55 protein-coding genes, 1 tRNA gene and 1 pseudogene (1 of these 57 running past the window's edge) are annotated in these 57,671 nt (G+C 44.7%); 27 read left to right on the forward strand and 30 right to left on the reverse strand.

Annotated features, from left to right (window positions below; genetic code table 11):
- Positions 1-223: 223 nt before the first annotated feature.
- Together ACLI09_RS06740 and ACLI09_RS06745 are read right to left on the reverse strand one after the other, a co-directional pair.
- Positions 224-1,981, reverse strand: coding sequence for a glycoside hydrolase family 9 protein (locus ACLI09_RS06740; RefSeq protein WP_411418834.1), 1,758 nt, complete (start codon positions 1,979-1,981; stop codon positions 224-226).
- Positions 1,982-2,116: 135 nt separating this feature from the next.
- On the reverse strand, positions 2,117-2,569 hold the full coding sequence (locus tag ACLI09_RS06745) for a 6-pyruvoyl trahydropterin synthase family protein (protein WP_411418835.1): 453 nt from the start codon (positions 2,567-2,569) through the stop codon (positions 2,117-2,119).
- A 96-nt stretch (positions 2,570-2,665) separates the two neighbouring features.
- On the opposite strand from ACLI09_RS06745, the gene ACLI09_RS06750 reads away from it, so the two are divergent.
- The 5 genes from ACLI09_RS06750 to ACLI09_RS06770 all read left to right on the forward strand — a co-directional run bounded on the left by ACLI09_RS06750 (position 2,666) and on the right by ACLI09_RS06770 (position 7,585).
- Positions 2,666-3,298 carry a 2OG-Fe(II) oxygenase gene (locus ACLI09_RS06750; protein WP_411418836.1) on the forward strand — a complete coding sequence of 211 codons (633 nt, stop codon included), beginning with the start codon at positions 2,666-2,668 and terminating at the stop codon, positions 3,296-3,298.
- A 68-nt stretch (positions 3,299-3,366) separates the two neighbouring features.
- A tRNA-Ala gene (locus ACLI09_RS06755) sits at positions 3,367-3,440 on the forward strand.
- 163 nt (positions 3,441-3,603) lie between these two features.
- Positions 3,604-5,505 (forward strand): S9 family peptidase, encoded by a 1,902-nt coding sequence (locus tag ACLI09_RS06760; RefSeq protein WP_411418837.1) that lies wholly within the window; start codon positions 3,604-3,606, stop codon positions 5,503-5,505.
- 235 nt (positions 5,506-5,740) lie between these two features.
- Positions 5,741-6,940 (forward strand): aminopeptidase C, encoded by a 1,200-nt coding sequence (locus tag ACLI09_RS06765; RefSeq protein ID WP_411418838.1) that lies wholly within the window; start codon positions 5,741-5,743, stop codon positions 6,938-6,940.
- A gap of 75 nt (positions 6,941-7,015) precedes the next feature.
- A complete protein-coding gene (locus ACLI09_RS06770) occupies positions 7,016-7,585 on the forward strand; it encodes a hypothetical protein (RefSeq protein WP_411418839.1) in 570 nt (189 codons plus the stop codon).
- A 1-nt stretch (position 7,586) separates the two neighbouring features.
- On the opposite strand, the gene ACLI09_RS06775 is transcribed toward ACLI09_RS06770, so the two are convergent.
- Positions 7,587-8,087, reverse strand: coding sequence for a hypothetical protein (locus ACLI09_RS06775; RefSeq protein ID WP_411418840.1), 501 nt, complete (start codon positions 8,085-8,087; stop codon positions 7,587-7,589).
- Between the two features lie 167 nt (positions 8,088-8,254).
- On the opposite strand from ACLI09_RS06775, the gene ACLI09_RS06780 reads away from it, so the two are divergent.
- A complete protein-coding gene (locus ACLI09_RS06780) occupies positions 8,255-9,838 on the forward strand; it encodes an FMN-binding glutamate synthase family protein (protein WP_411418841.1) in 1,584 nt (527 codons plus the stop codon).
- A gap of 113 nt (positions 9,839-9,951) precedes the next feature.
- Here ACLI09_RS06780 and ACLI09_RS06785 read toward each other — a convergent pair whose 3' ends face one another.
- The 12 genes from ACLI09_RS06785 to pdxA all read right to left on the reverse strand — a co-directional run bounded on the left by ACLI09_RS06785 (position 9,952) and on the right by pdxA (position 25,714).
- Positions 9,952-10,323, reverse strand: coding sequence for a hypothetical protein (locus ACLI09_RS06785; protein WP_411418842.1), 372 nt, complete (start codon positions 10,321-10,323; stop codon positions 9,952-9,954).
- 9 nt (positions 10,324-10,332) lie between these two features.
- Complete coding sequence (locus ACLI09_RS06790; RefSeq protein ID WP_411418843.1) at positions 10,333-11,082, reverse strand: hypothetical protein; 750 nt, start codon at positions 11,080-11,082, stop codon at positions 10,333-10,335.
- A 109-nt stretch (positions 11,083-11,191) separates the two neighbouring features.
- Complete coding sequence (locus tag ACLI09_RS06795) at positions 11,192-11,950, reverse strand: LytR/AlgR family response regulator transcription factor (protein ID WP_411418844.1); 759 nt, start codon at positions 11,948-11,950, stop codon at positions 11,192-11,194.
- A complete protein-coding gene (locus ACLI09_RS06800; protein ID WP_411418845.1) occupies positions 11,947-12,963 on the reverse strand; it encodes a sensor histidine kinase in 1,017 nt (338 codons plus the stop codon). The genes ACLI09_RS06795 and ACLI09_RS06800 overlap by 4 nt, the downstream gene beginning before the upstream one ends.
- A 171-nt stretch (positions 12,964-13,134) precedes the next feature.
- On the reverse strand, positions 13,135-19,998 hold the full coding sequence (locus tag ACLI09_RS06805) for a YDG domain-containing protein (protein WP_411418846.1): 6,864 nt from the start codon (positions 19,996-19,998) through the stop codon (positions 13,135-13,137).
- A 180-nt stretch (positions 19,999-20,178) separates the two neighbouring features.
- Positions 20,179-20,538 (reverse strand): hypothetical protein, encoded by a 360-nt coding sequence (locus ACLI09_RS06810; RefSeq protein WP_411418847.1) that lies wholly within the window; start codon positions 20,536-20,538, stop codon positions 20,179-20,181.
- Positions 20,539-20,642: 104 nt separating this feature from the next.
- A complete protein-coding gene (gene accC / locus ACLI09_RS06815; protein ID WP_411418848.1) occupies positions 20,643-21,995 on the reverse strand; it encodes an acetyl-CoA carboxylase biotin carboxylase subunit in 1,353 nt (450 codons plus the stop codon).
- Between the two features lie 91 nt (positions 21,996-22,086).
- On the reverse strand, positions 22,087-22,581 hold the full coding sequence (gene accB / locus ACLI09_RS06820) for an acetyl-CoA carboxylase biotin carboxyl carrier protein (protein WP_411418849.1): 495 nt from the start codon (positions 22,579-22,581) through the stop codon (positions 22,087-22,089).
- Positions 22,582-22,610: 29 nt separating this feature from the next.
- Positions 22,611-23,609, reverse strand: coding sequence for a beta-ketoacyl-ACP synthase III (locus ACLI09_RS06825; RefSeq protein WP_411418850.1), 999 nt, complete (start codon positions 23,607-23,609; stop codon positions 22,611-22,613).
- 175 nt (positions 23,610-23,784) lie between these two features.
- Positions 23,785-23,979 carry a 50S ribosomal protein L32 gene (gene rpmF, locus ACLI09_RS06830; RefSeq protein ID WP_411418851.1) on the reverse strand — a complete coding sequence of 65 codons (195 nt, stop codon included), beginning with the start codon at positions 23,977-23,979 and terminating at the stop codon, positions 23,785-23,787.
- Positions 23,980-23,988: 9 nt separating this feature from the next.
- Complete coding sequence (locus tag ACLI09_RS06835; RefSeq protein ID WP_411418852.1) at positions 23,989-24,534, reverse strand: YceD family protein; 546 nt, start codon at positions 24,532-24,534, stop codon at positions 23,989-23,991.
- Positions 24,535-24,649: 115 nt separating this feature from the next.
- On the reverse strand, positions 24,650-25,714 hold the full coding sequence (pdxA, locus tag ACLI09_RS06840) for a 4-hydroxythreonine-4-phosphate dehydrogenase PdxA (protein WP_411418853.1): 1,065 nt from the start codon (positions 25,712-25,714) through the stop codon (positions 24,650-24,652).
- 54 nt (positions 25,715-25,768) lie between these two features.
- On the opposite strand from pdxA, the gene ACLI09_RS06845 reads away from it, so the two are divergent.
- Positions 25,769-26,359 (forward strand): riboflavin synthase, encoded by a 591-nt coding sequence (locus ACLI09_RS06845; protein ID WP_411418854.1) that lies wholly within the window; start codon positions 25,769-25,771, stop codon positions 26,357-26,359.
- 208 nt (positions 26,360-26,567) lie between these two features.
- Here the strand turns inward: ACLI09_RS06845 and ACLI09_RS06850 are convergent, their stop codons facing one another.
- The 7 genes from ACLI09_RS06850 to ACLI09_RS06880 form a co-directional block, all read right to left on the reverse strand.
- A complete protein-coding gene (locus ACLI09_RS06850) occupies positions 26,568-29,054 on the reverse strand; it encodes a DUF5686 family protein (protein ID WP_411418855.1) in 2,487 nt (828 codons plus the stop codon).
- Positions 29,055-29,070: 16 nt separating this feature from the next.
- Positions 29,071-29,364: a type II toxin-antitoxin system RelE/ParE family toxin gene (locus ACLI09_RS06855; RefSeq protein WP_411418856.1), complete on the reverse strand. Its 294-nt coding sequence runs from the start codon at positions 29,362-29,364 to the stop codon at positions 29,071-29,073.
- Between the two features lies 1 nt (position 29,365).
- The gene (locus ACLI09_RS06860) at positions 29,366-29,617 is read right to left on the reverse strand and encodes a hypothetical protein (protein ID WP_411418857.1); all 252 of its coding nucleotides are present in this window, start codon (positions 29,615-29,617) and stop codon (positions 29,366-29,368) included.
- A gap of 105 nt (positions 29,618-29,722) precedes the next feature.
- Positions 29,723-30,283, reverse strand: a complete 561-nt coding sequence (gene frr, locus ACLI09_RS06865; RefSeq protein ID WP_411418858.1) for a ribosome recycling factor — start codon at positions 30,281-30,283, stop codon at positions 29,723-29,725.
- A gap of 34 nt (positions 30,284-30,317) precedes the next feature.
- Positions 30,318-31,025 carry a UMP kinase gene (pyrH, locus tag ACLI09_RS06870; protein WP_411418859.1) on the reverse strand — a complete coding sequence of 236 codons (708 nt, stop codon included), beginning with the start codon at positions 31,023-31,025 and terminating at the stop codon, positions 30,318-30,320.
- Between the two features lie 94 nt (positions 31,026-31,119).
- Entirely contained in the window at positions 31,120-31,440 is a 321-nt protein-coding gene (locus ACLI09_RS06875; RefSeq protein ID WP_411418860.1) for a hypothetical protein, read from the reverse strand.
- A gap of 266 nt (positions 31,441-31,706) precedes the next feature.
- Entirely contained in the window at positions 31,707-31,853 is a 147-nt protein-coding gene (locus ACLI09_RS06880; RefSeq protein ID WP_411418861.1) for a hypothetical protein, read from the reverse strand.
- Positions 31,854-31,948: 95 nt separating this feature from the next.
- Here ACLI09_RS06880 and ACLI09_RS06885 point away from each other — a divergent pair, with 95 nt between their 5' ends.
- The 3 genes from ACLI09_RS06885 (at position 31,949) to ACLI09_RS06895 (ending at position 35,326) form a co-directional block, all read left to right on the forward strand.
- Entirely contained in the window at positions 31,949-32,473 is a 525-nt protein-coding gene (locus ACLI09_RS06885) for a hypothetical protein (RefSeq protein WP_411418862.1), read from the forward strand.
- A gap of 90 nt (positions 32,474-32,563) precedes the next feature.
- Positions 32,564-34,336 carry a 1-deoxy-D-xylulose-5-phosphate synthase gene (locus ACLI09_RS06890; protein WP_411418863.1) on the forward strand — a complete coding sequence of 591 codons (1,773 nt, stop codon included), beginning with the start codon at positions 32,564-32,566 and terminating at the stop codon, positions 34,334-34,336.
- A gap of 39 nt (positions 34,337-34,375) precedes the next feature.
- A complete protein-coding gene (locus ACLI09_RS06895) occupies positions 34,376-35,326 on the forward strand; it encodes a DUF3078 domain-containing protein (RefSeq protein ID WP_411418864.1) in 951 nt (316 codons plus the stop codon).
- Positions 35,327-35,548: 222 nt separating this feature from the next.
- Here ACLI09_RS06895 and ACLI09_RS06900 read toward each other — a convergent pair whose 3' ends face one another.
- From ACLI09_RS06900 to ACLI09_RS06910, 3 genes are all read right to left on the reverse strand, one after another.
- On the reverse strand, positions 35,549-36,163 hold the full coding sequence (locus ACLI09_RS06900) for an FAD-dependent oxidoreductase (protein ID WP_411418865.1): 615 nt from the start codon (positions 36,161-36,163) through the stop codon (positions 35,549-35,551).
- Positions 36,163-36,363, reverse strand: a complete 201-nt coding sequence (locus tag ACLI09_RS06905) for a hypothetical protein (RefSeq protein ID WP_411418866.1) — start codon at positions 36,361-36,363, stop codon at positions 36,163-36,165. Before ACLI09_RS06905 ends, ACLI09_RS06900 begins: the two co-directional genes overlap by 1 nt.
- Before the next feature lie 62 nt (positions 36,364-36,425).
- The gene (locus ACLI09_RS06910; protein ID WP_411418867.1) at positions 36,426-37,001 is read right to left on the reverse strand and encodes a MarC family protein; all 576 of its coding nucleotides are present in this window, start codon (positions 36,999-37,001) and stop codon (positions 36,426-36,428) included.
- Between the two features lie 188 nt (positions 37,002-37,189).
- Between ACLI09_RS06910 and ACLI09_RS06915 the strand changes: the two genes are divergently transcribed.
- The 3 genes from ACLI09_RS06915 (at position 37,190) to ACLI09_RS06925 (ending at position 41,613) form a co-directional block, all read left to right on the forward strand.
- The gene (locus tag ACLI09_RS06915) at positions 37,190-37,780 is read left to right on the forward strand and encodes a DUF3109 family protein (RefSeq protein ID WP_411418868.1); all 591 of its coding nucleotides are present in this window, start codon (positions 37,190-37,192) and stop codon (positions 37,778-37,780) included.
- A 331-nt stretch (positions 37,781-38,111) separates the two neighbouring features.
- Positions 38,112-39,089, forward strand: coding sequence for a ribonucleotide-diphosphate reductase subunit beta (locus ACLI09_RS06920; RefSeq protein WP_411418869.1), 978 nt, complete (start codon positions 38,112-38,114; stop codon positions 39,087-39,089).
- Positions 39,090-39,174: 85 nt separating this feature from the next.
- Complete coding sequence (locus ACLI09_RS06925) at positions 39,175-41,613, forward strand: ribonucleoside-diphosphate reductase subunit alpha (protein ID WP_411418870.1); 2,439 nt, start codon at positions 39,175-39,177, stop codon at positions 41,611-41,613.
- Positions 41,614-41,737: 124 nt separating this feature from the next.
- Here the strand turns inward: ACLI09_RS06925 and ACLI09_RS06930 are convergent, their stop codons facing one another.
- Positions 41,738-42,757, reverse strand: coding sequence for a T9SS type A sorting domain-containing protein (locus ACLI09_RS06930; protein WP_411418871.1), 1,020 nt, complete (start codon positions 42,755-42,757; stop codon positions 41,738-41,740).
- 176 nt (positions 42,758-42,933) lie between these two features.
- On the opposite strand from ACLI09_RS06930, the gene ACLI09_RS06935 reads away from it, so the two are divergent.
- Entirely contained in the window at positions 42,934-43,452 is a 519-nt protein-coding gene (locus ACLI09_RS06935) for an RDD family protein (RefSeq protein WP_411418872.1), read from the forward strand.
- Positions 43,453-43,464: 12 nt separating this feature from the next.
- Here the strand turns inward: ACLI09_RS06935 and ACLI09_RS06940 are convergent, their stop codons facing one another.
- Positions 43,465-44,472: a T9SS type A sorting domain-containing protein gene (locus ACLI09_RS06940; RefSeq protein ID WP_411418873.1), complete on the reverse strand. Its 1,008-nt coding sequence runs from the start codon at positions 44,470-44,472 to the stop codon at positions 43,465-43,467.
- Between the two features lie 142 nt (positions 44,473-44,614).
- On the opposite strand from ACLI09_RS06940, the gene ACLI09_RS06945 reads away from it, so the two are divergent.
- From ACLI09_RS06945 to ACLI09_RS06955, 3 genes are all read left to right on the forward strand, one after another.
- Entirely contained in the window at positions 44,615-45,115 is a 501-nt protein-coding gene (locus ACLI09_RS06945; RefSeq protein WP_411418874.1) for an RDD family protein, read from the forward strand.
- 14 nt (positions 45,116-45,129) lie between these two features.
- On the forward strand, positions 45,130-45,375 hold the full coding sequence (locus ACLI09_RS06950; RefSeq protein WP_411418875.1) for a hypothetical protein: 246 nt from the start codon (positions 45,130-45,132) through the stop codon (positions 45,373-45,375).
- A gap of 133 nt (positions 45,376-45,508) precedes the next feature.
- Positions 45,509-46,849 carry a deoxyguanosinetriphosphate triphosphohydrolase gene (locus ACLI09_RS06955; RefSeq protein ID WP_411419039.1) on the forward strand — a complete coding sequence of 447 codons (1,341 nt, stop codon included), beginning with the start codon at positions 45,509-45,511 and terminating at the stop codon, positions 46,847-46,849.
- Between the two features lie 205 nt (positions 46,850-47,054).
- On the opposite strand, the pseudogene ACLI09_RS06960 reads toward ACLI09_RS06955, so the two are convergent.
- The 3 genes and pseudogenes from ACLI09_RS06960 to ACLI09_RS06970 all read right to left on the reverse strand — a co-directional run bounded on the left by ACLI09_RS06960 (position 47,055) and on the right by ACLI09_RS06970 (position 49,695).
- Positions 47,055-48,631 (reverse strand): annotated as a pseudogene (locus ACLI09_RS06960) (S41 family peptidase).
- The gene (locus tag ACLI09_RS06965) at positions 48,632-49,066 is read right to left on the reverse strand and encodes a deoxycytidylate deaminase (RefSeq protein ID WP_411418876.1); all 435 of its coding nucleotides are present in this window, start codon (positions 49,064-49,066) and stop codon (positions 48,632-48,634) included. It abuts the pseudogene before it with no gap.
- A 44-nt stretch (positions 49,067-49,110) separates the two neighbouring features.
- On the reverse strand, positions 49,111-49,695 hold the full coding sequence (locus tag ACLI09_RS06970) for a HupE/UreJ family protein (RefSeq protein WP_411418877.1): 585 nt from the start codon (positions 49,693-49,695) through the stop codon (positions 49,111-49,113).
- A 154-nt stretch (positions 49,696-49,849) separates the two neighbouring features.
- Here ACLI09_RS06970 and ACLI09_RS06975 point away from each other — a divergent pair, with 154 nt between their 5' ends.
- From ACLI09_RS06975 to ACLI09_RS07020, 10 genes are all read left to right on the forward strand, one after another.
- Positions 49,850-50,281: a TerB family tellurite resistance protein gene (locus tag ACLI09_RS06975; RefSeq protein ID WP_411418878.1), complete on the forward strand. Its 432-nt coding sequence runs from the start codon at positions 49,850-49,852 to the stop codon at positions 50,279-50,281.
- Positions 50,282-50,574: 293 nt separating this feature from the next.
- Positions 50,575-51,054 (forward strand): N-acetyltransferase family protein, encoded by a 480-nt coding sequence (locus tag ACLI09_RS06980; RefSeq protein ID WP_411418879.1) that lies wholly within the window; start codon positions 50,575-50,577, stop codon positions 51,052-51,054.
- Positions 51,055-51,072: 18 nt separating this feature from the next.
- Positions 51,073-52,329, forward strand: coding sequence for an aspartate kinase (locus ACLI09_RS06985; RefSeq protein WP_411418880.1), 1,257 nt, complete (start codon positions 51,073-51,075; stop codon positions 52,327-52,329).
- Positions 52,330-52,440: 111 nt separating this feature from the next.
- Entirely contained in the window at positions 52,441-52,566 is a 126-nt protein-coding gene (locus tag ACLI09_RS06990) for a hypothetical protein (protein ID WP_411418881.1), read from the forward strand.
- Positions 52,567-52,639: 73 nt separating this feature from the next.
- The gene (locus ACLI09_RS06995) at positions 52,640-53,176 is read left to right on the forward strand and encodes a DUF6252 family protein (RefSeq protein ID WP_411418882.1); all 537 of its coding nucleotides are present in this window, start codon (positions 52,640-52,642) and stop codon (positions 53,174-53,176) included.
- 85 nt (positions 53,177-53,261) lie between these two features.
- Positions 53,262-53,792 carry a hypothetical protein gene (locus ACLI09_RS07000; protein ID WP_411418883.1) on the forward strand — a complete coding sequence of 177 codons (531 nt, stop codon included), beginning with the start codon at positions 53,262-53,264 and terminating at the stop codon, positions 53,790-53,792.
- Between the two features lie 85 nt (positions 53,793-53,877).
- Positions 53,878-54,396, forward strand: coding sequence for a hypothetical protein (locus tag ACLI09_RS07005; RefSeq protein ID WP_411418884.1), 519 nt, complete (start codon positions 53,878-53,880; stop codon positions 54,394-54,396).
- Between the two features lie 84 nt (positions 54,397-54,480).
- Entirely contained in the window at positions 54,481-55,023 is a 543-nt protein-coding gene (locus ACLI09_RS07010; RefSeq protein ID WP_411418885.1) for a hypothetical protein, read from the forward strand.
- 85 nt (positions 55,024-55,108) lie between these two features.
- Positions 55,109-55,645 (forward strand): hypothetical protein, encoded by a 537-nt coding sequence (locus ACLI09_RS07015; RefSeq protein WP_411418886.1) that lies wholly within the window; start codon positions 55,109-55,111, stop codon positions 55,643-55,645.
- 15 nt (positions 55,646-55,660) lie between these two features.
- Positions 55,661-57,671 carry the 5' portion of a T9SS type A sorting domain-containing protein gene (locus ACLI09_RS07020; RefSeq protein WP_411418887.1) on the forward strand. 1,118 nt of this gene lie beyond the right edge of the window, so 2,011 of the gene's 3,129 nt are visible here — the first part of the coding sequence; its start codon is at positions 55,661-55,663; its stop codon lies off the right edge, out of view.

The raw sequence follows: 57,671 nt of genomic DNA on the forward strand, positions 1-57,671 counted from the left end.
AAAAAAGATTGACACCTTTGGTGTGACAAAAGCCGCACGCATACTATACCCACACAGCTTTTGTGTCCTCGCGCTGTAAGCGCAATCTAATTTAAAAGTCTCTGTGAATCTCTGCGCTGGCCCTGCGAATATCTGCGGTATAAATCTGGCAGGTGCGTTGGCCAAAGGCAGGTGCCATAAAAAAACGGAATACGTGGATAAATAGGCGAATTAACAATGGATACTAATAATAAAAGTTTACACCATTTAATAAATATACTACGGGTGCGTTCCAGTTAATGGCAATTTCATTTGAAGCATACGACTCCGCAATGTCAGTATACGCGGTTTCGGGTTCTGTAAAAGGGTAATAACTTTTATCCTGCATGCCGGGATTTGGGCCGCCTACAACCAGGCCGGGAACAGGCTCCACAATACCATCACCTTCCGAAGGCCTGTGATGCGGATGCAGGGGTGGCTTTGTACCTGCACCCGTTATAAAACAATATCCGGTAGCATTCCTGCCCAGCAGGTAATCAACATTTGCAAGCGCGCCTTCAAGGTATTTTTTGTCGCGGGTCATAGCATACACTTTTAAAAGCAATATACCCTGGTTGCCCGCGACCGAATTGCTGCCCCAATTGTAATCTCCCTTAGACTGCCCCATAACGGTTGCAAAAGCTTTATTGCCGCTTTCTAATAATTTGTCCGCCATTGCTATTGCAGCCGACTTAACTTTATCAATCACAACAGCAGAAAATACGCCACTGTCCTGGTTTTTTAATATGGTGTAATGGGCCAGCATCCCTACGTTGCTCCACCCGGGAATGCTCACAGCATCATTAATCCTTTCATTAAACACTTTGGTATACTGCTTGTCTTTGGTTGTTACCAATAATTCGGTAGCCGCCCAAAGCCATTCGTCTTTGATGTTTTTATCACCGTATCCTCCGGTTGTAATATCAGGGTCAAAATTTTTATTCAATGCATTTTGGTCATAATATACATCCGGATGCTGCTCAGCCCAGTCCCACGCGCTTTTTGCCGCGGCAAGGCATTTGTCCGAATACCCGGGAAGCTGTTTTTCAAATGCCTTAAATACGCGCGCAGCATAGGCCATATCTGCGGCGAAGTCTAAGGCTGCGGGGGTACTTTTTTGCACCACATAGCGGGTGCCCGTAGCCAGCTCGGGCAGTATCATGGCATTAAAGTCGGCATCGGTACATTTTGCATATACCCCACCATCGTTAGGGTCCTGCATGGTAAGCATCCAGTCGAGGTTATACAGCGTTTCATTTAAAATATCCGGCAGCCCATTACCGCTTTCGGGAAGATTAAGGTTTAGTTTTTTATAATATTCAGGATAATCTTCATATGCAGAAAGCAAGGTAGCTACCGTAATGCCTGAGTTAATAATATATTTGTTATAGTCGCCCGCGTCAAACCAGCCTTTAGGCGACGAAATTACAAAACCCGCCGGGCGCCCTTTGCCTGCCGCTGAAGGATGTACTAAAACCTTAGTATCGGGGTAGCCAGCCGCACGATGCCACTTACCTGCATATTTTTCTTCTAAGGGCATGCCGGCCCTCTGGTAGTAATACCCTTTCATTACTGATTTTGACACATCCTCAAGCACGTTTTTATCTATTGAAAAGGTATAGGAATTGCCCACGCCCGGAATAAACATATAGTATTTACCCTGCTTTTTAACGGTGCTAAAATCGGCTGTTTTTGTAGTAAGGGATGAATAGTCCGACTTAATTTGTGCCGACAGCTGCCCTTTATAAACAGTATCTTTAGATTTTTCTGAAATAATATAAAATTCATTGCTGGCTGTATTATTGGCCAGTACTGCTATCTTTTTAGCATCGGGGAAGAACCCCACCTGGTTCAGCCGTATGGGCGAGGTGCTTTGCTGCGCAAAACCTGCCTGGGCGCAACACAAAGCGGCGGTAACTATTACAGGAGAAAGAAGTTTATTTAAAACGTTTGCGGAATCCATAAATTAATTTTATTACTATTTGATATATAAGAAAGGGTTTTAGCAAATAGCTAAAACCCTTCTCACAAATATATCAATTTCAAATTAATACATGGTGTTTACTGAACACTTCACACTAAATAACTTTAGGCATACTTAAAGGTTATCACTTTGGTACCATTCGGCATAAGAGGTTTCGGTCTCCTGTAGCCTGAGCGAATGCAGGGTGATATTTTGTGGCAGCAGGTGCTTTATTTTACCGGCAAAATCTATTACCATATTTTCACTGGTGGGCTGGTAATCTACCAGTATCACATCGTGTCCGCGTTCGCTCAGCTCCTTGGCAAGCTCTATGTGCGGGGTGTTTTTGTTGAATACGGTGGCGTGGTCAAAAACATCTACAATCTGCTCTTTCACTATTTTTTTGAGGTCGGTAAAATCGATAACCATACCGTACTTTACATTAGTAGCATCGGTAATGGGCCTGCCTATAACGGTAACCGACAGCTTATAGCTGTGGCCGTGCACGTTTTTGCACTTTCCGTCATACCCATACAGGGCGTGCCCGGTTTCAAAATTAAACTGTTTTGTAATCCTGATGTTGCTCATGGCGTTGTTTTTGAAGCTGCAAAGTTAGTAAATAAAAGGTAGTATCATTATATTGCTTTTCAGGCTATCTTTGAGCCGAAAATCAAAAGATTATTTATGAGTGATTTTGAGCTAAACCCGCTGTATGAAAAAGTAATTGACGGGCTGCTGCAACAGCACTATAGTGTGGTGGACGATTTTTTTTCCGCAGAAGAAATCGGCATACTGCGAAGCAGCCTGCTGGCTAAGTATGAGGAGGATATATTTAAGAAATCGGCTATAGGTAATACCGTAAACACACAGGTGGTTGCGGCGATAAGGGGCGATTTTATTCTGTGGCTGGATGAAACCGATACCGATGCGCCCGAGGGTATTTTTTTCAATAAAGTAAACGACTTTGTGCAGTACCTTAACCGCACCTGCTATATGGGTATTGCCCGGCAGGAATTTCATTATGCGGTATACCCCGAAGGCGCTTTTTATAAACGCCATTTAGACACGTTCCAGAACGACAGCAGCCGAAAGCTGTCCATTGTATGTTACCTGAACGATGAAGACTGGAACCCGGAATATGGCGGAGAACTGGCCATTTACCTGCCACAGCCCGACGGTACCGAAAAATGTGTAGACGTGTACCCGCTGCCGGGCAGGCTCGTAGTATTTGAAAGCCAGCTATTGGAACACGAGGTAAAGCCTGTAAAACGCGAGCGGCTGAGCATTACAGGCTGGTTAAAAACGGGCGGGTTTTAGGCTGAAATGTTTTTTAATAAAAGTTTGTTATTTGCTGAGAAATTATATTATATTTGCCCACGCAAAACGGGGGATTAGCTCAGCTGGCTAGAGCGCTTGCATGGCATGCAAGAGGTCATCGGTTCGACTCCGATATTCTCCACTTTTTTAAAACGGACTCCAAAAGGGTTCGTTTTTTTATTTCTGCGCTTTTATTTCTCCATTCCATCCATCCCTTTAAATGGATGCATGTAAATTGGCCAATCCGCACCTAAATCCTCCAAGTTTCGCTATTTTTGGAAAAGTTTTTGAAAACCCATAAAACAATGAAAAAAATTCTCCTGTTAACACTAAGCATCATGGCAGTAACCGCTTCGGCACAACAAACAATGACACCTGAACTCCTGTGGAGCCTGGGCCGCCTGAGCACTGTAGGCATCAGTAAAGACGGCAAGTCAATCATCTATAAAGTTTCTCAACCCAATGTAATTGAGAATAAATCGGACTCTAAATTTTACAGCATCCCGATAGGGGGTGGCACCCCTGCCCTGCTGGAGAAAACCGATGGCCTGGTAGCCGATAAAAATATCTCTCCGGATGGAAAATTCGTACTTACAAGCAACGAAATAAAAGTAGAAAAAGTAGCAGGTAGCGACTTTTACCCGGAGCTTGAAAAAAGCACTGTGCAGATTTACAACGGGCTCGACTACCGTCACTGGGATACCTGGAACAACGGCAGCCACAACCATGTATGCTATTATCCTATAGAAAACAGGGAAGGCTTTATAGACATTATGCCCAATGAACCGTATGATTCCCCGCAAAAACCCTTTGGCGGCGATGAAGATTTTATCTGGGCGCCCGATGGCAAGAGCATTATATATGTATGCAAAAAGAAAGCCGGGACTGACTATGCCATCAGCACCGATACTAACCTGTATGAATACAGCCTTGAAACAAAGAAAACCGTAAACCTTACGCCTGACAATAACGGCTACGATACCCAGCCGGCGTTTTCGCCGCAGGGCTACCTGACCTGGACACAGATGAAAGAGGAAGGCAACGAAGCCGACAAGAATGACATTATTGTGCGTTATAACAACACAGACATGAACCTGACCGCAAACTGGGATGGCACGGTAGATGAATTTACCTGGAGCCCCGATGGTAAGTCGGTTTATTTTATTGCCGCTACCGATGGCACCAGGCAAATCTTTGAAGTCAACTTTCCCGGGAAGACAAAAATTGCCGTTACGGTAAAACAGGTTACAGAGGGCGTTTTTGATGTGAACCACATTAAAGGCTTTAGCGAGGGTAATGTAATTGTAGAGCGTGCCGACATGAACCACGCTACAGAGCTGTACAGCTACAACCTGAAAAAGAAAACCTGGAAACAGCTTACCCATGTAAACGATGCCACCTATAAAACCATAACCCTGAGCAGGACCGAAAAGCGCTATGTTACCACTACCGACGGCAAAAAGATGCTGGTATGGGTAATACTTCCGCCAAATTTTGATGCCAAAAAGAAATACCCTACCCTGCTGTATTGCCAGGGCGGCCCGCAAAGCGCGCTGAGCCAGTTTTACAGTTTCCGGTGGAATTTCCAACTCATGGCAGCACAGGGATATATTGTGGTAGCACCTAACCGCCGCGGCATGCCCGGCCACGGTGTGGAGTGGAACGCCGCCATAAGCAAAGACTGGGGCGGCCAGGTGATGAACGACTACCTGAGCGCTATAGACGATGTGGCTAAAGAACCTTATGTAGACAAAAGCAGGCTGGGCGCGGTGGGCGCAAGCTACGGCGGCTACTCGGTGTTTTACCTCGCAGGCATACACAACAACAGGTTCAGGACTTTTATAGCCCATGATGGGGTGTTTAACCTGCACAGCATGTATGGCACCACCGAAGAGGTGTTTTTTACGCAGCATGAAAACGGTGGCGCCTATTGGGAAAAAGACAATGCCGCCGCCCAAAAAACATACAACCAGTTTAACCCCATAAACTTTGTGGAAAAATGGAACACGCCCATATTGATTATACAGGGTGGTGCCGACTTCCGTGTGCCGATAGGCCAGGGGCAGGAAGCGTTTCAGGCGGCGCAGTTAAGGGGCATAAAAAGCCGCTTTTTATACTTTCCCGATGAAAACCACTGGGTGCTGAAACCGCAAAACGCCCTGATATGGCAGCGGGAATATTTTAAATGGCTGAAGGAAACGCTTTAGTTATTGGTGGGCGGTGTTGGTTGTTGGGAGCTACACCCATTATTGGTTTTTAGTTGATGGTTATCGGGAGCTACATTAGCATGGTTATCGTACTGAGTGAAGTTACTGACAACCAGCAACCAGCAACCAACGACCAGCAACCAAATTCATTACAGATTTTTCATAATTACTTAACTATTAATAAATTTTAAGTATTTTAGCAGCCCAAACACAAATGAATATAAAAACCCAAGTTATGACAAAGCTGATGATTAAACCGCTTTTTGCCGCACTGCTGCTCACAGGCGGGCTACAGGCTGGCTACGCCCAGGATTACCTTATAAATTCGGTAAAAAGCAATCAAAGCGCTAATAGTAAAGATGCGTTTGTTTTTAAAGATGTTATTAATATAGAGCGTACACCGGTTAAAAACCAGGGCTCAAGCGGAACCTGCTGGAGCTACTCGGCAAATTCGTTCCTGGAGAGCGAAATGATACGCATGGGCAAAGAGCCTGTAGAAATTTCGCAGATTTATACGGCGCGCAATGCCTATATAGAAAAAGGCGTTAACTATGTGCGTATGCACGGCGCCATTACCCTGGGCGACGGCGGTGCGCTGCACGATGTTATAAACATGTATAAAAAATATGGCGCGCTGCCGCAAAGCCAGTATACCGGGCTTAACTATGGCACCACTAAAAACAAGTTTAGCGAAATGGCCGCCATTAATGAAGGCCTGCTTGCTGCCGTGGTAAAAAACCCTAACGGCGAGCTTACACCAAACTGGCAAAAAGCCTACACCGCGGTTATTGACTCCTACTTGGGGGAAGTGCCAAAATCATTTGATTATAAAGGTAAAAAATATACGCCGCAAACCTTCGCTAAAGAGGTTATAGGCCTTAATGCTGATGACTATGTGGAAATTTCGTCGTTTTCAGACCACCCGTATTACGACCGTTTTGTGCTTATGGTACCAGACAACTGGAGCCTCGACATGGTGTACAATGTAAAAATGAATGACCTTACCGCTATTATAGACAACGCTCTTAAAAACGGCTATACTGTGGGCTGGGCAGGCGATGTTAGCGACAAGGGCTTTAGCTGGAAAAATGGTGTGGCATACCTGCCCTCTAAAGATTTTAACGACATGACGGCAGAAGAAAAAGAAGATATATTTAAAGGCCCAAAAGCAGAACTTGATGTAACAGAGCAAATGCGCCAGGCGGCTTTTGACAATTATGACACTACCGATGACCACGGCATGCACATAGTAGGCCTTAGCAAAGACCAAAACGGCAAAGAATATTACATTATAAAGAACTCATGGGGAGCCAGTAACGATTACCAGGGATATATGTATATGACCAAAAATTTTGTAAAGCTAAAAACCACAGCGATACTGCTGAACAAAGGCGGGCTTCCAAAAGACCTGGCTAAAAAAATGAACATAAAATAATACTGTAATTTACTTTGACAACTCAGTCCCGCAATATACATTTGCGGGACTTTTTTTTAACCAAACCTAACCTGTATGAAACGCATTATATGCATTGCCGCAGTTATTTTCTGTATTACCATTACCCATGCGCAGGATGCGCCCGCCGCCACTGTAGAAAAATCAGTTTTTAATGTGCAAACTGGCTTCCTGGGGCTGTATGCAAATAACGAATACGGCTTAAGCAACCATATTGCCCTGCGTACTGAAGTAGGCCTGGAACCTGGTTTTACAATAAGGCCTGATGATTCTGAATGGTCGGTCCTCCCGATGATTAACCTGGAGCCGCGCTATTATTATAACATTGAAAAGCGTGCCGGCAAGGGGCGTAATGTTAGCGGCAACGCGGCAAGTTTTTTTACTGTATCGGTTCGGTGCAATCCGGATTTGGTGCTCTATTCTACCCAGGAAGACGCTAAAATGGCAACCTTTCTTGGTTTCGTTCCTAAATGGGGTATCCGCAGGAACATTGGCCAAAGCAAATTTAATTATGAAGCCGGTATAGGCATAGGCTACTACACATTGCTGGGCAACGACAAAAAATATTATGACGAAACGGAAGGCGTAGCGCTTGACCTGCACTTGCGCATAGGATATAGGTTTTAATTTACCCTATTTTTATAGCAATAGGTTTTGCCATAGCATGGCCAGTAGTAAAGTCATTTACTTTTGCTAAATCTCTCCGGTATTTTTCAATAAGTGCATTAGCACTCTGTACAAACTTTTGCGCGTCATTTTTGTTGCCTTCCCAAACGGATATTGAACATTTGCTTCCATTTACCGCTACAATTTTAAGAGTGTAGTTTACTTTTGCGTTATAAAGTGAAACAGCAATGCCCAGAATACCGAGTGTAATAAACATACACTTAACAAAAGTATCGTCTTTATTAGTAAAGTAGGCTGCAAAAAAGAGTATAGCCGGAAGAAGGGCAAACAATATACTCCCGGTTTCGTACCGTTTTTTAAAACTTATTTTACTGATTTCTTTTAGCTTAAAACATCTCTCTTTCATTGAGGAAGCAAAAACAACGTGGTCATTAAAAATTTTTCCGCAAGTGTTGGCAAAAAGTGGATACGTCTCTTTAATCATGTTTTTCATCTTTTTCATTTTTTTATAAAATTATATCTCTTTTGTATTCTAACGATTATTCGTTAACGTAAGTTTAAGCGTTAAAAGTTTTAACTATTTTACGACACCTTGTTTTAACTTGGGTGTAAAATGGGATGCAAAATAAATATTTGCTTAATTTTGCTGTAAACCTCTTTAACCTCGTTATGAGAAAAATATTTATTCTTTTTTGCGTTACCTCACTCTCAGTAATTGCTTTACTATCTTATATAAACATAAAATCTATACTGCTGTTGCTTATATTTCTGCCTCTTATATTTATGGGGCTTTACGATATGTACCAGTCTAAAAAAACCATACGCCGCAACTTTCCGTTGCTGGGTCGTATGCGCTACCTGTTGGAATCTATAGGGCCGGAGATACGCCAGTACTTTATAGAAAACGATCTTGAGGGAAAACCATTTAACCGCCTGCAGCGCAGCCTTATTTACCAGCGCAGTAAAAAAGAACCGGATACTACACCCTTTGGCACCCAGCTCGACGTGTATAATGAGGGCTATGAATGGATAAACCACAGCATACGCGCCATACCTTTTTCGCATACAAATGAGCATCCACGGGTGCGCATAGGTTCGTCGCAATGCACGCAGCCTTACGAAGCAAGCCTTTTTAACATAAGTGCCATGAGTTATGGCTCACTAAGTAAAAATGCCATACTGGCCTTAAATACCGGGGCAAAAATGGGCGGTTTTTTTCACAATACAGGTGAAGGTGGCCTCTCGCCCTACCACCTTGAGCCGGGTGGCGATGTGGTATGGAACATAGGTACCGGCTACTTTAGCTGCCGCGACAGCGACGGTAACTTTTGTTATGACGAGTATGCAAAGAGGGCGGCGCTGGATAAGGTAAAAATGATAGAAATAAAATTCAGCCAGGGGGCAAAGCCGGGACATGGCGGTATATTGCCTAAAGAAAAAGTAACCGACGAAATTGCCGCGATACGCATAGTGGGTAAAGGCCGCGACATAGTGTCGCCACCTTCGCACAGCGCCTTTAGTACCCCTCTGGAACTGATGGATTTTGTAAAGCTGCTGCGCAAAGGCTCCGGGGGCAAGCCCATAGGCATGAAAATATGTATAGGCAATAAAAGCGAATTTATAGCCATTTGCAAGGCAATGGTGCAGACAAAAACCTACCTCGACTTTATTAGTGTTGACGGTGGTGAGGGCGGTACCGGCGCGGCACCGCAGGAATATAGCGACCACGTGGGCATGCCCCTGCGCGATGCCGTGGCCTTTGTATACGACTGCCTTACCGGCTTCGGTATTAAAGACCAGATAAAAATAATATGCAGTGGAAAGGTAGTTACAGGTTTTGATATTATAAGGGCGCTCTCAATAGGAGCCGATTTATGTAACTCGGCACGCGGAATGATGTTTGCCCTGGGCTGCATACAGGCGCTGGAGTGCCACCTGAACACCTGCCCTACCGGCGTGGCAACACAAGACCCTGCCCTTGTAAAAGGCCTGGTACCCGAAGAAAAGAGTGTGCGCGTGGCGCGCTACCAGCATGAAACGGTAAAAAGCGCCTTAGAGCTAATGAGCAGTGCAGGCATAAAACACCCTGACGATGTAGGGCGCGACGTAGTAAGCATGCGTATAGACCGTACCACGATAAAAACCTATGCCCAAACTTATCCTGAGCCCACACCGGGCTGTATGCTTGAGGGCCATAGCGTGCCTACCGATATGTTTTATTTCTGGAAAAAAGCAAGTGCCGAACGGTTTTAAGCCACATGTTATTATTATTCATAGCAGGTGTTAATTTGCGCAGATATATAGGCAAAGAAGACTTGCCAGGTTTTTAAAAAATTTAAAACCCCGGACGTTTTGCCCGGGCTGTATTAATTTTTCTTATTTTCCTGGTACCACTCCTTCATTTTCGTGCGGTTCTCCTTCTTTTTAGAAAGAAATGTTTTATACTGCACCGGTGTAAGTATCGCTTCCATTTTTTCGTCGCGGGTTTTGTCTATGGCCTTAAGTGTTTTAGCTTTGGCCATCCGCCCCTCGCCTGATGATTTTACTGCTTGCAAATCAGTAAGAAACGCTATATTAATGTCATACACTTTTTTATACTGTGCATCATCGAGCTTAAGCTGCCCCTTTTGGGCATCGGTAATATTCTTTGCGCCGGTAGTTACTTTATCCTGCGCGAACGCTGCTGTGTTAAAAGCCAGCAACAGGAGTACAAACTTTATATAAATATTCTTTTTCATAGCTAACGATTACAGGTTAATGTTGTATGTAGTGCCGTTTATAACCAGGGTGGCAGACTGGTTGCCATTAAAGGTAATGGTGCCATTATATGAAAACGTGTTGCCGGCGCTTCCTGTACCGGTCATGCTTACCGAAGCAGTACCACCGGTAATTTGACGCGATGTTTTGTTAACCACTACATCATCAAGATTTATGGTTATGAGGCTGTTAAAATGGCGCATCTGCCGCACCTTGCTTTCCTGGTAGCCGTTACGCACATAGCTGCCGTTTATCAGGGCATCCGGAATGCCGGCTGCAAGCCCTGTTATGGCTACATTAGCGGTTGCATTATCGTCGCTGTACATGCGGGCTGTTTCATAAGTGCCATCCATATCATAGGTATAGGCAAAGCTCTCTGCAAAGCCCTGTGCGCTGCAAGTAAGCTGGTATGTATGCGTACCGCTGTAATCATAAGAATAGGTTACGCCTGCACCTGTTGCGTTGTGGTTCTCTGTATACAGCTGCCCGCAGTTTATCAACGGGCTGTTTGTATATACTGCCTCATCTTCTGCAACAGCGGTTGCCCCTGCTGCCATTTGTGCCACGCCGTTGCTATCAGTAGTAACAGCTGCCTCAATGGCATCTGCCGCTTCTGCTTCGGTAACGGTTTCTAAATCAGTGTTATCATCATCCCGGCACGATATCACGCTGGCGGCCATAAGTAACGCACCTGCCAGGGGCATTACCGCTTTTAATTTTAATGTGTGTAATGTAAACATACCTGTATTTTTTATTGTTATACCCCAAATTTACCTACAACTATATCAGATTTTAAGAAAACTGATGCGAGTGGTACAAATCATAATATGAATGGGACACCGCAGGGCTTTATTGCTCCATCCACTTAAGGAATGCCTGGGTACGCGCCTTGCTTACAATAATTTCTGCAGGGGCTTTTACCGCTACGCGCACCAGCAGCCTTCGAGAAAAATAATGCTCTGCCCCTGCTATGGCATTACGGTTAACAATAAACTGCCTGTTTACCTTAAAAAAAATAGCGGGATCCATCATTGCCTCCAGTTCTTCAAGTGTATGGTTTACATGATAGCGCATGGTGTCTTTTACATACAGGGTAACAATTCCGTTTTCTGAATGCGCCACGCTAATATCTTCCATCTTAAGCGGGATGATGCGCTCCCTGTGGTGAATGAGCATGGTGGTTTTATATGGGTTGTGCAGCTTGTTAAGCGCCGTGCCAAGGCGGCGGCTGTAATCATCCTTAGGGGCAAAAAGAGCTTTCATGCTTTTAAATTTAGCCAATGACTGTTGCAGCTTTTCTTCTTCAATGGGTTTTAGCAGGTAGTCAATACCGTTTGCTTTAAAGGCATTGATGGCATATTCGTCAAATGCGGTACAAAAAATAACCGGCACCTGTATGCCTGCCTGCCTGAAGATTTCAAAGCTAAGCCCATCGGCTAACTGAATATCGCTGAGTATAAGCCCGGGACTATTTTGCGACAGCCACGCCAGCGCCCCCTTAACCGAGGGTACCATACCTGCTACCGTAAATTCATCGTCTGCCTCAATAAGGTTCTTTATAAGCCGGGCGGTTTTTATCTCGTCTTCTATTATTAAAACGGTAGTCATAGTATAAGCGGTAATTTTACGGTAAACGATGTAGCATCGCGTTCTATAACCACCTCGCGACCCGATAGCAGTTTATAGCGCTCTGTTATGTTGTGCAGCCCTATGCCGTTTGCATCGGTGGTTTCATTAATTTTAAGGTTAAGGGTATTGCTTACCACCACATAGCCGCCCCTGCTGTATATGGTTATAAAAAGGGGCTCATCTGCCGATACTACATTGTGCTTTATTGCATTTTCTATAAGCAGCTGCAACGCGGCGGGCGGTAGTTTCTTGTCCATGTCAGCAGGACTGATGTCAATATTTATTTGCAGCGCATCTTCAAAACGTTCTTTAATAATGTAGAGGTAAGAATTAATAAAATCCATTTCCTGCCGCAGCCCGGCAAGGTGGTTTTCGTGGCCGGCTAACAGATAGCGGTAAATGTGCGATAGCTGTATGATGTATTTGCGCACAGTGGCATCGTTAGTAAGTGTATTTAATATGCCCAGTGAGTTAAACAAAAAATGCGGGCTAAGCTGCTGGCGCAATACATGCAGGCGGGCTTCGAGGTTTTCGTGCTTCAGCCGCCCGTTCTCAAGTTGTGCCTGCTGGTTTTGGTCGTTAAGGTACAGCACATAGCCTATAAAGTATAAAAATGCGTTTACAAAAATGCCGCGGAGTATAATGACGTTAATGAGCCTCCGCCTGCCACTAAATTGCCGGATTGAAAAGATACGTTCGCTTCCAAATTCGTGGCGGATTACATGCAGCAGGATATAAGACAATAAAAAACTAAACAGGAAACTAATAGCTATGCGCGGCAACTGCCCCCGAAGGGTAGATGGGAGGTCTTTGCGTAAAAACAGGTGTTGGTTTACCAGCCAGCATGACATGCCAAAAACAAAAATGGTGGCCACGTTTACAAATATAGCAGCAGCGCCATGCGCCACCGGCTGGAGCATTTGGGGCAAAAAAGACAGCAGCGCCATAAACAGCGAAATGATGGTGCCGGTAAGTAGCCTGTATTTTTTCATTTATGATAAATATGCTATAGACAAAGTTAGTGTAACAAGAACGTAAACGGCTAAAAAAAGGCGTGAACGAGACAATCATACTGCTGAACGGATTCCGGATAAACCAAAAAGCCCCCACGCCGTGAGGCATGGGGGCTATAAATTTTGGGATTTTATTATTTTATGCAGCCGTTAGAACACGATGCGTTTAGAAACCACACCTTTGTCGGTGGTGATTTCTACGATAAGTACCTGCTGCTGTACGTTTAGGTTGCCTGTAACCGTTTCGGTAGCGTTTATGCCCTCCCGGGTGTACAATTGCCTTCCGCGCACGTCAAATACTTTTACGCCGCCCATAAGGGCTGTGCCGGTGTTGATACTTATCGCCTCGCCCTGCTTAAATACAACTACACTGTTTGCATCAAGTATTGGCGTGGTGCCAAGGGCCGATGCCTGGTAGTGTACCTCAAAGCGGCCCTCAAAGTTGCCTGCCTCGCTGGTAAAGGTATAGTCATATTCGCTAAGGTTGCGCAGCACCCCTTCCTGAAGGTCTTTCAGGTAAATGGTTTGCCCCTGGGCAAACAGCCCGTCCATATGGTCGATGCTGATGGTGTACTGCCCTGCCGCAGGTGCAGTAAAGCCCATAGGCACCACATCGCTTACCTCAAACCCGGGCCTTGCCTGTATGGCAAGTTTGTTGTCTGCCGCAAGGGAGTACAGCGCAAGTTCAGCCGTGTTAAACACTTTACTGTCATAACCGTAGTCTATACCCATGGTGCCGTTTTCGCTGTAGGCTACAAGCGCCTGGGTACCGGTGCCGTTTTGGGCAACCATGTTCAGCCAGTAGCGTGATGCCGTGGTGGCAGCCGTACGGAAGAAGGCCTGCGCGCCCGGTGTGGCACGGCGCATGCTGTTGGTAAAGCTTATTGTAGTGGCCGAAGGCTGTGCCTGTACGATAAAGCCCTGCGCGGGCGCTATCAGCCAGTTGTCACTGTCGCCCTGGTAGTAGCCGGAAAGCTCTGCATCCAGCGTGCCGTTGCCATTGGTATTGCTCGGCGGGGTTACCAAACCACTAAGGTTAAGGGTAAGGTACGAAGTTTCTGAAGCATTCTTTTTCCTCCAGAACCATAAACCGGTATCGGTAACCAGGTTGCCGTTGTTGGCCGTTAAGAAGCCCTCAAGGCTTATAGGCGAAGGGTAAGGGTTACCCACGGCGGTAAAGCCGTCGCCACCGTCTACCGTAGCAGGGTAATAGCTGCCGTTATTTGGCTTACCGGTAAAGGTACCGTCAAAAATATAGTTGCCGTCTCCCGCTACATATTCCGCAGGGGTGGTGGCAGACGGGTTTCCGTTTTCATCAACACCTGTTACATCTGATGTAATGGTATTTGGCATACGGATAAGGTAGCCCGTGGCTTCGGTAAAGTAGGTAGTGATAGGGTCTACCGGCCAATAGCCCTGTACATACGCGGTGCCGTTGAAGGCATAGTCATATATATAAAAACGGTTGTTAGAGGTGCCCATAGAGAACGTGCGAAGCGTTTGGCCCGTTATTGGCGCAGACCACAGGGTGTAGTCCAGCCTGTAAAGTGGGTTGGTAAACTTATGGAACTCTATTTTACCGGTGTTATTATTTGCAGTGGCAGCAGCACCCTGTACTATGGCGCCGTTGTTTTGCACTATTATGTTACCCGTTGTGGTGTTGCTGGCTATGTTGTTCTCCACACTAAGCGTTGCTCCGCTGTTTACCGTAAGCGTAGCGGCAGCATCGGTAATGGTAATGCTTTTTGCGTGGGCAACGCCGGAGGTAATAACCGGTTTATTGGTTACGTTAGGGATGGTTACATCAGCTGTGGCTGTTGGCACCGCATTGCCGCACCAGTTGCCTGCTGTATTCCAGTTGGTACCCTGCGCCCCTGTCCATTCGTAGCAAGGTGTTATCGTTCCAAACACCGTTACATCGTCTACACGGAAGGTACCCGAAGCTGAAGAAGCACCTGTAAGGTCGGCACGCTGTGTTCCATAAGGGTATAACCTGAAGGTTACGGTACCCGCTGTTGTAAAGTCAGGGAAATCCCATGTTAAATAGGTACCTGCAGTTGGCGATGTTGGCGCTGTCCATTGTGTCGAAGTAGCAAAACCATCGGTACTGTAGCGTATCTCAAGCTGGTTAGGAGCACTGTTGCTTGCCTGGCGGAAAAAGTAAAGCGAATTAACGTTTAGCGTATTTCCCGGTGTAGCCGTTACGCTAAACTCGATGTAAGATGCCGGGTTAACATTGGCCGTATTATTCAATGTTTTTGAATTAAATACATTACCTGTAGACTGGCATTCTACAGTGCTGCGTATCACTTCTGTACCTGTTGTATTAGCGTGTACTACAGCAATGTTGCCATTTGTAGGGCAGGCCGAAGCGCCGGTAAACTGGTTAAGGTAAAGGCCCGGCTGCACAGTAAGTACCTGGCTCGTGCTTGTGGCATTATAATTTTGGCTTTCTGCCTGGGACGCTGTTATGGTAGCCGTACCTGTACCCACAATGGTAAGGATATTTCCGCCTGTAACGGTTGCTACGGCAGGGTTGCTACTGGTATAGCTAACCGGGTTAAGCGCCGAAGTTGTTGAAAACGAAGTAAGCGTAGCAGCAGCCTCGAGGTCAGTTTTTACCGCGAATGCAGCTAACGTAATGGCCTGGTTTGCTTTTATAATCGTACCTGTAAGGGCAGGCTGTGCCACCGTATAGCGGTTTGCCTGTGCGCCTGTAAGTGTAAAGCCTGTAGTAACAGGAATTTCTGTACCCGTGTTTACGCTTGCAAAATTGCTTACACCGCTTACAAGGATTACATCATCGCTGCCCACAATACCGTTTAACGTGCCGCCTGTAACGGTAGCCGTTGTATTGTTGTCATACGGCTTGGTGGTAACCGCAGCACCGCTCACGGTAAGGGTTTTTGGTGCTATGATAAGCGGCTGTACCACATCCGGAGCAGCGTTATAGGCGCTGTCGCCACTTTGTGAGGCTGTAATGTTAACCGTACCTACATTAAAGATTGTTACCATATTACCGGATACAGCTGCTATTGACGGATCTGAACTTGTGTAAGTAACCGGCAGGCCAGAACTTGCTGTAGCGGTAAGTTCAAATGGCGTATCGCCATATGTTGCGTTTGTTAGCGTATTAAAAGTTATGGCCTGGTCGCTAAGGCTGGCAGAGGTAACCACTTGCGTTTGCGCAACTGCTGTGGCAGCATAGTAATCGCTGGTTTCGGCCTGATAGGCTGTAATTGTTGTAGAACCCACACCGTTAATCTGCACTGTGGCGCCGGATATGGTAGCTACGGCAGTATTACTACTGGTATAGGTTATCGGGTTAATCGCCGATGTCTCGGAAGTAGCGGTAAGCTCAAAATCAGGGTCATTTACATCTACCGGAGGGAGGCTGTCAAATGTTATTACCTGATAGCCTTTCGCTACGGTAATAACAAGGGTTTCGGTATCGGTTCCGGCATCGTTTGTAGCCGAAATAGTAACGTTATACGTTCCTGCGTGCTGCGGCGTACCGCTTATTACACCGGTTTGTGTATTTATGGTAACACCTTCCGGAAGGCCGGCAGCAGCATAGCCGGCAGGTGCATTATTTGCTGTAATTGCATAATCCTCAAAAGCAACATTTATATCGGCTGCTATTGTAAGTGTAGTATTTGTAATAACCGGGGCAAGCAGTTGCGGTGCAAAAGCAATACCGCGGAACCTGGTATTTGCCGGAGCCGTTGCAATTGTTGTAAACGAGGCTGTTAAAGTACTGTCGAAAGCATTAGAATCTATCAATTTGTAAATTCCTGTTTCGGAAGAAACATAAACTTCCACAGCATTGTCAACAAGCCTGGCAGCCAGTCCGGAGTTAGCTGTAGAAGCCGTAGCTACAGTACCCTGGGCCGTCCAGGTTGCACCGCCGTCATTAGAAGAGTATTTGCTAAGGCCGGTACCTGAATCAACAATATACATATTCCTGTTATTTCCGCCACGGTCAATAAGGGAATAGGCATAAGGGCTGGATGACCCACCTGTATTAACAAAAAGCGTAGCGGTAGTAGAAGTACCCGTAGGGAGGCCTGTGCCCACCTTGTAAATACCCCTGTTAGCACCAGAACCTGTACTAAAATAAAGCTGGCTATTAAAAATAGACACTGTACGGTTATTTGCTACTGTAGATGAAACCAAAGTAGTGGTAAGGCCCTGGCTGTCTACGGTATAGATGCCACCGTTTGCTCCTGCAGCCCAATAGCGTGTACCATCCTGTGTTACCGCAGAACGTATGTTATTTGCTGAATAGGCTGCTGTTCCAAGCGGGGTAACAGCGAACTGCGCATTTGCAGACACACGTGCCACCACACGGTTTACTGCCGATGATGTTGTGTTGACAACGCTGGTGGTACCCGCAGCGGCATCATAACCGGCTATTGTTAAATACTGCCCATCGCCCGAAAGGTTCAGCTGGCCTTCAGAACCGGCGCTTCCGCTCATTAACACGCGGCTACCGGCTGTAGCAGACGGTACCGGCAGTGTAAAGGTAGCTGTTCCGTTTGTAGTATACTCAGAAAGGTATACCGGCGTTGCGGCATTAGTAAGGGCGGCGCTGCCTGTGCCTACCCTTACTACAACAATATTACCTGCTGTAAAGTTAGGCGCTACTACGGTAAGCGTTTGCGTAGCGGTAGCTGCATTATAGTTCTGGCTTTCCGCCTGAGAGGCTGTAATGGTAGTAACACCCTCGCCTACTATGTGGATGCTTCCTGAAACAATGGTAGCCACAGCTGTATCTGAACTGGTATAAGTAATTGCATTTACTGCTGAACTGGCCGAGGTAGCTCCGGGAGCAAAATCAGTATCAAGCGTTGTTTTATTTGGTATAGCGCTAAACGTAATTACCTGGTCTGCCTTAGTAACGGTTCCATAAAGCGCGTGCGCCGCTGTATAATTTGCACTGTCAGCACCTGCCAGTACATAGTATGCCTCAACATATTTGTTTACCCCGGCATCCGGGCCATAAATATAGGTACCCGTAACCGATGCTACAGAAACTTCATCTCCATCCACTATCCCGGTAAGTGAAGTTCCGGATATATCAATGGTACAGTTAATAGTTCCATCATAAGGCCTTGTTTGCACAACCGCGCCTACAACCTGTATAAGCTTAGGTGCTACCGTAAAGGTGCTGCTTGCCTGTGGGGCAGCATTATAAGCACTGTCTCCCGCCTGGTCGGCATAAATGGTAACTTCACCTGCACCAACAATGGTCACCGTGCTGCCCGATACAGTAGCCACAGCAGTGTTAGAACTTGTGTAGGTTACATCAAGCCCTGAAGATGCCGTAGCACTCAGTGTAAAGGGAGTATCGCCATAGGTGGCATCGGCAACCTGGGGGAACGTTATGGTTTGGGTAGCCAAAGCCGTTGAGTTAACAACAAGGGTTTGTACTACATCAGCCGCGGCAAGGTAATCTGTATTACCTGCCTGCGATGCCGTAATATCGGTACTGCCTGCACCTGTTATATGAACCACACCATTTGTAACCGTAGCTACCGCGGTGTTAGAGCTTGTGTAGGTTACTGCCAGGCCAGAAGAAGCTGTGCCCGCAAGGTTAAAGTCGGGTGTATTATCATTAACGGCATCTAGTGCGTTAAAGGTGATAGTTTGCGTACCCCTATTAATTGTTAAAACAAGGGTAGCAGAACCTGTACCTTCTGAATTTGTAGCAGAAATTGTTAAGCTTAAAGGGCTGCCATCAGTTGTAGTTGGCGTACCTGAAATAACACCGGTAGTAGTATCTATAGAAAGGCCGGTACCACTTAGGCCCGTAGCATTATATGATGTAACCGCAGCATTTGCTGTAATTTGATAGGTAAAAGGCTGACCTATGGTGGCTGTAGCCGTTAACGCGCCGGTAATCGCCGGTGGTGTAGCAAGGGGAGCAAAAGCAATACCTTTGATGGTGGTGCCAGAGGCTGTTGTGTAAAGCAGCTTGTTATCTGCGGCAGTAACGTTTATAGTTGCATTATATCCGGCAGTATCTGTAACCCTGCGGATTGTATTGGCGCTATTTGTGCCCGCGCCTGTAGTAAAGTATAGGTATACAGATGACCCCGATTTTGCTGCGCATAAAGCGAACGTGGTCGAACCGAATGCATACGACCCATTCGCAATCCAGCTTCCTGAAACCAATGAATATTTATTAATGTTACCATTAGCAAGCAATACATACAATATGTCATATATGTTATTATTACCTGACGAAATCAGATAAAAATCTGATGCGGACGATATAGTTACGCCCGGAAGCGCGTTGAGGGCTGTTGCAGTAGGAGAACTGAATGTTCCAAGTAAACTAGCCCCAAATCCGTACACTGTACCGCCAAATGATTTAACGCTTCTTAAGTTGCCGGTATACGAAGCTGTAGAGGCTACTGTGCTGCTTCCGTTTGTATATAAGCCAATTTGATCTGCAATATAATAGTTTACATTGTCAACAGTTGTAGCACACCGCGTTTGAGGATTGCCTGATGTACTTCCTGTATAAACAGTGCCGATTGCAAAACTGGTACTTCCCGCATGTTTTAGTACACCAACCGCCCTCGGGTTTAAGCTATTAACATTGCTTGATGTATTTGTAGTATTTACTCCTGTAAATAATAGCTGGCTGCCATCATCACTATTAGAAAGATAGCCTGTAGTACCCGCGCTACCCGATAACCTCATGGCATTTGCTCCGGTACCCGGAATTGCAATAGATAATGAAGGTGTGGTTTGGCTTACTAATGCCGGATTAACCCCAATAATGGTAGCGGTTGTGTTTGAAACATCGTTTGGTGTAACAATAGCCGCAAGGTGACCATCTGTAAACTGGGCAAAAGCTCCGGTAGACAAGAGGAACAATGCCGTAAAAACCATACCGAATAAAGTAGTTTTTAAGGCCTGCCTTTCACGGAACTGTCGAGGAGTGATTACGCCCGCAACAATATCCCGGAAAAACGCTAAAAAGAGATGTAGTCTTTTTTTCATAATATAGCTGTTAAGTTTATTTGGGGTTATAGGGTAAACCTAAATTCCTGCAAATAAACACCACCTATATTATATTACGTCGATAAGATATTTTAAGTAATCATAAAATAATTAAGAGTATTCATTACTTAAATAACCATAAATTAACAAGAAAAAGGCTCGTGATAACGAGCCCTTAACCTATTGGTAATATTCAGCAATTTTTTTGCGGTTTGCCGCCTTGTTGCCTACATAGTTTTTATACTGGTCTTCGCTTAATACTGATTTCAGTTTGGTGTCGCGTTCATCTTCCAGCGCCCTTAGCTTTTTAATTTTATCTGCCCCTTTATTCTTTTGGGCATTCTCTTCTACTTTTTGCAAAAAGGTAAGGTTAACGTTATAAACCTTAGTATACTGGCTGTCGTTTAGTGAAAGTTTCTCTTTCATGTATGACGTAACGGCCTTTGCGCCATCAATACTCTTATCCTGCGCGGAGGCAAGGCTAATACACAGCAGCATAGCGGCCGCAAGCAACATCTTTTTCAGGGTAGTAAATTTCATATAATTTATTGGTTTAATTACTTCCGCATAGATACAATTTTTTCTGTAGTACTGCAATACCGGCATAAAAAAAGCCCCGCACAATAATTGCCGGGGCTTAACATTTATTCTTCTTCTCGTGGCTTCATTTTAAAGCTTTCCATAAACTTAGTGGTGTAGTTGCCGGCTACATAATCCGGCTCATCCATAAGCTGGCGGTGGAAAGGTATCGTGGTTTTAATACCCTCTATTATAAACTCATCAAGTGCGCGCTTCATTTTGCTTATGGCCTCCTCCCTGGTTTGGGCGGTGGTTATAAGCTTGGCAATCATAGAGTCGTAGTTAGGCGGTATGGTATAGCCGCTGTATACGTGGGTATCAAGCCTTACACCGTGGCCGCCCGGCATGTGCAGGGTCGTGATTTTGCCCGGCGACGGACGGAAATCATTATACGGGTCTTCGGCGTTGATACGGCATTCTATAGAGTGCATCTGAGGTAGATAGTTCTTGCCCGAAATAGGCACCCCTGCTGCCACAAGTATTTGTTCGCGTATCAGGTCATAATCTATAACCTGCTCGGTAATAGGGTGTTCTACCTGTATACGGGTATTCATTTCCATAAAGTAGAAATTCCTGTGCTTGTCTACCAGGAACTCTACTGTACCGGCGCCTTCATAGCTAATGTACTCGGCAGCTTTAACAGCGGCTTCGCCCATTTTAGTGCGAAGTTCATCGGTCATGAACGGCGAAGGTGTTTCTTCGGTAAGTTTTTGGTGGCGGCGCTGTACCGAGCAATCGCGCTCGCTAAGGTGGCACGCCTTGCCAAATGAGTCGCCCACAATCTGTATTTCGATATGGCGGGGCTCTTCAATAAGCTTTTCCATATACATACCGTCGTTGCCAAATGACGCGGCGGCTTCCTGCCTGGCGCTGTCCCACGCTTTGCGAAGGTCTTCTTCTTTCCATACGGCACGCATACCTTTACCACCACCACCGGCAGTAGCTTTAAGCATTACGGGATAACCAAATTCGGCAGCAAGCTTTTCAGTTTGCTCGTATGATTCAAGGAGCCCGTCAGAACCCGGCACACACGGTACACCGGCAGCCTTCATGGTGGCTTTGGCCGTAGCCTTATCCCCCATTTTATCAATCATTTCAGGAGAGGCGCCAATAAACTTGATGCCGTGCTCCTTGCATATTTTAGAAAAACGCGCATTTTCCGAAAGGAAACCGTAGCCGGGGTGTATGGCATCGGCATTGGTAATTTCGGCAGCGGCAATAATATTTGCTATCTTAAGGTACGAAAGGTTGCTGGGCGGCGGGCCTATACATACGGCCTCGTCTGCAAACCTTACGTGAAGGCTCTCTGCATCGGCAGTAGAATATACGGCTACGGTTTTTATGCCCATCTCCCTGCAGGTACGTATTACACGCAGTGCAATTTCGCCCCTGTTAGCTATCAGTACTTTTTTAAACATCGTAATAGTTATTTTAAATGTTGAATTATAAATTTTAAATTGTTTAGATGCCGAATCTCATTCGACATTTAAAATTCAAAATTTAAAATAATTATGATGGGTCTACCAGGAATAATGGCTGGTCAAACTCTACCGGTGAGGCATCATCTACCAATACTTTAACCACTTTACCTGATATTTCAGATTCTATTTCGTTAAACAGTTTCATGGCCTCGATAACACATACCACATCGCCTTTGTTTATTACACTGCCTACTTCAACAAAAAACGGCTTATCCGGAGATGGCTTCCTGTATAACGTGCCTATAATGGGCGATTTAATAGTTATATATTTAGAAGCGTCGTCTGCCGCAACAGGGGCAGACGGAGCGGCCGGAAGGGCGGCAGCAGGGGCAGCTTGTGGCGCGGCGGCAGGGGCAGCGGGCTGGCCTGCGGGAAACTGCTGTATGTATGCAACAGGCTCTGTAGCGCTGGGCTCATTAGTAGTTTTTATGGTGATCTTAAAATCATCCATCTCTAACTTAACTTCTGTAGCTCCGGACTTAGCCACAAACTTAATTAGGTTTTGAATTTCTCTGATATCCATACGTTCCGTTTTAATTTATTGTAGTTTGTTTAGTTCTTGTTGTACGCCCATTTTAAATAAATGGAACCCCAGGTAAAGCCTCCGCCAAAAGCGGCAAAAATAATGTTATCGCCTTTTTTAAACAGGTGCTCAAAATCAGCAAGCACCAACGGCAGCGTAGCACTGGTAGTGTTACCGTAGCGCTCTATGTTTATAAGTACTTTACTTTCATCTACACCCATGCGGTTAGCGGTAGCATCTATAATACGGCGGTTAGCCTGGTGGGCCACAAGCCAGTTTACATCATCATGGCTAAGGTTGTTCTTCTCCATAATGCGTGCGCTTACATCGGCCATATTGCTTACGGCATATTTAAATACCGTTTTACCGTCCTGGTATACAAAGTGCTTGCCCTGTTCTACCGTTTCTATCGTAGCCGGCATTAGCGAGCCTCCTGCTTCTATGCGCAAAAAGTCGCGGCCAATGCCATCGCTCCTTAGCAATTCATCCTGAAAACCCAGGCCTTCGGTATTGGGTTCAAACAGCACCGCCCCGGCACCATCGCCAAAGATAATGCAGGTAGCCCTGTCTTTATAATCTATTATAGACGACATCTTATCTGCCCCTATAAGCAATACTTTTTTATAGCGGCCACTTTCTACGTAAGCGGCAGCTGTGCTCATACCGTATAAAAAACTTGAACAGGCGGCCTGAAGGTCGTAAGCAAAAGCATTAACGGCGCCTATTTGTGTGGCTACATATACGGCAGTTGCCGCTACGGGCTGGTCTGGTGTGGCGGTGGCTAACAGCACCACATCTATTTCTTCAGGATTTATGCCCGCACTTTTAATTAAATCTTCAGCAGCTTTTATAGCAAGATAAGAGGTACCCTTATCTGCATCTTTAAGGATTCGCCTTTCCTTGATACCCGTGCGTGAAGTTATCCACTCATCATTAGTATCTACCATGGTTTCCAGCAGTTCGTTTGTTAAAACAAATTCAGGAACATATTTGCCCACAGCGGTTATGGCGGCTGTTATTTTACTCATAATTATATAGTAAGTATATGTATCTCTTAGGGATAAATGCAACCGCACCCTAAAAGAGGTGGAAATTACAAAAATTTTTACAAACGGGCGCTAAAAAAAGCCGCCTTGCTAAAAAACGGCTATTTAACAAAAAAACTCCCACTTAGTGAGAGTTTTACCCTATACTTTATAGCAATTAAGCTTCAGCTTCCTGTTTGTCTATAACAACCTGGCCCCTGTAGTACATTTTGCCTTCATGCCAGTAAGCCCTGTGGTACAAATGCGCTTCGCCGGTTACCGGGCAGGTAGCAATTTGAGGTACAGATGCCTTATAATGCGTCCTTCTCTTATCTCTTCTCGTTTTCGAGGTTTTTCTCTTAGGATGTGCCATTTTACTATATTATTTATTATCCGTTAATAGTTTTTTTAATCCGTCCCACCTTGGGTCGGTCGTTTCTTCTTTTTTCTCCTCAACCACCTGCTTCTTTGGGGCAAGGCTGTGCAGCCTGTCTATTATCCCCGCGCCTACCGTACCGTCTTTTATACCCGGGTGTATGCGCTTTAAAGGCACAGAGAGCACAATCATTTCATATATATACTGCGATACATCTACCTGGTATTCGCCATGCGGCAGCACCAGCAGCTCATCATTATCGTCATTATACTCGTCGCCAAATTTTACTATAAGCCTCAACGTGCCTTTAACGGGCAGGTCAAAATCTTCATTAGTAAGGTCGCAAGGCACATTTACGGTGCCTTTGTGCTTAAAGTTAAGCTCCATCATGGTGCTTTGCTTATCTAACACAAGTGCTACTTTAACATTAACGCCGTTATACTCGTCAAAATTAAAGGCATCAAAGAACGTTTTATCTATATCAAACTCAAACTGGTGTTTCCCCTGCTTTAACCCCACAAACGGGATTAAAAAATCCTTATTCGCTTTCATTATGTCCAGCTATTAACTGTTATTACTTATTTAACGGCTTCAAATTACCGCAACATCTTACGTTCTAACAGTTTTGAGCGTGCAAAGATATAAAATTATTGCAAACACAAAACCGTTATGAATATTTTTTTTCCTCTTGTTTCTCCCTTATCCTCAAAGGGTTTCCGGTCAGCACCTGGTATTCTTCCCGGTTATGGTATATATCAAGGGCCAGGTAAACGGCTTCTTTAAACGAATTATTGTCGGCCAGCCCTTTACCCGCAATTTCGTAAGCCGTGCCATGGTCCGGCGATGTGCGTATGCCATCTAAGCCTGCGGTATAGTTAACCCCGCTGCCAAAAGAAAGGGTTTTAAACGGTATCAATCCCTGGTCGTGGTAAGCAGCTACTATGGCATCATATTTTTCGTACTGGCCGCTGCCAAAGAAACTGTCGGCACTAAACGGCCCAAAAACTTTTACACCTTCTTCAAATAGTTTTTTTAGCGCGGGCTTTACCACATCGTCATCCTCCCGGCCTATAACGCCGTTGTCGCCGCTGTGGGGGTTTACGCCAAGTACCGCAATTTTGGGTCCGTTTATTTTAAAGTCCTGCTTAAGCGACTTGTTTATGGTAAGTACCTTTTTACGGATAAGCGCCTCGGTTAAATGCGCCGAAACCTCGTTTACCGGTATATGGTCGGTTAGCAGCCCTATGCGCAGGTTATCCTGCACCATAAGCATAAGGGCGTCGCCTTCAAGCTGCTGGTCAAGGTAATCCGTATGCCCCGGGAATTTAAACTCCTCGCTTTGTATATTATATTTGTTAATGGGCGCCGTTACCAGCACCTCTATCTGCTTTGCCTTAAGCGCTGCTACAGCCGCCGTAAACGACTTTATGGCATACCCCCCTACTTCGGCATTGTTAACCCCATATTCTATATTAACGGTGTCGCGCCATATATTAAGCACGTTTACCTTACCTATAAGTAACTGGTCAAGGCTGTCTATGCCATGAAGGTTTACATTAAGATTGAGTGTTTTCTTTATAAAAGACAGTACTTTTACATTGGCAAAAACTACGGGGGTACAAAATTCCAGCATGCGTGCATCGTCAAAAGTTTTAAGGAACACTTCTGCTCCTATACCATTGAGGTCGCCTATGGAAATACCTACAATTACATTCTCTGCCTTTTTTGCCATGATAGTACTATTGCTTAATTTTGGAGTTACAAATTTAGTAAAAATAAACGCAGCATGTTCACAGGAATTATAGAAGCTTCCGCTACCATAAAACGTATCGAAAAAGCCAACGAAAACATACATTATACCTTTACCTCCCCTATTACCCACGAGCTGAAGATAGACCAAAGCCTGGCCCACGACGGCGTATGCCTTACCGTAGTAGCTATTGATGCCGACTCTTATACCGTTACCGCGATAAAAGAAACCCTTGAAAAAACCAACCTTAAAGCCTGGGCCGAAGGCGGCACGGTAAACCTGGAGCGGGCCATGAGGCTGGGCGACCGGCTTGACGGCCACATAGTGCAGGGCCACGTAGACCAGACCGGAACCTGCCTGAGCGTAGAGGACGCCGGCGGCAGCTGGTACTATACTTTTGAGTACGACCCCGCCGCTAATAACATTACCATCGAGAAAGGCTCTATAACCGTAAACGGTGTAAGCCTAACCGTGGTGAACTCCCAGGCCAACTCGTTTAGCGTGGCAATAATACCGTATACCTATGAGCACACCAACTTTAACGCGCTACAGCCCGGCAGTATTGTAAACCTGGAATTTGACGTGATAGGCAAGTATGTGGCGCGGATTAATGGGTTGCGGGGATAGGTTTTTGAAAATCGATAGCTGATGTTGACAGCTGATATGCATGTGCGGAAACGGGGTAAGAACGAAAAATTTAATTTACAATGCGGTTATTAGCAATTAGCGGGAAGATAAATATAATCATTACTTATTGTTCTGCCAGATTGGAGTTCGTGAAGCATTAGTTTATACATTGGTTAATTCCAATAAAACCTACAAAAAAATCTTCAATCTAAAACAAATTCAGTACAAACGACAGCTTAACGGAGATATTACGGTCAAACTGCGGCAGGTGGTAGGGGCCATAGCGGTAAAAGGCGCTAAATCCAAGCCCTTTAAAAATCTCGTTAAACTCAAGGCCGCTTTCATAGTAGCCTTTTTCGAGGGTTTTATAGTCAAGTCCCAAGTGGTTTTGTTTATGGTCGAGGTTGCCCCAGGCAAAGCGCGTAACCAGCATAGGCGAGAGCTTAATGCTGTTATAAATGGTAAACCGTGTAAAGCCGTGCTTTAGCTGCGCGGTAACATACCTGCTGCTAAAGAACTCATTAAAATACATGGTTTCAAAACTGTTTTTGCCGGCCAGGGTTACACGGCGCAGTATACCATCCCTGTCGAGGTTGTTTGGCGAGGTGCTGTACAGGTGCGTTAGCGGAACATCGCCTACCGCCACACCGGTTTGTATAAGCGCGGTGCCTATTTGCCCGTTAAGGTATTTCTTTTCAAACTCCGCCCTGACGTCGAGCTTGCCAAAATTAAAGTCGCTGCCCCATATACCATCAACAGCCTGGGTGTACTGAAACGCGAATTTTGGGTAACGCTTTTCTATTTCAATACGGCCGTCGGGCGTTTGCATAAAGTCGCTAAACGGGTTCCATTGAATCGCTACCGATGCCGTGGTAAGGTTAAACATCCTGTGCGGGGCGCGCGCGTCCTGTAGGTACAGGTAGTTAAACTTAGGGTCTACGCGGCTGCGGGTAAGCTGCCACATGCTCTCGGTTTTCGGGATTATCTTGGTTTCTATGTAGGCCTGCCACGTTTGGTAATTATAAAACGTAGAGATGTTTATGGGTCGGGGGTCATATATTTTAAATACCCGCTTATCGGTAGCAAATGATGTACTGCCTATCTCCTTAATATCATCTGAGAACGAGCCGCCTACCCACGAGTTTGAGAATTTCCCTAACCGTATGGCGCCGCCCAGGCTGTATTTAAACTCCCCGTCTTTAGTGCCGTAAGCGCCATAACCCCCCAGGCGGAAGGTTTCGGCAAGGCGGGCGTTTGTAATGCCGCCTAAACCCAGGCGAAAGCCTTCGTAGTTATTATATTTGGCTATCTGCCTCAGGTCGACATCAAAAAAGCCTACCGGCAGGTAGCCGTTTATAATGCGTTTGCCCAGTATAATGCGCTGCTCCCAGTTGTCTTTTGCCACAAGGCTGTCCAGCGCCATATAGGTAGTAGGGCTGCGGGCATCAATGGTATCAGGCTGAAACTGGGCCCAGTATTCCGGCGGGCGGCCTACTGCGTCGTCTTTTACTTCAATCGCTACCGCATTACGGTATATGGTAACCGGAGTGTTAAATTCCTTATCGAAATTATTTTCTTCAGAATACAGGTATACATAATCGCTGGGCTCCTTTTTCCGGTTACTCTCAGTAGTAGCCGTAGCGTCAAACTTTATGGTTTCGCCCAGTATTTTCAGGTCTTCCTTATTGTTACCCTTAGTTATGGTAAGGGTTTTACGTTCCGGAAACCATAGCTGCACGCCTTCTTCATATTCAAAATAGTGTATGGATGTTACATCAATAATATTACGCACCCGCAGTATGGCCCTTGCCACACCGTAGTTGTTGCGGTCTATATACAGCACACCGCGCATTTTTCTTTTAAGGTGTTTTTTTGCATCAAAGTAAATCATGTAGGCACTGCTGCCGTTGATGCTTACCGTATCAAGTATCTTAAAATTATATTCGCTGACAGCGTTGTTAGCTAACGGGCCGGCATATTTTGCTTCAAGCAAGTCGATATCGTCTGCATAAACCGAGTACGACTGCAGCTTAAGGCCTATGAGTTCGTATAGCGGCTTTTTAAAACCCGCCATGCGTGTGGCTATTACATTTTGCTTAAGGCCCTGAACTTTATTGAACTTATATTCAGACACTTTTTCGGCCTGGTACAGGTGCTGGCGGTCAATGATTTTTTTGAATTTAAAGCTTGCGGAATCAATTTTCTCGAGGCGGCGCCCGGCCTTTTCATAAACGTAAACAGAGTCGATTTTTCCGGATATAGAATCTGGGTTTGCGGTAACCAGCAGGCGGTCGTAGGTTTTATACTTAAAACTTTCCAGCCTGCGCTGTGGGTCGTTTACAGATTTGCGCTTTATGGCTTTGCCTATAATGTTCCCTGCTTCATTCTGGCTGTTTATAACAAGTTCGTTTAGCTGGCCTATTTGTGTAGAAAGCAACACGGTATAAAAGCGCACACCGTCTTTTACATACGTTTTTTTTGGTGTGTAGCCGGTATAACTGGTTGTAAAAATAGTCCCGGGGTCTTGCAGCGTTACCCTGCCATCTATATCGGTTACATAGTTTATACCATTTGTGCTAACGGTAGAAAAAGGCAGCGGGGCATTAGTTGCTTCTTCTTTGACAGTTACGGTTATAGCCGTTTGTGCCCTTACAGAGAGCGTAAAAAAGAAAAGCAAAAGTGAAAGGATTTTCATCTAAAGTCTCTGCGGTTTAAGATGACATTTTTAACGGGTTGTTGCGGCTGTCAAATACACTAACTATAGAAATGGTCTCATTTTGCACATGATATAATATTTTATAGTGTCTGATGATTATCCTTCTGCAATCAGTTATATAATCATCAAATTGGTACTGTTCAGGAAAGATAATCGCTTCAGGCGCAGAACTTATTTCTGCAATGATTTTTTGCGAAGTTAAAACTGAATTTTTTTCACGCAGGTGAAAATAAATTTTTTCCACGTCTTTTTTGGCCCGTAATGACCATTCTATAGCCGGTTTGCTCATTTTATTCCCAAGACTTTATCTCGTCTAAAAAATCCTCATGCGACGTAACCCTTCCTTCCCTGATGTCGTTGAGGCCTTCTTCAGCATGTGCTTTATACTCTTCAATATTTAAAGGCTCGCCCAATACAGTATAGCCCACTATTTCACTGGCTGTATAGGGGTCTTCTTTAATGGCGAGTAATTTTTTAAACACCGCTTCATCGGTAAGGTGCAGTACCCAGTCAAGCACTTCAAGTTTTTTGGCAGCATCCATGGTAATAATTTTTAGCGATATAAAGATAACGACTTTTATGCAGAATTATGATAAAGAAAAAAGTCCGCTTTTTGATGAGCGGACTTTCCTGTAACTATGCTGTTATTATACCTTCATAATTTCGGCTTCCTTCAGCGCAAGCAGTTCCTCAATCTTTTTGATGTAGGCATTAGTAAGTTCCTGAACCTCTTCTTCGGCGCCTTTACATACGTCTTCGCTCATACCGTCTTTTTCAAGTTTCTTGATTTCGGTATTGGCATCCTTACGGGCATTGCGCACACCCACCTTAGCATCTTCAGATTCGGCTTTTGCCTGTTTTGCCAGGTCGCGCCTTCTTTCCTCTGTAAGGGCAGGCACGTTAATAATAATGTTATCGCCGTTGTTCATGGGGTTAAACCCAAGGTTAGCTATCATTATCGCCTTTTCTATAGGGTGCAGCATATTTTTTTCCCATGGCGTTACCGTAATGGTACGCGCGTCGGGCGTATTTATATTTGCCACCTGTGAAAGCGGAGTAGCGGCTCCGTAATAATCTACCTTAACCCCGCCCAGCATAGCAGGGCTTGCCTTACCGGCGCGTATGTTAAGAAACTCTTTTTCAAGGTGGGCCAGCGAGCCCTCCATGCTTTCTTTAGTGCTGTCTAATATAAAATCTATCTCTTCCATAGGTTTTACTTTAATTCTTAGTTTTGGTTAAAAATTAAACGTTTACGGTGGTGCCTACCACTTCGCCTGTGCATACCTTGTGCAGGTTGCCCGGCTTATTCATATCAAAAACAATTATAGGCAGCGCGTTTTCCTGGCTAAGGGTAAACGCGGTAGTATCCATTACATTAAGGCCTTTTGCCAATACATCTTCAAACGTAAGGGTATCATATTTTGTTGCAGTAGGGTCTTTTTCCGGGTCGGCGGTATAAATGCCGTCTACACGGGTGCCTTTAAGTATCACATCGGCATCAACCTCCACACCGCGAAGCACCGCGGCAGTATCTGTAGTAAAGTACGGGTTACCGGTACCTGCACCAAATATTACAATACGCCCTTTTTCAAGGTGGCGTACTGCCCTCCTTTTTATATACGGCTCTGCAATGGCTTTAATTTCAAGCGCGGTTTGCAGGCGGGTTTGCATACCGGCATCCTCAAGGGCGCCCTGTAGTGCCATACCGTTAATAACGGTGGCCAGCATGCCCATATAATCGCCCTGAACCCTGTCCATACCATTGCTGGCACCGGCCACACCCCTAAAGATGTTGCCTCCGCCAATAACTATGGCAATTTGTACGCCCTGGTCGTGAATTTGTTTTATCTCGGCGGCATATTCGGCAAGCCTTGCCGGGTCTATACCATACTGCCTTTCGCCCATAAGCGCTTCACCGCTTAGCTTTAACAGGATTCTCTTATATTTCATAGGGTTTTTGTTTTTGATGGTGCAAATATAGCAATAATTGTTTTTGGGCGTATAGAGATTTTTATGTAGAAACATTCACGGCAGTGCACTATATCTAAAAACGTACCTGCAAACCTACACCACCCGCACCGGCGGTAAACTTAAATTCAGCATTATCAAAATAAGATACCTGGTTTACGGGAGTATTATTATAGTCATCAACAGCCTGCCTTACTTTTTTTGTACCACCCGATTTTAAGGGGATGCCAATAAGTGTAGCCACAAGCCCCACCACTATGCCGGGGCCCGTGCCGTAGGCATTCCCGGTTGCTAAAAGCCTGCCAAACGTCCATCCCACAGCAAACCCGATGCCTCCGCCTATAAGCCCATCGCCCCACCTGGCCTGGTTTACACCTGTTGTATATTTATCATACATAGTGCTGTTTGTATTAAAAAGCGCCTCCACTTCATCTGCCCCTAACTTTTTGTCCCCTGCATAAATATTGCTGTATGACCTGTATACCAGCGTTTCTTTCTGTACCGGTTCAGGCTTATGTGCTGTAGCGCCATCGAGCTCTGCCGTTTACTTATTTACACTTGTATTTGCAGCAACATATACAGTGGTGCCGGTGTTGTCTACTATTTGTTTTACGGCATTCAGCTTAAAGTGCATCCGGCTTTGTGTAACGCTGTTAAAATAACTTACTTCATCCTTTCAATTACCATATCCTTAAAATCGAACATGGCATTGCTGTTAAAGGTAATATATCCGCTTTGCACTGTTATTTTTTCCTGCGCAAACAAGAGCGAGCTGATAAGTACCAAAATGATAAGTATAATTTTCTTCATAAACAGATAACATAAAATGGTGGTTAATTTGTTGTGCAAACATATACTTTTCCTACAATCTTTTCCGTTATGTTTATGTAACCAAACACCATGATATGAACCCGTTAAAAATCTCCATCCCCACGCCCTGCCACGAAAGCTGGGATGCCATGACCCCGGAAGGCAAAGGCCGTTTTTGTGATGCCTGCGCCAAAACCGTGGTGGACTTTACCGGCATGAAAGCGCTTGAAATAACTGACTACTTTTCAACCAATAGCAGTAAAAAAGTATGCGGGCGGTTTAAAGGCAATCAGCTCGAAAACAAAGTCGAGCCGGTTATACCAACTGCATTACTGAATAAGATTGCTGCAACAACCCTAAACTTCAGGCAGATGTTTGCTGTAACACTAATGGCTGTAATGGGAACTTCGCTATTTAGTTGTAATAAAGAAGAGCCTGAGGCTACAGTACCGGATCCCATTAACCAAAAAGCGCAAAAGAACAGGCCTACTATGTACCTGGGCGCTGTAGATGTTGAATATGACACTTTAGATGCACATAATTATATACCCAGGGCATTACCTGGCGACAGCACAGCATCACTGCCTGTCGAAAAACTTATAACCGACCCGAGTAATTAGGCAATAAAAAGAACAAGGACCCACAAATCCGTGTCATCCACGTTCCATTCTAATTTAAGTCCTACATCAAAATATCGTAACTTTGCAGTAATGCAAAGTTTACTCAACTCCATACACACCCCTGCCGACCTCCGTAAACTGTCGCCAAATCAGCTGCCGCAACTGGCCGCCGAGCTGCGCGCGTTTATTATTGATGTGGTGTCGGTTAAGGGCGGTCACCTGGGCGCGAGCCTGGGCGTTATAGAGCTTACCATAGCGCTGCACTATGTTTTTGATACCCCCGCCGATCCACTCGTGTGGGATGTTGGCCACCAGGCCTACGGCCACAAGATACTCACGGGCCGCCGCGAGGTGTTTGCAACCAACAGGCAGCAGGGCGGCATAAGCGGCTTCCCTAAGCGGGCAGAGAGCGAATATGATGCCTTTGGCACCGGGCACAGCAGTACGTCGATATCGGCGGCGCTGGGTATGGCAATTGCTTCGCAGATAAAAGGCGAAGCCGATAAAAACCACATAGCCGTAATAGGCGATGCCAGCATAGCATCGGGTATGGCGTTTGAAGGGCTTAACCACGCCGGCGTTAACAGTGCTAACTTACTGGTTGTGCTAAACGACAACGCCATAGGCATAGACCCAAGCGTGGGCGCGCTTAAGCACTACCTTACCCAGGTAAAGGAAGGCAAAAACCCGCGGCAGAACAACATGATAAAATCGCTTAACTTTGATTATACCGGCCCCATAGACGGGCATGATTTTACGGCATTGATTAAAGAGCTGGAAAAGCTGAAGCGTAAAAAAGGCCCTAAATTTTTGCATGTAATAACCACTAAAGGCAAGGGGCTGAAACAGGCCGAAGAAGACCAGGTAAAATACCACGCCCCCGGCAAGTTTGACAAGCTAACCGGCGAGGTTTTGGCCATAGCCGAAGACTCGCTCCCGCCAAAGTACCAGGATGTTTTTGGGCTTACCCTTACCGAACTTGCCGCCCAAAACGATAAAATAGTGGGCATTACCCCCGCCATGCCATCGGGCAGCTCTATGAAGTTTATGATGGATGCCTTCCCGGAAAGGGCTATTGATGTGGGCATTGCAGAGCAGCACGCCGTTACCCTGGCCGCCGGTATGGCCACCCAGGGCATGGTGGTGTACTGCAACATATACAGCACATTTTTACAGCGCGCTTACGACCAGGTAATACACGACGTGGCACTGCAAAACCTGCCGGTTATTTTTTGCCTTGACCGCGCGGGGCTGGTAGGCGAAGACGGCGCCACCCACCACGGCGTGTTTGATATTGCCTACCTTAGCTGTATACCTAACCTTATCATATTCGCACCGCTTAACGAGACTGAACTGCGCAATATACTCTATACCGCGCAACTGGGCCTGCCACACCCCATAGCCATACGCTACCCGCGCGGGCGCGGGGAAGGGACGGACTGGCAGCGGCCTTTTGAGGCTGTTGAGTTTGGCAAAGCAAAACAACTGAAACGGGGTACCGGTATCGCCATAATAAGCACCGGCACCATTGGCAATAACATTACTAAGGCACTGGACGGCCTGCCTAATGCAGATGCTTTTTCGCACTGGCACTTCGGGTTTGTAAAGCCGCTGGACGAAAACGCGCTGGGCCATATTTTTGAGTCACACCAGGCAGTAATTACAATAGAAGACGGAGTAATTAGCGGCGGCTTTGGCCAGATGGTTACCACATTTGCCCAACGCGAAGGCTACCGGCAGGAAATAAAAACACTGGGCGTGCCCGACGCATTTATTGAACACGGCAGTATTGCAGAATTGCAACATTATTGCGGCATTGACGTTATTTCTTTAAAAGATATTTTTTCTGCTTACAGAAAATAACGATTTTTGCAACAATTTTCCACTAAAACAGCATTCGGGATGAAGGTTAAAGCACTAATTATTGCCCTTTTTATCATTACATTTTCTCAAACAAGTTTTTCGCAGGTGCTTATTACCACCACCCTGCCCGACAGCATAAGCCATTGGGAAAAAACCAACAAAGTGGGGCTTGACATTAACGAGATAGCCTTTGTAAACTGGAGCGTGGGCGGTAATAACTCGGTAACCCTGCTGGGCAAAGGGAATTTTATCCGCAAGTATACCCGTAAAAACGTGTCGTGGGTTAATGAGCTTATCATGCGTTACGGCCATAACAGCCAGGAAGGACAGGAGCCACGCAAAACCGACGACCAGGTGCAGGTAAACTCTACCTACGGTTACCGCCGCGACACTATTAGCAACTGGTACTACAGCGCAAAATTTAACTTTAACAGCCAGTTTGCAAACGGATACAGTTATCCAAATAAAGACCATGCCATATCCGGCCCATTTGCGCCCGCATATATATTCCTGGGTGTGGGTGCGGAATATGTAAGAAAAGAGTGGGGATTTAATGCATACATATCTCCGTTAACAGATAAAACTACACTGGTACTCGACCAGTACCTTGCAGACCAGGGCGCCTTTGGTGTGGAAAAAGCGGTTAAAGACGAAGAAGGCAACATTATTAAACAAGGTAAAAAATCGCGTACCGAACTGGGTATGCTCTTTACCAGCCAGCTAAAAAGGCAGGTGTTTAAAAATATAATGATGGATCAGCGCCTTACCCTGTATACCGATTACCTTAACAACTTTGGCAACATCGATATTAACTGGCAGTTTGCTTTTGACATGACGGTAAACGAATATGTAAAGGCAAATATAGGCGCTAATATAATTTACGACCACGATATTAAAGCTACCGAAGAGCGTGGCGACGAAGTGGTTACCGTAGGCCCTAAAATGCAGCTTAAGCAAATGCTGGGCGTAGGGCTTAGCTATACGTTTTAAAAAGATTTCAGAATTACAAGGTAGATTTTATATTTAAAAATGAACTTCACTCATACCTGCTGATAGTTTGCTTATCAAATATAACGAAAGCCCGTAAAGTTTAGAACCTTACGGGCTTTCGTTATATTTCTCATTTTATTATAGATTTCTTCAGTCGTTCTCCTTCTCAATGACCGTATGGCGTGAGTGAAGCTACTGCCTACTGTGACTGCCTGCTGAACACTAAACTTTCGGCACACTGTCATGGCTCTGTGTGGGCTTGCCATCATTCCACAGCGTAAGGATATCCGTAGCTACCGATGCGCCGCTGCCTGCCGCTATGGCAAGCTGGCTGCGCCATCCGGCCAGGGTACCCGCTACATACAGGCCTTCAGCCACAAGGTGGTCATGGTTGCGCAGTTGTATGCGGTTTTTTTCAGGTATCGCCCTTTGGTTAGGCTCTATGTATTGCTCCAGCCCTTCAATGCCTAAAATGGGTGCCGAGCCTATGGCTACAACCACAATCTTAGCCTGGTAGGTAACGTCTTTATTGGTAGTAATGGTAAAGTTTCCGGCAGTGCCTTCTATCTTCATTACTTTTTCGTCAGCAATTTGCGTTACCTCCGGATACGCTTTGCTAAGGTTGGCCAGGCTGCTTTCTAAAAGTTCCTGCCCGGTAGTGCCAGGCGCTATGCCATAAGCGTTGTTATACAACCCGTTTTGAAGCGATGCCGCTTTCTGGTGTGTAAATATCCCGGCTGTTTTTCCTTCGGCATACGGCCTTTTTAAGGCTGAGCCAATAATAAGCGCGCAGGAAACGCCCGAAGCGCCCCCGCCTATAATCAATACGTCAAACATTATCTTCTGCGTGTTTTGTCGTCAATGGCTTTAGCCGAGTTAAAAATAAGTAGTATAAAAAGCGCGCATAAGGTTGCGGCGGTGCAAATAAGCGCTACCATGCTGTTGCCCTCAAGGGGGTTACTGAAATCAACCTGTGTAACATTAAAAACGGTAATTCCGAATGTGAGTGCAATCAGAATATAAATAAATTTTTTCATCGTGTAATTCCTTATAGCGGTGATAGTACTGGTAAGGACTGTAAAATTAGTTAAAATATTGATTAAACAAAAAGCTGTTTAACATTGGCGGCAAATAATTTAACGGCAATAGCCAAAAGAATAACGCCAAACACCTTCCTGATGACCCCGAGGCCGTTATTGCCCAATATCTTTTCTATCCTGGCTGACGACTTAAGTACCGCATATACCACCACCACATTAATAATTATGGCAATAATAATATTTATCTTATCATATTGCGAGCGGAGCGAAAGCAGCGTGGTCATGGTACCCGCACCTGCAATAAGCGGAAATGCTATGGGCACTATACTGGCTGTGCTGGGGTTGTCGTCTTTATAAAGGTGTATGCCCAGTATCATTTCCAGTGCCAGGAAAAACAGCACAAACGAACCCGCCACCGCAAATGAGCTTGCGTCTATGCCTATTAGCTTTAGTATTTCTTCGCCCACAAATAAAAACGCTATCATTATAACCAGCGCTACTATACTGGCTTTTTCGCTCTGCACGTGGCCCAGCTTGTTGCGCAGCCCTACTATAATGGGTATGCTGCCCACAATATCTATTACGGCAAAAAGCACCATGCTTATTGTAAATACCTCTTTCCAGTTGACTACCATAGTGTTACTTTATTTTTAGGGCGCAAAAGTACGGTAATAAGTCGGAAGTTTTAGTGTCTTAAAGTCATAAAGTTTTTGGAAGGGGAAGCAGCAGAGGTAAAGTGTAAAGTTTATAATTATAATCCTGACAGTTAAATAATCGAACAACCCGATCATCCATAAATCGAAAGAATGCCTATCTTTGCGGCATGTTTCAACTGGGTAAAACAATAGTGTCTGAAGACATCCTCGAAAAAGAATTTGTGTGCAACCTTTCGGCCTGCCATGGCGCCTGCTGTGTAGACGGCGATGCCGGCGCGCCGCTAAGCGCCGATGAAACCAAGATACTTGAAGATATCTACCCGCTTGTAAAACCGTTCCTCCGCAAAGAAGGCATTGCCGCAATTGAAGCGCAGGGTACCTGGGTAACCGGTACCGACGGCGACCTTGAAACCCCGCTTATTGATAATAAAGACTGCGCCTACGTAATATTTGATGGCAAAACCGCGCTTTGCGGCATAGAGCAAGCCTACAACCAGGGCGTTGTGAGCTGGAAAAAGCCCGTGAGCTGCCACCTCTACCCCATCCGCGTAAAAGATTTCTCTGAATTTTCTGCCGTAAACTATGACCGTTGGGATATCTGCAGCCCCGCCTGCTCGCTGGGCAAAGAGCTTGAAGTGCCGGTATACAAATTTGTGAAGGAAGCCCTCATCCGCAAATTTGGTATCGACTGGTATACCGAACTTGAAAAGGTAGCCGAAGAGCATAAAAATGATACTACCCCCAGGAGGCGGAGATAATTTATTAAACAACCTTTTAAGGCAACTACAACTAAATAAAACGTGCCGTAAATCTGGCACGAACACTAAAAAGAACGTCGCCTGAAAGCCGCTTAAATCCCTGTATTTACAAGCCTTGACACCGTTAATGCAGACAAAACCCTGTTTTATAAGTATTTGTAAATCAATTATCTGTGTTTTAACATTGCTTTAACATTACGTTTACACGTTGTTAAAAACTATCTGCGATTGTGGATAACTATGTGTTTGAATTTCTATTGTAAATGACAACCTTTGTAAAGATGCTTTTGCAAAAAGCTAAAATTTATAATACCGTTAAAGTCAAAATACTATGTCCGGAGTAGAGCCGATATTACAAGAAAATAAAAACCGTTTTGTTATTTTTCCCATAAAACACCATGATATATGGGACTGGTATAAAAAAATGGAAGCCAGTTTCTGGACGGCCGAAGAGATAGACCTGCACCAGGACCTTAACGACTGGAACAACAAGCTTAGCGAAGACGAAAAGTATTTTATAAAGCACATACTGGCTTTTTTTGCCGCTTCAGACGGTATTGTAAACGAAAACCTGGCCGAGAACTTTGTTAACGAAGTGCAGTATGCCGAGGCTAAGTTCTTTTACGGTTTCCAGATTATGATGGAAAACATCCATAGCGAAACCTATTCGCTGCTTATTGATACCTATGTAAAGGATGAGGCTGAAAAAACAGAGCTGTTTAATGCGTTGGAGATTTTTCCTGCCATAAGGAAAAAAGCCGACTGGGCCCTTAAGTGGATAGAAAGCGACTCATTTGCCGAAAGGCTTATCGCGTTTGCAGCCGTAGAGGGTATATTCTTCTCGGGGGCATTCTGCTCTATATACTGGCTTAAAAAGCGCGGGCTGATGCCGGGTCTTACATTCTCTAACGAGCTGATAAGCCGGGACGAAGGCGTACACTGCGATTTTGCGGTACACCTGCACAACCACCACCTGGTAAACAAGGTGCCAAAAGACAGGATAAAAGAAATTATTATAGACGCGCTTGATATAGAGCGTGAGTTTATTACAGAGTCGCTACCGGTAAGCCTTATAGGTATGAACGCTACGCTGATGACCCAGTACCTGGAGTTTGTAACCGACAGGCTGCTGGTAGAGCTGGGCTGCGAAAGGCAGTATAACAGTGGTAACCCGTTTGACTTTATGGACATGATATCGCTGCAGGGCAAGACCAACTTTTTTGAGAAAAGGGTGTCTGAATACCAAAAGGCAGGTGTTATCAATAATGGCGAAGACGCGCAAAAAATCAGTTTCGACGCTGACTTTTAAATAAGATATTTCCAACTTATATATAATGATGGGGATGCTGTGAAAGCGGGTTCCCCCGGGATTACTAACCTAAAATTTTTACCTTATGTTTGTACTAAAAAGAGACGGGAGAAGAGAGCCGGTAATGTTTGATAAAATTACCGACAGGATAAGGATATTATGCTACGGGCTTAACGAAAGGGTAGACCCTGTTAAGGTAGCCATGCGTGTTATAGAGGGTTTATATGATGGCGTAACAACAAGCGAGCTGGATAACCTTGCGGCAGAAACAGCTGCATCCATGACCATTTCGCACCCTGATTATGCACAGCTTGCCGCCCGTATAGCGGTTAGCAACCTGCACAAAAATACAAAGAAGTCGTTCTCTGAAACGATGAGCGATATGTACCATTATGTTAACCCGCGTACCAACCAGGAGTCGCCACTGTTAAGCGATGAGGTATATGAGGTAATAATGGCCAATGCTGCTGAACTTGACTCAAAAATTATATACAACCGCGATTTTAACTACGATTACTTTGGGTTTAAAACCCTTGAGCGTTCGTACCTGCTTAAAATTAACGGCAACATTGCAGAGCGCCCGCAGCATATGCTGATGCGCGTGGCGGTAGGCATCCACCTTAACGATATTGAATCGGCTATAGAAACGTATGAGCTGATGAGTAAAAAGTTTTTTACCCACGCTACGCCTACGCTGTTTAACGCCGGTACGCCTAAGCCGCAAATGTCGAGCTGCTTCCTGCTTTCTATGAAAGACGACAGCATAGACGGTATTTATGATACGCTAAGGAGCACGGCTAAGATATCGCAGTCGGCCGGTGGTATAGGCCTTTCTATACATAACGTAAGGGCTACAGGCTCTTACATCCGCGGTACTAACGGCACCAGCAACGGTATTGTGCCCATGCTTAGGGTATTTAACGACACTGCCCGCTATGTAGACCAGGGCGGCGGTAAGCGCAAAGGCAGCTTCGCGGTATATATAGAGCCATGGCACGCCGATATTTTCGATTTCCTTGACCTTAGAAAAAACACAGGTAAAGAGGAAATGCGCGCGCGCGACTTGTTCCTGGCCATGTGGATTCCTGACCTGTTTATGAAACGCGTGCAGGAAGACAGCACCTGGACACTAATGTGCCCTAACGAGTGCCCTAACCTCTATAACGTGCACAGCGACGAGTTTGACGCGCTATACCTTAAGTATGAAGCCGAAGGCCGTGGCCGTAAAACAATAAAAGCCCGTGAGCTTTGGGAAAAAATACTGGAAAGCCAGATAGAAACCGGCCTTCCTTATATGCTGTACAAAGACGCGGCTAACCGTAAATCGAACCAAAAGAACCTGGGCACCATACGCTCGTCTAACCTGTGTACCGAAATCATGGAGTACACCAGCGAAGATGAGGTTGCGGTATGTAACCTTGCATCGATATCATTACCCATGTTTGTGGAGGACGGAACCTTTAACCACGAGTACCTGTATACTGTTACCAAGCGCATAACGCGCAACCTTAATAAGGTTATAGACCGTAACTACTATCCGGTTAAAGAAGCACAGAATAGCAACATGCGCCACCGCCCCGTGGGGCTTGGCGTGCAGGGCCTTGCCGATGCCTTTATACTGATGCGCCTTCCGTTTACCAGCGATGAAGCCAAAAAACTGAACCAGGAGATATTTGAAACTATCTACTTTGCCGCCGTTACCGCCTCTATGGAAATGGCTAAGGAAGAAGGGCCGTACTCATCATTCGCAGGTTCGCCTATTTCTCAGGGCGAGTTCCAGTACAACCTGTGGGGCCTTAAAGACAGCGACCTTAGCGGCCGTTGGGACTGGGCTTCGCTGCGTACCGAAGTTATGGAGCACGGCGTGCGCAACTCGCTGCTTATGGCGCCTATGCCTACGGCTTCTACATCGCAGATATTAGGTAACAATGAAGCCTTTGAGCCTTATACCTCAAACATTTATACCCGCCGCGTGCTTTCGGGCGAGTTTATCGTGGTAAACAAGCACCTGCTGCACGACCTTGTAGCACTGGGGCTTTGGAACGAGAACCTGAAACAGGAAATAATGAGGGCCAACGGATCGGTGCAAAACATCGACATTATTCCTCAGGATATAAAAGACCTGTACAAAACCGTGTGGGAAATGAGTATGAAGGATATTATAGACATGAGCCGCCAGCGTGGTTACTTCATCGACCAGAGCCAGTCGCTTAACCTGTTTATGGAAAACGCCAGCTACTCTAAGCTTACGTCTATGCACTTTTATGCATGGCAAAGCGGCCTTAAAACGGGTATGTACTACCTGCGTACCAAAAGCGCGGTTGATGCCATTAAATTTACCCTTAATAACGACAAAAAAGCAGAGCCGGTGGCCGAGCCTGCCACAGCCGGTGTTGCAAAACCAAAACCGGTTGCGGTAGCCGAAGCGGTAGAGGTATCGGCAATAGAGCTTACCGAGTTTCAGGCCATGATAGAGCGTTCGCGCGCAGCAGAGCCGGACGACTGCGAAATGTGCGGGTCATAATATGCTGTAAAATATAAAATGAAGAAGGAGCCTGTAATGGGCTCCTTTTTGTATTTATACTATTCGCTACACAGGGACTTGTCTTATTACAGGATTTCGTATCAAGTTGTTTTCCTATATGCACTTATTTCTTAATAACCTTATGCATAGAATATGTATTTTCTCCTTCAATTGCCATTAAATACATACCCTTTTCAAGGTTGCTGATGTCGATTACTGACATGTTACCTTCGCTTACAGCCCTTACTATTTTGCCTGTTACATCATAAATGGTAACTTTTTTAACCTTGTCACTATTTTTTAGATGCAACACGCCAGAGGTGGGGTTAGGATATATTAGCGGTTTTTCTTTAAGATTTTTATCTGCTGATAGGCTACTACAGCTTAAATTAGCCAAATCCTGGGGCTCACACATTGAACCAAGGTATTCTGTAGTGCTGGCAAGGCCGTTAATGGAGTCAAATTCAGAAAATTGTGCAGGTAGCTGTACCGGTAGCATATTATATAATTGCGATTGAAAGTCAACACTAAACAGTTGATTATTACTTGAAGATATTATAACTGTTTCATTATCGCACGTACCATGCTGGGTAGATAGCCCCCAAAAATTGAAAAACGCGCTGTCGCAAAAAATATCTTTTAATACACCTGTTTCGGGGTTGTATGCCTTAATCATTGAGTTGGCAAAATTATCTTCATACGATGTAAAAATGAGATTGCCTTTATAGAAACTAATATCTCCGGTTGCAGGAAAGCCAAGATCAGCAACTATAGAAATTTCTGATGTCAATAAATTATATCGTATTAAATGGTGGTACGCGCTTATTGCATACAGGCTATCATAACTACAAGCCAGTGCCGAATTGCCTCCCACCGGAAAGTCAACTAAAAATGTGCATGTGCCTGAAAGAATATCAATTTCATAGATTGACTCGTTGGTGTTGCCATAAAAATTTCCTGTAGGAGAAATCGCAATGTCATTTAGAAAGACACCATCAGGAGGGTTGGCGGTACAAATATACGATGTTGTATAATCGTTATTTATACTATAAATTTTATTTGCACCAGAAACAAAATATAGTGATTGTGCACTGATGTGAAGTGCCGCCATTAAGGCAAGCAGGGAAAGCAAAATTTTTGTCATTATGATTGGTTTTGTAATTTAACTCTAAGATAGTTTTTTTAAAATTCTATTTTATAAAAAAATAAAAATGCCGGCATCGCGTGCGAAACGTAATTTACCAAACAATATATTTGATAGAAAAGGAGCCATGTCGCTCCTTTTTCTATTTTTGTACCATAACCAATAACAAAAACCTTATGGAATTTGAAATTACACACGAACTCAGGGCAAACGCATGGCGCAGGCTGGCTAATTATTTAATAGACCTTGCAGTACAGTATGGGCTGGGCTACCTGATAGGATTAGCCGCGGCACTACTTACCTATATAGATATTTTTGGCCCTTTAGAATATATAGAAGCCATGAATAAGATTGAAGAGTACCTCCTGGGCTTTGTTATCAGCTTTGTTTATTATTTTACATTTGAATCGCTTACAGGCGGGCGCACACTGGGCAAGTACATAACCGGCACAAAAGTGCTAACCTGGTATGGAGAAAAGCCCTCTGTGGGGAGGTTTGCAAAACGTTCGTTGTGCAGGCTTATTCCGTTTAACCCTTTTTCATTTATCGCAGAAAACCCAAGAGGGTGGCATGATAGCCTTTCTGATACGGTGGTGGTGGAAATAAGCAAATATGAGCAGGAAGTCAACTACAGGAAAGCCTTTAATGAAATAGGCTCCCCTGTAGATGATAACACAAACCAATGGGGTGCATAATTATGTTTTGGCCTATTCCTTAACAATTTTCCTAATGGAATAATTTTCTCCGTCTCCAATTTTTAGCACATACAGCCCCGCCGCCAGGTCGTTTATATCAATACCCGAAACAACTGATTTGTTTATGGCCTTAACCTGCTTGCCTGTAACATCATAAACAGTTACACTTTTTACTTGTTGATAGTTTTTAAAATGCAACACTCCGGCCGCCGGGTTAGGGTATACAATAACGTCACTAATTTTATTACTATTTACAGCGAGCGCGCACTCCAGGTCTTCTAAATCCTGTGGGGTGCAATCAGAGCCAAGGTATTCGTTAGTAGATGCAAGCCCGTACGGAATTTCATCGTCGGGAAATTGTATGGGTTGCTGGTTATAGGTTTGGTTATCAAAATCTACAATAAAAAAATTACCCATATCGTTTGAGGCGTAAACAGTCTCATCACCACAATCGTTAAATACTGATACCATACCAAAAAAGTTAAGCGGGTTAACGTCGCAAAACAAATCTTTTAACGTTCCGGTTTCAGGGTTATAGGCTTTAATAGTATATACCTGGCCATTTTCATGTAAGGTTTGGCAAATCAGGTTGCCTTTATAAAATGCAAGGTCGCCCGAGGGGTCATAGCCCATATATGCCACCGTAGTCAGCGTATTGGTAAGCAGGTTATATTTATAAAGATTTTCATCAGGTATACCTATTGTGTACAGTTCATAATCATTACTGCATACCAGGGCGTTATAGCCATAAGATGGTAACTGGGCTATATAGGTTACCACACCTGTTAAAGGATTTATATGGTATAATACACTTGAAGTCACTCCATACATTTCACCTGATGGTGCAATTGCAATATCACCAAACAACCCTTCCGGGACAGTTGGTGTAGAGAGGTAGGTAATGCTGTTGTCGGCATTAATACGGTATATTTTGTTTCCTCCCATTATAGCATACAACGTTTGTGCAGTAAGTGAGGTGGTGGTAAATAACACCAGAAGGCATAAGGCAATTTTTTTCATGGCAATTAGTTTTTTTTGATTACAAGTTAAAAAATTTAACCTTACAAATATTAAGCCTGGTTAATTTATTTGGGTTATGTTTAATTACTAAAAAATCTTTATGTATAAATAGGTACTTTTGTACAATAGTATCCTGAAATAGATGAGCAAACCTGTACATATACCCCCGGCAGCACTGGCGCCTTTAAGCAAGCGGTTTTTAAATTTTTTTATCGATACGGTTGTTTTGTGCAGTATGCTCACCCTGGGCTTAAGCTTCCTGGGCGACTACCTTTCTAAAGCCTGTAATTTCGATGCCCTTGTTATAGGCCCGCCGGCGTTTGGTAATATAAAATATACCCTTGCGGGAGCGGCCATTACCATAGCCTACTACGGGCTGTTTGAAACGCTTTTATCGCGCACACCGGGCAAGTTTATAACCGATACGCGCGTGGTAATGGCCGATGGTTCTAAGCCGGGAAATAACGTAATACTTATACGCACCCTGTGCCGCCAGATACCGCTCGAAGCTTTTTCGTTCCTTTTTATGCCGCCTATGGGTTTCCACGATATGCTAAGCAAAACACTGGTGGTAGATAATTATGCTTTTGAAAGGGCAAAGCAAAAAAACGACGCGGCACCTAAATCGACTAACGAACTTTAAAAAAGAACACTCCTATGAGTAAAGATAAAAAAGGCCTGCATACCGGTATTATAGAAAAAGATGAAAACGGCAACTACTTTTGCGGCCCATACCTGCTCGATTACCAGCGTGTAGCGGCAATGTATAAGGAAGGCGACAAGATTGTGGTAAATACCGTTATTGACAACCCAAGCGACAAGAGCCTTGGGCAGTACCCGCAAAAGTCGAAAGACTTTAGTAAAGCGGATAAGAAGTTCATTCCCGCAAAACCTAAAGAGTAAATCAATAAAAACATAGTGAGATTGCCGCGCTCCGTTCCTCCGCTCGCAATGACGCTGCGGGCAGGAGTGAAGCTGCTCCCCTCTCCTTCGGAGAGGGGCTGGGGGTGAGGCCTCTAAATCTGAAATCTAAATGATGCACTGGGAACAGCTCCTATCTTTAAAAAGGCAGGGCGACACAAGCAAGAGGCTCCGCCGCGAGCAGGACGATACCCGCCTGGGTTTTGAGGTGGACTATGACCGTATAATATTCTCATCAGCTTTTAGGAGCCTGCAGGATAAAACGCAGGTTATACCCCTTAGCAAAACCGATTTTGTGCACACACGCCTTACCCACAGCCTTGAGGTAAGCGTGGTGGGCCGCTCGCTGGGCAGGCTTGTGGGCAAAAAGATTATCGAAAAGCACCCCTACCTTGCCGAAGTCCACGGCTACCATATGAACGATTTTGGCGCCATAGTAGCCGCGGCCGCATTGGCGCACGATATAGGTAACCCACCCTTTGGCCACAGCGGCGAAAAAGCCATAGGCGAATATTTTAAGATAGGCAAAGGCCAGCAGTATAAAGCCCAACTTACCGACAAGGAGTGGCAGGACCTTATAGATTTTGAAGGTAACGCAAACGGGTTTAACCTGCTCACCGCATCGCGGCCCGGCATAGAGGGCGGCCTGCGGTTAAGCTATGCCACGCTGGGCGCTTTTATGAAGTACCCAAAAGAATCGCTGCCTAAAAAGCCTACGCAAAATATAGCCGATAAAAAGTACGGTTTCTTTCAGTGTGATAAAGGCTCTTTTCAGGATGTAGCGAAGGACATGGGATTAATTCCAAACAAAAGCGGCGATGACATAGGCTTTGAGCGCCACCCCCTTGCCTATCTGGTAGAGGCTGCTGATGATATTTGCTATACCATTATTGATTTTGAAGACGGCATTAACCTGGGCCTGATTTCTGAAGATTATGCACTGGAGTACCTCATCAAACTGGTAAAAGATAATGTTCAGGTAGAAAAATACAAGACGCTTACGACTAAGGAAGACCGTATAAGCTACCTTCGTGCGCTTGCCATTGGCACACTCATTAATGATGCCGTAACTGTTTTTACAGAGAATGAAGAAGCAATACTGGCGGGCAAATTTCCGTACGCGCTTACTGATAAAGGCAATTATACCGCACAGATGAGGGATATAATAAACATCAGTATAAAAAACATTTACCAAAGCCGCGAGGTGGTGGAGAAAGAAGTAATGGGTTACCGCATTATCAATACCCTGCTGGATACCTTTTGCACGGCATTTAATAATAAATTTGACGGTAACGAAGGCAATTATGACAAGCTCATCTTAAAGCTGCTGCCGGAGAAATTTGTAACAGAGAAAATGAGCCTGTATGAACGCCTGCTGCACATAAGCCATTTTGTATCTACCCTTACCGATGGCAATGCGGTGTTGCTGTATAACACGGTTACCGGGGCGAAATAGTTGGGCAGTGGTCAGTGTTCAGTCTCAGTAGGCAGTAGCTTCACTCAGACGCACCACTCCGACACGTCTTTAAACAACGAAATAATCTAATTGTTGCGGAAATTTTATGCTAATTTCTGATATTACTTCGTTCCTGGTAATGAATGGGATAGGTTTGAGTGAAGCTACTGAACACTGTGAACTGCGACTGAACACTGAACACTGCCTACTTAGAAAGAACAGCTTTCACCATAGTATCCTGCTTCAGTATCAGTTCATAATAGGCGGTTTCGCTAATCAGCTGGCGCACAAACTCGGCGGCAAGATAGCGCTTTACGATATCCTTGTGTTTTTCCAGCTTAAATACAAGGCCGTTGCTTGCCAGGTAGTTATTAAAGGCGTTAAAGTAACTATCGCTTTTGGTAATTTTATCAATCAGCAGGTTTTCAGCCAGCCCGCTAAAATCCTTACGGTTTTTATCAAGTTGTTCAAACACAAAGTAGCTCACTATGCCACTTTGCATTACCATGTTGATAGATTCGTCGCCATGCTTACCTTCAAGCGCAATAAACGTATCGGGGATAATACCCCCGCCGCCATATACTACGCGCCCTTTACGGTATGGTACTTTAGCGTATCGGCTATCTTAATGCTGTCTGCGGCATAGAGTTCGCCGTTTTCATAACGCTTCTGGAAATCATTAAAATATTCTTCGTCGCCATTGGCATAGCTGCGCTGTATGCTCCTGCCACTCGGTGTATAATAGCGTGCTACGGTAAGGCGCACGGCACTGCCATCGCCCAAGGGCATTTCGCGCTGCACAAGGCCTTTGCCAAAAGAGCGCCTGCCTACTATGGTACCACGGTCGTTATCCTGTATGGCGCCGGCGAGTATCTCACTGGCCGAGGCACTGTTTTCGTTTATAAGCACATATAGCTTACCGGTTTCAAAAATACCGCGTTTTGTAGCATCGGTTTCATCTATACGCCCCTTTTTATTTTTAGTTTTAACGATGATGGCGCCGTCCTTTAAAAACTCGTCGGCTATCTGCACTGCCATTTCAAGGTAGCCACCGCCGTTATCCCGAAGGTCTACAATCAGTGTTGTCGCGCCTTTCTTCTTCAGGCTTTCCAGCCCGGCGAGGAATTCGTCATAGGTAGTTTCGGCAAAACGGTTAATCTTGATGTAGCCGGTGGTGCTGTTTGCCATTACCGATACATCCACGCTTTTAATAGGAACCACATCGCGCGTAAGGCTCACCTTAAATTTTTTCTTTTCACTTTTGCGGAACACCGTAAGTGTAAGTTTGCTTCCCTCCTTCCCTTTCAGCGTACTAAAAAGGCTGTCGTTTGGCAATTTCCTCCCAAAAAGTTTGGTATTATCGGCATACAAAATACGGTCGCCGGCCTTAATGCCTGCCCTGTCGCTTGGGCCTCCTGGTATGGGCTTTATTACTGCAACGGAGTCTTTATACATATAAAAGTTTACGCCTATGCCTACAAAGTCGCCGCGCATGCTCTGCTCTACCGCCTCCATTTCACCCTTATTGATGTACACGCTGTGTGGGTCGAGCTTTTCGAGGATGCTGTTTACGGTAAGGTCTACAATGCTGTCGGTATTTACATCGTCTACATAATCGCTTTCAATAAAATCAACCAGTTTGTTCAGCTTGCCCTTACCGGATGTATTGCTGCCTATGAAACCGCTGTTCTGGGCCGGAAAGTTGAGCAGGCTGCCCATGATAAGCCCCGCCGCCAGCGTAACCGACAGCACTATGGGGAGGTATATTTTTTTAATTGTCATTTAAATAAAATCCGGCTCGGTTATACATACTACTTCCACACCTGCTTTTTCTAAAAATTCGATACCCGAATTATCCTTATACGCGTTCTGGAACACCACCCGCTTAATACCGGCCTGGTGTATGAGCTTGCTGCAGTCTTTGCAAGGGGACATGGTTATATACAGGGTAGCGCCTTCGCAGCTTTGTGTAGAGCGTGCCACCTTAAGTATAGCATTGGCCTCAGCGTGCAGCACATACCACTTTGTTACATTATCATCATCTTCGCAGCAGTTTTCAAATCCGGACGGCGTACCGTTATACCCGTCTGATATGATCATCCTGTCTTTTACAATAATTGCGCCAACCTTTTTACGTTTACAGTAAGAGAGTTGGCCCCACTCACGGGCTATACGCAGGTATGCCCTGTCGTATTTACTTAGTTTTTCCTGTTTCATTACAATCTGCCCCTTTATTTAGGGACAATAAATTTAAGCAATATTTACCAAAAACGGTGCCTGATTATATGGGTTACCGATATACCCGCAACAAAGGACGAAACCACCAGCAGCCAGTCGCGGCGGTTTACCTTAAGCACATTTGTAACAATAAGCCCGCTAAGTAAAACGCACAATACCACAATAAGTTGTGCCGCCTCGAGCCCGAGGGTAAAAGCAGCGAGGGTTGAAAAGCTATTACCTGTATTTCCGGCCACGAGCATACGGAAGTCTTTACCAAAGCCCAGCCCGTGTACAATGCCGAAAAGCAACGCCAGTACAGCTATAAAATTAATATTATTTGCCGGGCCCTTGCCTGGCTTTGCTATATTTAAAAGCGCGGTTATAAATATGGTTAAGGATATAAAAAACTCCACCGGCTCTGAATTAATATGGCCAAATACATAAACCGCAAGTACCAGCGTCATGGTGTGGCCTATGGTGAATAATGTAGCAAGCAGCAGTACCTGCCGCCATTCTTTAAACGTATAAGGCAATGCCAACATGGCCAGGAAAAGGATGTGGTCAAGCCCGTCAAGGCTGATTACATGCCAAAGGCCGGAGAGAAAATAAAGCTGAAAATCGGTCATTCGTGTAAGCGATAATATATATATAACGTAAACTTACATTTTTTTGAACTGATATACCATGTTTGCCATTGATTGTTAAAATCTTTTCATAATTTTATTTCCAACCAAAATATTACATTTATATTTGCCCAAAATACGATAAACACATATCAGGATGTCGATCTCAGATTTATTTGACAGCGGGTTTAAAGGGCGCAACCAGGGCCACTTTGCCTCTATAGTAAGGGTTGCCCTTGAAAACGGCCACGTAAGCCCGGAAGAAAAGAAATTTTTAGACAAGCTTGCCAACAGGCTTGAAATTAGCGAGCAGGAATATGCCGAGATACTGGCTAACCCTTTTAAGTACCCGGTTAACCCACCGCACCTGTATGTACAGCGCCTTGAAAGGCTGTATGACCTGAGCCGCATGGTATATGCAGACCATGTGCTGGGGCCAAAGCAAAAAGAAATACTTACCCGTTTTGCCACCGCGCTGGGCTTTACCCCGGGTAACGTACACTACATTGTAGATAAGGCGTTATCGCTACTGGTGCTAAATGTAGATGCCGATACGTTTGTATACGAAATGCAGCACATGAATAAGTAATAGTAAAGCCCTCTGGAAACAGGGGGCTTTTTTTGGCCTCACCCCCAGCCCCTCTCCGAAAGAGAGGGGAGCAGCTTCACTCAAAACCTTAAACCCAGTTTAAAAACCCGTGTAAACGCGCGATTGCACAGCCGCGTAATCCGCGTTCCATCCTACCACCTTTCGACTTTGCAACTCTGCAACTTCGCTTCTTTCAACCCCACATTCCCACAAATACTCGTATTTTTGTGATATTAAAATAATTTATTATTTAGCAGTTTGTTAAAGATGTATTTTTGACGAAATTTTGAATAATGAACATCCGCAGGGGAACGATAGCCGATATGCCGGCTGTGCTGGAACTGATAAAAGAACTGGCCGTTTTTGAAAAAGAACCCGATGCCGTGGTAATAACCGTGGCCGACCTGGAGCGCGACGGTTTTGGCGAAAGCCCCTTGTTCCAGACCTTTGTAGCCGAAGTTGGTGGCTACATTATAGGCATGGCACTATTTTATTACCGCTACAGCACGTGGAAGGGCAAAACCATACACCTGGAAGACCTGATAGTTAAAGAAAGCTACAGGGGTACCGGGGCAGGAAGCGCATTATACCGCGAGGTATTGCAGTTTGCAAAACAAGAGGGCCTGCGCCGCGTAGAGTGGGCCGTACTGGACTGGAACACACCGGCCATAAATTTTTATGAAAAAAGCGGGGCGAAGATACTTGAAACCTGGCGCACCGTGCAAATGGATGAGCAGGGGCTGGTAAACTTTACGCTTACACTACAACAATAAAAAACACCAAACACATAAATGAAAGTATTTAAATTTGGAGGTGCATCGGTTAAGGATGCCGATGGGATAAAAAACGTGTACAGCGTGCTGCAACAGGTAGGCCATGAAGATGTGCTGCTGGTAATAAGCGCGATGGGCAAAACCACCAATGCCTTTGAGGTGGTAATTAAAAATTTCTTTGATAAATCGGGCGAATTGCAGGCCAGCATACAGGAAATAAAAAAATACCACAACCAGATACTTCTGGAGCTTTTTGAAGATGAAAAGCATGTAGCGTTTGAGGCAGTGGCTAAAATATTTACCGACCTGGAGTTGTTTTTTAAGAACACCAAGTCGCCCAACTATAACTTTGTGTACGACCAGGTGGTGAGCCTGGGCGAGGTGCTTTCTACCACTATAGTAAGCCACTACTTTAACCATGTAGGGCTTAAAAACACCTGGCTGGATATACGCGAACTTATAAAAACCGACAACACCTACCGCGATGCCATTGTAAACTGGGAGGCTACCCAAAAACTGATACCCAAGGCTGTAAAGAAAAAGAACCTTTATATTACACAGGGCTTTTTGGGCAGCGACGACAATAACTTTACCACCACGCTGGGCCGCGAGGGCAGCGACTATACAGCCGCCATAGTAGCCTACTGCCTTAATGCCGAAAGTGTAACCATATGGAAGGATGTACCGGGCGTGCTTAATGCCGACCCCCGCTATTTTGAAAACGCCATATTGCTCAACCAGATAAGCTACCGCGAGGCTATAGAGCTGGCGTTTTACGGTGCCACGGTAATTCACCCGAAAACATTGCAGCCACTGCAGCGCAAGGAGATTCCGCTGTTTGTAAAATCGTTTGTAAACCCGCTGTTGCCGGGTACGAGCGTGAGTAAGGGTGCTGATTTGATCCCTCAAACCAACTGCTTTATCGTTAAAAAGAACCAGTTGCTTATATCGCTGTCATCGCTCGATTTTTCATTTATTATGGAAGAAAACATCAGCGAGATATTTGCCCTGCTGCACAAATACCGCATGAAGGTATCGCTTATACAAAACTCGGCCATCAGTTTCTCAGTATGCGTGGATGATAAATTTGGCAATTTTGCCGAACTGAAGGCCGTGTTGTCTAAAAAATTCAAGGTTACCTATAATGACGAGGTGTCGCTATACACCATCCGCCACTTTAACGATACCTCTGCCGAAACGGTTACCAAAGGCCGCGATGTGCTGGTACGGCAGGTAAGCCGTGAAACCATGCAGATTGTAACGAAGGAGCTGTAAGGGCACGCAACATATCAAAGAACTATAGCCCAAGACTTTTTCCGGCCGGAAAAGTCTTGGGCTATTTTAATTAAATCATTCAATTGCTCAACTTTAACAAAAAAGCACCGTATGAATCCGACAACACAGCTTGTTTCCGGCACCTTTTGGTTTGATATAAAACATCCGGTAAACGGCAACCATATCGAAATACGCGAAGGGCGCTTTGATACTTTTTGGCATGTGCTAATTCGTTAAAATTTTGTTAATAACCATTAACAGCTTACCAAAAATATTAGCTTTATCAACACCAACCAATTGATTATTAGCCATGAAAAAACACTTATTACTCTTACTTACCGTGCTGCCGCTTTTAGCGCTTACCGGCTGCAACAACGATGACGGCAATAAGCCTGCCGACCCTATTAGCCAGCTGCCACCCGCCACACAAACCGGCGAAGATACCTTTGGATGTTTATTAGATGGTAAGGCGTTTAAGCCTGATAACCGCCCCAATGCTACAAATTGTTTTTATCAATTTGTAGATGGAGACTATTACCTTTTGGTAAAAGCTTCTACTTCAAATCTTGATTTAAAAGTAGTGAGACTCATAACTGAAAAAAAACAAATCTTTGAAGGTGAAACATATAATTTATATGAATATAGTGAGGGAAATGCTGTAGGTAACTATACTAATAATTCAATAGAAAGTTACACTTCACACATATATACGGGAGAACTTACCATCACCAAATTAGATTATACCAACCATATCGTTTCAGGAACTTTTTGGTTTGATGTAATGGATGAACATGGCAATTTACACCAAATACACGAGGGCAGGTTCGATATGCATTTTACTACATAAATAGGGTGTTAAAATTTTTGTTAATCATATTTATGTTTTACCAAAAATATTAGGTTTAATAAAACCAACTAACTGATTTTTAGCCATGAAAAAACACCTCTTTATTTTGCTCACCTTATTTTTTGCACTGGCAGGCTGTAACAACGATGACGACAATAAGCCTGCCGACCCTGTTAGCCAGCTGCCACCCGCCACACAAACCGGCGAAAATACCTTTGGATGTTTATTAGATGGTAAGGCGTTTTTGCCCGGACCCGGAGCTAATCCATTAGATTGTGTGTACCAGTATGTGGATGGGGGGTATTATTTTGCCTTACAAGGAAGTAAAAATTTACAAAATTTCATTGCAATAGGCATTAATACTAATAATTTAGAGTTAATAGAAGGTAATAATTATAACTTAACAGATAACGAAGTAGGTAATGCATATGGGTTACGCTATTTTAATTATATATTTAATTACACCACAACAATACATAGTGGACAATTGTCAATAACTAAACTTGATTATACCAACCATATCGTTTCAGGAACTTTTTGGTTTGATGTAATGGATGAAAATGGCGTTGTACATCAAATACGCGAAGGCAGGTTCGATATGCATTTTACTACATAAATACGGTGTTAAAATTTTGTTAATTAGTATTAATTTTTTACCAAAAATATTAGCTTTATCAACACCAACTAACTGATTTTTAGCCATGAAAAAACACCTCTTTATTTTGCTCACCTTATTTTTTGCACTGGCAGGCTGTACCGATGACGACAGCGGCCCGCTACCCCCGGCCACACAAACCGGTGCAGGCACCTTTGGCTGTACTGTAAACGGTAAAAACTTTGTAGACAACAGCGGCCATTATAACTGCTACTACCAGTATGTAGATGGCGGGTATTATTTTGGGATGAGAGGCCAGGATGAAAACAGGGACCCAAAAAGTATTAATCTATTTACTACAAATAAGACACTCTCTGAAGGCGAAGTACTCCCTTTAAAAACCAGTACTGACGGAAATGCATCGGGAGGGGGGTTTTTTTACGTGGGTTATGGTGAATCTGCACGCACCGATGGTGAAACTTATACCGGCGAGCTTACCATAACCCGGTTTGATACGGTTAACTACATTGTTTCCGGCACCTTTTGGTTTGATATAAAACATCCGGGGAACGGCGGGCGTGTAGAAATACGCGAAGGCAGCTTTGATACTCATTACGGCTCGTGAGCAATTTGTTAGAAATTTGTTAATTAATATTAATTTTTCACCAAAACATTAGCTTTATCAACACCAACTAACTTATTTTTAGCCATGAAAAAACACTTATTACTCCTCCTTACCGTGCTGCCGCTTTTAGCGCTTAGCGGCTGTAACAACGATGACGACAATAAGCCGGCCGACCCTATTAGCCAGCTGCCACCCGCCACACAAACTGGCGAAGATACCTTTGGATGTTTGTTAGATGGTAAGGCGTTTTTGCCCGGACCCGGTTTAAATACTTTAGATTGTGTGTACCAGTATGTGGATGGGGGATATTATTTTGCCTTACAAGGAAACAAGAGAGATAGCAGTCATAATTATATCTTAATAGGTTGTTGCACACAAAAGCTTGAAATTTTTGAGGGGGAAGAATTTGATTTAAAAGAACAAGTTGATGGGAATGCTTATGGAAGTTATTTCTATAATTTAAATGACAATACAACATCTATAACTAGTACTGGTAAATTGAAGATTACAAAACTTGATTTTACTAACCATATCGTTTCAGGAACTTTTTGGTTTGATGTAATGGATGAAAATGGCGTTGTACATCAAATACGCGAGGGCAGGTTCGATATGCATTTTACTACATAAATAGGGTGTTAAAATTTTGTTAATTAATATTACTATTTTACCAAAAATATTAGCTTTATCAACACCAACCAATTGATTATTAGCTATGAAAAAACACTTATTACTCTTACTTACCGTGCTGCCGCTTTTAGCGCTTACCGGCTGCAACAACGATGACGACAATAAGCCGGCCGACCCTGTTAGCCAGCTGCCACCCGCCACACAAACCGGAGAAGATACCTTTGGATGTTTGTTAGATGGTATGGCGTTTAAGCCTGATAACCGCCCCAATGCTACAAATTGTTTTTATCAATTTGTAGATGGAGACTATTATTTTGTAGTTGGTGCCTCAAATTATCATACCAACCTAAAAGGTATAACATTAAGAACTGAAAGAAAACAAATCTTCGAAGGGGAAACCTATAATCTATTTGAATATACTGAGGGAAATGCTGTTGGCAGTTACACATACAATTTAACTAACAATTTCACCTCTAGTACATATACGGGAGAACTTACCATCACTAAATTAGATTTTACCAACCATATCGTTTCAGGAACTTTTTGGTTTGATGTAATGGATGAAAATGGCGTTGTACATCAAATACGCGAGGGAAGGTTCGATATGCATTTTACTACATAATTAAACCTTACTAATATGAAACCAGTCCAATTATTTTTCAGGGTACTACTGCCCTGGTTGCTCGCTATTGCCCCATTGCGGGCGCAAACCGTAGATACTGACTATGCAAGGCAGGTAAATACCGTTTTTGCCAACCTTGATAAAACAAGGGTGCCCAATAAGCTGCTGTTAGATTATGCCATGGAATTTGCCGAGCTCTCAGCCTATAATGGAACGCTTTCGGCCGAAAACATGCTGCACCGCGGTACTTATACCGAAATTTATAACACCCTGCTTATGGCGCGGGTAAATGCCTCCGTAACGGGGCTTGCCGACCCAAAACTATTTAACGCAAACTGGGAAGCCCTGCGCCAGCCCGGCAAAATAGTGCTTAGCGGGCTGTTTTATAAATACAGCCGCTTTAAAAGTAATGCCGTGCCGGGCTACCTTACCGTTAACAATGATAAAATATATGATAAGTATATAAACGGCGTATGGCAAAACCCTTATGAAGAAAAAGAGGTATTTGCCATTGCAGCGCCCATAGCGGCCTATAATTACCTGCGCATGCAGGTACAGCTTCCGGCAGCATTGTGGTATACTAACCAGGGCACCGCCGTGCAAAGCATAGCTATAGACTTTGCCGATGGCCGCGGCTACCAGGCCATAAGCCTTAACCAGGTAAAAACCATAACCTACAGCCAGCCAGGCTTGTATGAATGGAAATACCGGCTTACGCTTACCGGCGGCAGGGTACTGTACAGCCACACACAACTTAATGTAACGGGCAGCGCCCCCATACTGCCCCGCACGGGGCGCACCATAAGCCAGCCCTGCGTGAGCGGCACGGCTATAGACACGGTAGATTTTACCGGTACGCGTGCCTATGCCGGCGTGGCAAACAGGGCCATACTGGAGATAGACTACGCGCTGAACGACTGTATAATACGCAAGCCGCTAATAGTGGCCGAAGGCTTTGATAGCGGCCTGCTCGGGATAGAAAATCCGTTGGGTGAAAGTGATTATACAGGATTCCGTTTTAATACTTCTTTAGCAGGAATTAATTTACTCAATCAACTTAACACATACGATATCATTTATGTAAACTGGGTAAAGGGTAAAGACGACCTGCACCGCAATGCCTACCTGCTTGAGGATATTATAAAATGGGTAAACTCGGTAAAACAGGGCACTACGCCCAATGTGGTTATGGGGCAGAGCATGGGTGCCGTTATAGGCCGCTATGCCCTGCGTGATATGGAGCAACAACAGGCTGCCACCGGCCTGGCCACCTGGAACCATAAAACAAGCCTGTATATAAGCCATGACGGGCCACACCAGGGTGCCAATATACCGCTGAGCATATTGTACTTTGCCCGCCACTTGGCAGACCAGTTTGTAGGCACCCCGCTAGGAGATATGAATATAAACCCCAGTGATGGCTCACCTATTACCATTGAGGATCTCAAAACCCTGATTGATTCACCCGGCACCAGGCAACTGCTTATAAACAATGTTAATGGGTCGTTTGCAATAGATAACAGTGCAGCCATAGCATGGCAAAACGAATTGCACACCATCGGCTACCCTTTACAAACAAAAAATGTAGCCATAAGCAATGGTAACCATTGTGCCAACCCACAGGATTTTGAACCGGAAACCACGTTATTTTCCTTAAACGGAAAGGGTAAAACCTCGTGGTTAGTAGTATTAATTTCCTCCGTTTTTTCTGCCACTGCTTTATATCCTGTAACTTTAGGATATGCCAGCCTGGCCTATTTATTTAATGAGCCAGGATTGTTATTAGGGATATTACCCGGCAACAGTAAATTTAATTTTGATTTTAAAGCTAAAGCACTGCCGGATGTAGGGGACAATATAGAAATCTACCGGGGTAAAATTACATTTACCAAAAAAGTTCTGGGTTTAATTAATCTTTCTGTTAACCTTACAAACAGGGGCTTTAATAATCCTAATGGGATTTTATCCTATGACTATTATCCCGGTGGCTTTTATCCTGTACCATTTTCTTTTGATGATACAATCG

This window comes from Flavobacterium sp. RHBU_24 (genome assembly GCF_046613695.1).
Classification (GTDB): domain Bacteria; phylum Bacteroidota; class Bacteroidia; order Flavobacteriales; family Flavobacteriaceae; genus Flavobacterium.

What these genes read in the sequence shown, in the direction of transcription:
- ACLI09_RS06790 (WP_411418843.1), bottom strand. Translation starts at nt 11,082, where the DNA reads ATGTTTACATTACACACATTAAAATTAAAAGCGGTAATGCCCCTGGCA.
- ACLI09_RS06875 (WP_411418860.1), bottom strand. Translation starts at nt 31,440, where the DNA reads ATGTATGATAAATATACAACAGGTGTAAACCAGGCCAGGTGGGGCGAT.
- ACLI09_RS07010 (WP_411418885.1), top strand. Translation starts at nt 54,481, where the DNA reads ATGAAAAAACACTTATTACTCCTCCTTACCGTGCTGCCGCTTTTAGCG.
- ACLI09_RS06915 (WP_411418868.1), top strand. Translation starts at nt 37,190, where the DNA reads ATGTTTCAACTGGGTAAAACAATAGTGTCTGAAGACATCCTCGAAAAA.
- ACLI09_RS06965 (WP_411418876.1), bottom strand. Translation starts at nt 49,066, where the DNA reads ATGAAACAGGAAAAACTAAGTAAATACGACAGGGCATACCTGCGTATA.
- rpmF (WP_411418851.1), bottom strand. Translation starts at nt 23,979, where the DNA reads ATGGCACATCCTAAGAGAAAAACCTCGAAAACGAGAAGAGATAAGAGA.
- ACLI09_RS06855 (WP_411418856.1), bottom strand. Translation starts at nt 29,364, where the DNA reads ATGAGCAAACCGGCTATAGAATGGTCATTACGGGCCAAAAAAGACGTG.
- ACLI09_RS06985 (WP_411418880.1), top strand. Translation starts at nt 51,073, where the DNA reads ATGAAAGTATTTAAATTTGGAGGTGCATCGGTTAAGGATGCCGATGGG.
- ACLI09_RS06745 (WP_411418835.1), bottom strand. Translation starts at nt 2,569, where the DNA reads ATGAGCAACATCAGGATTACAAAACAGTTTAATTTTGAAACCGGGCAC.
- ACLI09_RS06750 (WP_411418836.1), top strand. Translation starts at nt 2,666, where the DNA reads ATGAGTGATTTTGAGCTAAACCCGCTGTATGAAAAAGTAATTGACGGG.
- ACLI09_RS06955 (WP_411419039.1), top strand. Translation starts at nt 45,509, where the DNA reads ATGCACTGGGAACAGCTCCTATCTTTAAAAAGGCAGGGCGACACAAGC.
- ACLI09_RS06860 (WP_411418857.1), bottom strand. Translation starts at nt 29,617, where the DNA reads ATGGATGCTGCCAAAAAACTTGAAGTGCTTGACTGGGTACTGCACCTT.
- ACLI09_RS06970 (WP_411418877.1), bottom strand. Translation starts at nt 49,695, where the DNA reads ATGACCGATTTTCAGCTTTATTTTCTCTCCGGCCTTTGGCATGTAATC.
- ACLI09_RS06880 (WP_411418861.1), bottom strand. Translation starts at nt 31,853, where the DNA reads ATGAAGAAAATTATACTTATCATTTTGGTACTTATCAGCTCGCTCTTG.
- ACLI09_RS06805 (WP_411418846.1), bottom strand. Translation starts at nt 19,998, where the DNA reads ATGAAAAAAAGACTACATCTCTTTTTAGCGTTTTTCCGGGATATTGTT.
- ACLI09_RS06900 (WP_411418865.1), bottom strand. Translation starts at nt 36,163, where the DNA reads ATGTTTGACGTATTGATTATAGGCGGGGGCGCTTCGGGCGTTTCCTGC.
- ACLI09_RS06775 (WP_411418840.1), bottom strand. Translation starts at nt 8,087, where the DNA reads ATGAAAAAGATGAAAAACATGATTAAAGAGACGTATCCACTTTTTGCC.
- accB (WP_411418849.1), bottom strand. Translation starts at nt 22,581, where the DNA reads ATGGATATCAGAGAAATTCAAAACCTAATTAAGTTTGTGGCTAAGTCC.
- ACLI09_RS06910 (WP_411418867.1), bottom strand. Translation starts at nt 37,001, where the DNA reads ATGGTAGTCAACTGGAAAGAGGTATTTACAATAAGCATGGTGCTTTTT.
- ACLI09_RS06800 (WP_411418845.1), bottom strand. Translation starts at nt 12,963, where the DNA reads ATGAAAAAATACAGGCTACTTACCGGCACCATCATTTCGCTGTTTATG.
- ACLI09_RS06920 (WP_411418869.1), top strand. Translation starts at nt 38,112, where the DNA reads ATGTCCGGAGTAGAGCCGATATTACAAGAAAATAAAAACCGTTTTGTT.
- ACLI09_RS06780 (WP_411418841.1), top strand. Translation starts at nt 8,255, where the DNA reads ATGAGAAAAATATTTATTCTTTTTTGCGTTACCTCACTCTCAGTAATT.
- ACLI09_RS06825 (WP_411418850.1), bottom strand. Translation starts at nt 23,609, where the DNA reads ATGAGTAAAATAACAGCCGCCATAACCGCTGTGGGCAAATATGTTCCT.
- ACLI09_RS06890 (WP_411418863.1), top strand. Translation starts at nt 32,564, where the DNA reads ATGCAAAGTTTACTCAACTCCATACACACCCCTGCCGACCTCCGTAAA.
- ACLI09_RS06810 (WP_411418847.1), bottom strand. Translation starts at nt 20,538, where the DNA reads ATGAAATTTACTACCCTGAAAAAGATGTTGCTTGCGGCCGCTATGCTG.
- ACLI09_RS06760 (WP_411418837.1), top strand. Translation starts at nt 3,604, where the DNA reads ATGAAAAAAATTCTCCTGTTAACACTAAGCATCATGGCAGTAACCGCT.
- ACLI09_RS06850 (WP_411418855.1), bottom strand. Translation starts at nt 29,054, where the DNA reads ATGAAAATCCTTTCACTTTTGCTTTTCTTTTTTACGCTCTCTGTAAGG.
- ACLI09_RS06795 (WP_411418844.1), bottom strand. Translation starts at nt 11,950, where the DNA reads ATGACTACCGTTTTAATAATAGAAGACGAGATAAAAACCGCCCGGCTT.
- ACLI09_RS06765 (WP_411418838.1), top strand. Translation starts at nt 5,741, where the DNA reads ATGACAAAGCTGATGATTAAACCGCTTTTTGCCGCACTGCTGCTCACA.
- ACLI09_RS06785 (WP_411418842.1), bottom strand. Translation starts at nt 10,323, where the DNA reads ATGAAAAAGAATATTTATATAAAGTTTGTACTCCTGTTGCTGGCTTTT.
- frr (WP_411418858.1), bottom strand. Translation starts at nt 30,283, where the DNA reads ATGGAAGAGATAGATTTTATATTAGACAGCACTAAAGAAAGCATGGAG.
- ACLI09_RS06930 (WP_411418871.1), bottom strand. Translation starts at nt 42,757, where the DNA reads ATGACAAAAATTTTGCTTTCCCTGCTTGCCTTAATGGCGGCACTTCAC.
- pyrH (WP_411418859.1), bottom strand. Translation starts at nt 31,025, where the DNA reads ATGAAATATAAGAGAATCCTGTTAAAGCTAAGCGGTGAAGCGCTTATG.
- ACLI09_RS07000 (WP_411418883.1), top strand. Translation starts at nt 53,262, where the DNA reads ATGAAAAAACACCTCTTTATTTTGCTCACCTTATTTTTTGCACTGGCA.
- ACLI09_RS06770 (WP_411418839.1), top strand. Translation starts at nt 7,016, where the DNA reads ATGAAACGCATTATATGCATTGCCGCAGTTATTTTCTGTATTACCATT.
- ACLI09_RS06935 (WP_411418872.1), top strand. Translation starts at nt 42,934, where the DNA reads ATGGAATTTGAAATTACACACGAACTCAGGGCAAACGCATGGCGCAGG.
- ACLI09_RS06990 (WP_411418881.1), top strand. Translation starts at nt 52,441, where the DNA reads ATGAATCCGACAACACAGCTTGTTTCCGGCACCTTTTGGTTTGATATA.
- ACLI09_RS06845 (WP_411418854.1), top strand. Translation starts at nt 25,769, where the DNA reads ATGTTCACAGGAATTATAGAAGCTTCCGCTACCATAAAACGTATCGAA.
- ACLI09_RS06740 (WP_411418834.1), bottom strand. Translation starts at nt 1,981, where the DNA reads ATGGATTCCGCAAACGTTTTAAATAAACTTCTTTCTCCTGTAATAGTT.
- pdxA (WP_411418853.1), bottom strand. Translation starts at nt 25,714, where the DNA reads ATGGCAAAAAAGGCAGAGAATGTAATTGTAGGTATTTCCATAGGCGAC.
- ACLI09_RS06950 (WP_411418875.1), top strand. Translation starts at nt 45,130, where the DNA reads ATGAGTAAAGATAAAAAAGGCCTGCATACCGGTATTATAGAAAAAGAT.
- ACLI09_RS07005 (WP_411418884.1), top strand. Translation starts at nt 53,878, where the DNA reads ATGAAAAAACACCTCTTTATTTTGCTCACCTTATTTTTTGCACTGGCA.
- ACLI09_RS06940 (WP_411418873.1), bottom strand. Translation starts at nt 44,472, where the DNA reads ATGAAAAAAATTGCCTTATGCCTTCTGGTGTTATTTACCACCACCTCA.
- ACLI09_RS06975 (WP_411418878.1), top strand. Translation starts at nt 49,850, where the DNA reads ATGTCGATCTCAGATTTATTTGACAGCGGGTTTAAAGGGCGCAACCAG.
- ACLI09_RS06925 (WP_411418870.1), top strand. Translation starts at nt 39,175, where the DNA reads ATGTTTGTACTAAAAAGAGACGGGAGAAGAGAGCCGGTAATGTTTGAT.
- ACLI09_RS07015 (WP_411418886.1), top strand. Translation starts at nt 55,109, where the DNA reads ATGAAAAAACACTTATTACTCTTACTTACCGTGCTGCCGCTTTTAGCG.
- ACLI09_RS06905 (WP_411418866.1), bottom strand. Translation starts at nt 36,363, where the DNA reads ATGAAAAAATTTATTTATATTCTGATTGCACTCACATTCGGAATTACC.
- ACLI09_RS06980 (WP_411418879.1), top strand. Translation starts at nt 50,575, where the DNA reads ATGAACATCCGCAGGGGAACGATAGCCGATATGCCGGCTGTGCTGGAA.
- ACLI09_RS06885 (WP_411418862.1), top strand. Translation starts at nt 31,949, where the DNA reads ATGAACCCGTTAAAAATCTCCATCCCCACGCCCTGCCACGAAAGCTGG.
- ACLI09_RS06995 (WP_411418882.1), top strand. Translation starts at nt 52,640, where the DNA reads ATGAAAAAACACTTATTACTCTTACTTACCGTGCTGCCGCTTTTAGCG.
- ACLI09_RS06945 (WP_411418874.1), top strand. Translation starts at nt 44,615, where the DNA reads ATGAGCAAACCTGTACATATACCCCCGGCAGCACTGGCGCCTTTAAGC.
- ACLI09_RS06835 (WP_411418852.1), bottom strand. Translation starts at nt 24,534, where the DNA reads ATGAAAGCGAATAAGGATTTTTTAATCCCGTTTGTGGGGTTAAAGCAG.
- accC (WP_411418848.1), bottom strand. Translation starts at nt 21,995, where the DNA reads ATGTTTAAAAAAGTACTGATAGCTAACAGGGGCGAAATTGCACTGCGT.
- ACLI09_RS06895 (WP_411418864.1), top strand. Translation starts at nt 34,376, where the DNA reads ATGAAGGTTAAAGCACTAATTATTGCCCTTTTTATCATTACATTTTCT.